Raw genomic sequence first — 55600 nt, forward strand, 5'->3', positions numbered from 1 at the left:
CAGGAAGGGAAAGGTCTGCGAACTGGATGCAATCTGGGATGCCATGGTCTTGCCCTCTTCAGCGTGTGTCACGCTTGGTATGAGCAAACAGCGTGCCAGCCCTGGCGCTCAGTCGCCGTCGCGCTCGAGGTGCTGACGTGCCGCGTGTTCATCGCTGGCGCGTTGCTCCTGGCGCGACTCGTGCCGCGATTGCTGGTCCAGATGACGCTGGGACAGGGTGTCGAAGGCTCGCACCTTGTTGCGCTGTGCCATCCAGACCTTCTGGCCCTGACTGGTGTGATTTCGCGACTGTTCGACAACGACGTGCTGCGCAGCGATGGCGTCGTCGATGCGGTTGATGAAGGCGGTGAAATTACGCAGCTCGTCCGGCCCGATGCCGGCGCGGGCTGCATCGACAAAGCGCTCCCGGTACTCGGCTCGATAGTTCTCAAGCATTTCGAGCTTCTGCTGGCCACTGCGTTCGGATGCGATTAATTCACCAAGGCGACGCGCAGCGTCGTCCATGCGGGTGTTGGCCAGATCGAGCAGCGGTTGCAGCGGAAATTTGCCTGTCATGAGTGCGCAGCGAATATTGACGAAGCGTATTGTAGTCGACCCTCGGGCTCTGGCGCCAAGCGCGGCTTCTCAGAAAGCCTCATTGCCTGCTTCCTGGGCAATCTTGCATCGCACGACACGGTTCTTGCCACTCTGCTTGGCTTCGTACATGGCCGCATCGGCGCGTGCCAGCACGACGTCGATCGTTTCCCCCTGTGCGCGTGCGGTCACGCCGGCGCTGAAGGTGATGACGACCCGCTGTTCGCCGGCCATGAAGAACACGCGGGTGAGCTCGCGCTGCAGGCGCACCAGCGTCTGCTCGGCTTGCTCCAGGGTGGTCTCGGGCAGGATGATGACGAACTCTTCGCCGCCATAGCGGGCGAGCGTGTCCTGCGGACGGAGGTTCTCGCGCACGACCCGCGACAGATGCACGAGGGCGTCGTCGCCCGTCTGGTGGCCGAGCGTGTCGTTAAGCTTCTTGAAGTTGTCGATGTCGAGCAGGGCGACGCACAGCGGGACCTCATGCCGCTGTGCCCGCGCCGCTTCGCGGATGAAGACTTCTTCGAGGCCGCGACGGTTGAGGCTGCCGGTGAGCTGGTCGTGACGCACCAGGTGGCTGGCTTCCTCAAGCTCCTTGTGCAGGCTGTCGATCCGTTTCTCTGCATCGAGGGCACGTTGCCGTGTGGCTGAAAGGTCATCGCGCGAGCGCTCGGCCTGGATCTGGATGTTGCGGGTCTCGGTCATGACCTCGTCGAGCAGATGACCGATCTCGGAGATGTCGCGTGCTGCGGCAATCTTCCGTGCGCAGCTTCCCATGCGGTCGTGATAGCTCCCGGTTGACTCGGCGAAGCTGGCAAGCTGGTCCACGAAGCCGGCAAGCATCTCCTTGAGCATGAGCTGGGCTTGCGAGAGATTGTGCTTGAGCTGGCTCTGCTTGTAGATGACCTCCTTCAGGCGCCGGCTGGCGTCGTCGATCAGGCGGGGGGTCGCGGGTTTGTCGACGATGTCCCGCAGCATCTCGATCTGGCCGCCGAGCCACTGGTCGTCTATGACCAGTTGGTCGATGTTCTCCAGCAGCAGCTTGAGCAGGTCGAGCAGGCCGGCACGGACCTCGGAATCGTCCGCAGCGGTGAGTTCGAGGCGGTGAGCGAACTTGCGCAGCTGTTTGCCGACAACGGCAAGCGCACGCGCGTCGGTGGCGCTTCGCGTTGCATTTGCGATGAGCCTGGCGTCGCTGATCAGCTCGGGGTGCTCGGCCAGGAAGGCGGGCAGTACCGACTCCATGGTCAGCGCGATCAACTCGCGCAGCCCATCGATCAGCTCGGTTGGGTCGGCGTCCGCGGCAATCAGTGCGCCCGTCGTGGGCGCCGCCGGGGCCGCTCTGGCCGTCGCCTGCAAGGGCTGTTCGGTCTGTTCGGGCAGCTCCGGCGTATCGCCGGACGCCGGGCGCTCGGGGTCGACAGGCGCCTGCCCCCATGCCCGCAGCAGGGCCTGAAGGCGCGTGTACAAGGTATTGGGATCACTCGCACCGAGCACGCGTTCGAGCGATTCGCGCTTGCGTGCCGAGGTCCATCCGAGCTGCCTTCCTTCCCATTGGCGCAGCAAGGTGGCGATGAGCTCATTCCATGCCTGCGGCTTCTCCGCACTCAGGCTCGCCATGTACTGGTCGAGCGCGCGCTCGGCAGCGCCTGTGTCGGCTTCATTCAGTGCCTGGTCCAGCTGTCGCGCGAGGCGCTGTCGCTCTGCCGTGTCCCGCGGCAGCTGCTGGGCGATACGGCGCACGAAGCGCTCGGGAACAGGCGCGGCGGCAGGCTGGGTGCCGGCGATCTCGTGATACAGGCGCAGGTAGTTCTCCGGCGTCGGCGGGGTGCGTCGCATCGCGAGCTGGCGCAGTGTCTCGCGCGCAATCTCGGAGGGGTTCGTGGGTTCTGCCATATGGCTCTGGAGTGAGGGGGCGGAGTGCGCGCGTATCAGGCCGAGTTCATCACCCGGTTCTTGCCCGCGCGCTTAGCGGCATACATGGCCTTGTCAGCGCGTTCGATCGCCTTCATCGGGTCTTCGGTGTCACCAAGGCAGGCAATGCCCGCACTGAAGGTGATCAGCAGATGCTCATGCTGGGCGAGGAAATAGCGGCGCGTGAGCTCCCGCTGAAGTCTAATAAGGATGATCTGTGCCTGTTCAGGCTCGGTTTCGGGAAGCAGGATGAGGAACTCCTCGCCACCATAGCGCGCGATCGAATCCTGGGGGCGCAGCGTTTCCTTCACCACGCGGGCGAGGTGCCGGAGCGCATTGTCACCCACCACATGGCCGTGTGCGTCATTGATCTGCTTGAAGTTGTCGACGTCCAGCAGGGCGAGGCTCAGGGATGTGCCGGACCGGCGCATGCGTGCAATCTCGCGCTCGAGCGCTTCATCCAGACCCTTGCGGTTCAGCGCGCCGGTCAGCGGGTCGTGGCGGACGAGCTCGCTGGTTTCGTCGAGTTCGCGCTGCAGCTGGACGATTTGCTGATTAGCCGACTCGACCTGTTCGCGCAGGCGCGAGAGCTCTTCGCCCGAGCGGTGTGCGGATTGCTGCGTGCTCTGCGTCTCGCGCAGCACTTCTTCGACGACGTCCGAAAGCTCCTTGATGTCGTGTGCTTCGCTGATCCGGTGCGCGCTTTCGGTGAGCACGACCTCGTAGCGCTCGGTGGACGTGGAGAAGGCCGACAGCTGGTCGATGAAGCCGGCCAGCATCGACTTGAGCTTCTGCTGTGCGTCAGTCAGCTGGTGTTTCAGCTGGCTTTGCTTGTCGATGACCGTGCGCAGCCTGCGTTCGACGTCGTCGAGCAGTCGCAGGTCCAGGGGCTGGTTGAAAGTGTCCGCAATCAATGTCAGCTGCCCGTGCAGCCAGCTGTCATCGACGATCAGTTCGCGGACATTGTCGACGATCAGCCTCAGCAGGTTGAGCAGCGCCTGCCGTATCTCCCGCTGTTCGTCGGCAGTCCATGTAACGCGCGCAATCAGGCGGTCGACGCGCGCAGCGAGGTCCGCGACCTGTTCGGGGTTTGCCGGCGCCGCAACCAAAGCGGCGATGGCTTTGGCTTCGGAGGTGAGCGCCTCGTCGTCTGCGAGCGGCGTAACGCAACCCGTCAGGAGCTTGGCGAGCAGTGGCCCGAGTGCGTCGGTGGCGGGCGGAGGCGTGTTTTCCTTCGGCGCGATGGCGGCATGCTGCTCACTGCCCGCCTGTTCGTGCCAGCTCCGCACAAGGGCGTGAAGCCGCAGGTGAAGCTGTTCGGGGTCGGCACAGGCAGCCAGCACATGTTCGAGCGAGTCGCGCTTGCGCCCCGGCGTGATGTGCTGGTGATGACCGTCAAGTTCGCGGATGAGATCCCGTATCAGCTGTGCCCATGGCCTCGACTCGCTAGCCTGCATGCCGCTGATGGTGAGCATCGACTGGCGCAGGACGGACCACTGCCCGCTGGCGACGGCTTTTTCGAAGACCCGGGCAAGTCGCAATGCCTGCGGTGTGGATCGCGGCAGGGCTTCTGCAATGGCTTTCAGCGTTCGTACGGGAAAGGCATCCTCAGCCGCTGTGCCCGCGATCTGGAAGTACAGCTCGCGGAAGTTGTCAGGCGTCGGGGGGATTTTTTGCGTCGCCAGTCGCAACAGGGCTTCCCGCGCAATCTCGGACGGGGTGGGCGCATGACTGCCTCCCGCCTTCCCGTGGCTGCGGGCAGTCGAAGCTCGATCGTCCGTATTCGGTTGCGCTGCGGGCGGCCCTGCTTGCGTCATTCAGTTGATCCGTTTGATGTCGGATAGCGGCGGTAAAACGAACTGCGACTGGCAGTCTGCAATGATTATGCCTATGTGTCGTTCGGATAACCACTGTCCTGCGAAGGGATCACGGCCCGTGGTGGCCTTCGCAGGACGGCGTGTCTGCGCTCATGTACGGGAGGTCCGCGCTGCCGTTTCTGCCTGGCCGGGTTCCCCGGGCGTCACCGTGGCGCAGGTCGTGGGTTTGGCATCGGGCGGGGCTGCGGCCGTCGCCCATTCGGCGATGTACTGCGCCAACGCGGGCAGGCCTTCACGGATCGCAACCGGCCCGGGAGACAGAATGACTGCGGATTTGATCTCGTGGATTCGTCCGTTGCTTACGGCAGGCACATCTGCCCAGCCAGGGCGGGCCGCGACCCTCTCCGGGCGGAAGCGCTTTCCGCACCACGAGCCGATGATGATGTCGGGAGCCCTGCGGGCCGCCTCCATCGGGTCGGCGAGCGTGCGGTCCCGGGCGGCGGGGCAGGCAGCCAGTTCGCCAAATACATCATCCCCGCCGGCAACGCCGATCAGCTCCGACACCCAGCGAATGCCGGAGATGGCCGGGTCGTCCCATTCCTCGAAGTACACCCGCGGGCGTCGCGCGTTGGCGGCTGCGCGTTTGCGGGTGGTCTCGATCAGCCCCTCGAGTTCTTCAACCAGTGCGCTGGCCCGGTCTGTTGCGCCCACCAGCCGGCCCACGGTTTCGATCATTGCAAGAATGTCATCGACGCTGCGCTGGTTGAACACGTGCACCGCCACCCCCGCCCTGATCAGCCCGCTCGCGATGTCTGCCTGCAGATCGGAGAAGCACAGCACGAGATCGGGCGAGACCGCCAGAATCCGTTCCAGGTCGCCGCTGGTGAAGGCAAACACCTTGGGCTTCTCCTTTCGCGCCTGGGGCGGGATGACGGTGTAGCCGGAAATGCCGACGATGCGGTCGGCTTCGCCGAGGGCGTACAGGACTTCTACGGTCTCGGTGCTCAGGCATACGATTCGCGCGGGCAATCTGCTCATGGGGCTCCGGTGGCGTTCGTGGTCGGTGCGTCATTGTGAGGCATCGGCAAGCATGTTTCATCGATGACGGGCGCACTCGGGGCTGGCGTGATCCGGGCGCTTTCTGCGCAGCGTGCGCCGTCGGCCGCGCCGCGCTGCTGCGATACAATCCGCGCAAACGACGCCACACGGGCCCTTCTGACGACATGAACAATCACGCTCTCGACGTGGCGATCCTTACCGAGGACCGCTACCTGAAGCTCGATACATCCAGCTGGTATGAAGCGCAGATCGCGACCGAGGACGGTCTCGTCGCGCAGGCACTCGCCGCACGCGGGCTCACGGTCGGACGCGTGAGCTGGTCCGATCCGGACTTTTGCTGGGGCGACACCCGCGCCGCGCTGTTTCGCAGCACCTGGGACTACTTCCATCGTTTTGCCGAGTTTTCGCCGTGGCTCGACGCCGCTGCGATGCAGACCAGGCTGCTGAACCCGGCGGAACTGGTGCGCTGGAATCTCGACAAGCGCTACCTGCGGGACCTGTCCCGTGCAGGCGTGAGCGTGGTCCCGACCCGCTATGCAGATGTTGGCGAGCAGCACTCGCTTGCGGCGATCATGGACGCAGAAGCCTGGGACGAGGTCGTGTTCAAGCCCGTGGTGTCGGGTGCGGCGCGGCTGACCTATCGTGTCGGTCGCGATGCCCTGGACGCGCATGAAGCGGTGTTTGCACGCTGCCTGGCTGCCGAAGCGATGATGGTGCAGCGCTTTGAGCCTGCCGTGCTGGGCGAGGGCGAACTGTCGCTGATCGTGATCGAGGGACGCACCACCCACGCCATCCGCAAGACGGCCGCAGCAGGAGATTTCAGGGTTCAGGACGATCACGGCGGCACCGTGCACGCGCATCAGCCGCGTGCCGACGAGTGCGCCTTCGCCGAGGCGGCAGTCGCGGCGTGCCCGAGTCTGCCGCTCTATGCGCGAGTGGATTTCGTGCGTGCGGGTGATGGTGGTTTCCGGCTCATGGAGCTTGAGCTGGTCGAGCCTGAGCTGTTCTTCCGCTTCCATCCGCCCGCAGCCGACGCGCTCGCCGACGCGCTGGTGCAGCGCCTGAAGTCAGGGGACTGACATCAAGGGGCTGAGTTGTCCTGTCCGATGATGAGGTCGGCAAACTGTTTCTGCCTGCGGGCGAACAGGGGAAATTCTTTCGATGATGATGGCCTGAGCGCGGAATTCCTTTCTCCGGGCGGGCTGTCGTTGAGCTCGGGGCGCGATCCTGCGATCATGCGGGGATTGCGCCGCAGCCCGCGCAGTGTCCTTATGCGCATCGAGCCGGCGCCCCAAACAGGAGAGTGACGTGATGAAGAGAAGCTTGCTGCTGGCGGCGCTGCTGCTCGCCAGCCACACCGTGATGGCCAAGGACTGGGACCAGATCCGCTTCGCCACCGAGGGCGCCTACCCTCCGTTCAACACCACTGCGCCGGACGGCTCCGTACAAGGCTTTGACGTCGATATCGCCAACGCGTTGTGCGCCGAGATGAAGGCAAAATGCACCTGGGTGAAGCAGGAGTGGGACGGCATGATCCCCGCGCTCATGAGCCGAAAGTTCGATGCGATCTCGGCCTCGATGTCGATCACCGAGGAGCGCAAGAAGAAGGTCGATTTCACCGACAAGTATTACGCCACGCCGCTCGCGCTGGTGGCGAAGAAGGGCTCGGCCCTGAAGCCGGAGCTGGACAGCCTCAAGGGCAAGCGTATCGGTGTGCAGCGCGGCACCGTCGCCGACAACTTCGCCGGACGCTTCTGGGCCGATCACGGCGTGGACCTGGTGCGCTATGCCAAGCAGGAAGAGGTCTACCTCGACCTCGGCGCGGGGCGCATCGATGCGACCTGGGTGGACGCGCTGGAGGCCGACGGGGGCTTCCTCACCAAACCCGCCGGCGCGGAATACGATTTTGCCGGCAGCCAGGTCTTCGGGCGTAACGCCGAGGAGAAGGCGGTCATCGGCGAAGGCGTTGGCATTGCCATCCGCAAGCGCGATACCGAGCTGCGCGACAAGCTCAACACGGCGCTGAAGGCGATCCGGGCCAACGGCACCTACGATGAGATCCGCAAGAAGTATTTCCCGCACGACATCTACGGCGAGTAAGGCATCCTTGTCCCGACTTCGTTGATGCTGCACGGCTACTCTTCCTCGCTGCTCGATGGTGCCTGGCTGACACTGCAGGTTGCCGTGCTGTCGCTCGCGCTGGCGCTGGTGCTCGGGCTTGCGGGGGCGTCCGCCAAGCTGTCCCGGATCAGGATGCTGCGCGCGCCGGCCGTGATGTACACGACCGTGGTGCGGGGCATTCCCGATCTGGTGATGATGTTGCTGGTGTTCTACGGTGGGCAGATTGGCATCAACGAGATCACCGACCGTCTGGGCTGGGACTACGTTGACGTCAACCCGTTTGCCGCCGGGGTTGCCACCCTAGGCTTCATCTTCGGCGCCTATTTCACCGAGACCTTTCGCGGCGCCTTTCTTGCGGTGCCGGCGGGCCAGCTCGAGGCCGGCTATGCGTACGGGATGAGCCGCTGGCAGGTGTTCAGGCGCATCCTGTTTCCGCAGATGCTGCGCCACGCGCTGCCCGGCCTCGGCAACAACTGGCAGGTCATGCAGAAAAGCACCGCGCTGGTGTCGATCATTGGCCTCTCGGATCTCACCTGGCTCGCCGACCAGGCCGGCCGCAGCACGCAGCAACCCTTCCTGTTCTATGCGGTGGTGTGTGTCTTCTACCTGGCGATGACGGCGGCCTCGGGCGTGCTCTTCCGTTCGCTCGAACGGCGTTACAGCGTTGGCGTGAGGCGGGCGGCGGCATGATCGAATGGGCTGTCATCACCGAGAATCTGCCGGAGTACGGCGCGGGCCTGTGGCTCACCCTGCAACTCACGGTGCTCTCGCTCGTGGCCGGCCTGCTGCTGGCCATCCCGCTGGCGGTATTGCGCTCCTCGGGTCGGTCTGTCGTTTCCCGCCTGGTGTGGGCCTACAGCTATTTCTTCCGCGGCACGCCGATGCTGGTGCAGCTCCTGCTGATCTATTACGGCCTCGGCCAGTTCGAATGGGTTCAGGCGCGCTGGGCCGAGGGGAACGCCTTCTGGCTGATATTCCGCGAGCCTTATGGCTGCGCGCTGGTGACATTCACGCTCAACACCTGTGCCTACACCACCGAGATTCTCGCGGGTGCGCTGCGTGCCACCCCGCACGGCGAGATCGAGGCGGCGCAGGCCTGCGGCATGAGCCGGCTGACGATGATTCGCCGCATTCTCGTTCCGGGCGCCTTGCGCCGGGCGATACCGGCCTACAGCAACGAGGCCATCTTCATGCTGCACGGTACGGCCATCGCCTCCACCATCACCCTGGTCGACCTCACGGGTGCGGCGCGCAACGCCTATTCGCAGCACTTCGCCCCCTTCGAGGCCTTCATCTTCGCCGGCGTGGTCTACATGTGCGTGACCTTCGCCCTGGTCGGCCTGTTCCGGCTTGCCGAGCGGCGCTGGCTGGGTCATCTGCAGCCGCGCAAGGCCGGGTCGGTCAAGGTCTGACCGCCGCCCTCACTCAGGACTCATTTCATGACCCAGCTTTCGGTCGAAGACCTTCACAAGCGTTACGGCGACCACGAGGTGCTCAAGGGCGTGTCGCTCGACACCGAGGCGGGCGATGTAGTGAGCATCATCGGCTCGTCCGGCTCGGGCAAGAGCACCTTCCTGCGCTGCATCAACTTTCTCGAACAGCCTGACGCCGGGCGCATCACCGTCGGCGGCGAGGAGATCCGTCTGGTGCCGGACCGCAACGGTCACCTCAAGGTGGCTGACGCCAGACAGCTGCAGCGCCTGCGCACGCGGCTGGCGATGGTGTTCCAGCATTTCAACCTGTGGGCGCACATGACGGTGCTCGAGAATGTCACCGAAGCCCCGGTGCATGTCCTCGGCCTCACCCGGGCCGAAGCGCGCGAGCGCGCCGAAGCCTATCTGGAGAAGGTCGGCATTGCCCGCTTCAGGGACAGCTATCCGGCCCATCTGTCGGGCGGTCAGCAGCAACGCGTGGCAATTGCTCGCGCGCTGGCCATGGAGCCCGCCGTGCTGCTGTTTGACGAGCCCACCTCGGCGCTCGATCCCGAGCTGGTGGGCGAGGTGCTCAAGGTCATGCGTGGCCTTGCCGAAGAGGGTCGCACGATGGTGGTGGTGACCCACGAAATGGGCTTTGCTCGCGAGGTTTCGAGCAAGGTGATGTTCCTCCATCAGGGGCTCGCCGAAGAGTACGGTCCGCCGTCCGAGGTGTTCGGCAACACGCGCAGCGAACGCCTGCGTCAGTTCCTGTCGGGCAACCTCAAGTAAGGAATCAGCGCACTTCAGTCCCCGCCTGCCTGTGAGTGAACGCGGGCGCGATCCGCGCGTGCCGTTTCAGGCTGTCCTGCCGCGGGCAGGTTTGCGCTTCTTCTCACGTTCGCCACGGGCAGGGCCCTTGGGCGCCGGGTTGCGGCTGCTGTCCGCCTGATCGAGCCAGAGCAGGGCGTCGACGTAGGACATGAACTGCTTGAGGTAGTCCGGTGCGATGTCACGCATCAGGGTCAGTGACTGCAGCACGAGGAAGTGCGAGTTCAGCGGGCCGGCGTTCTCGGGCGCCTGCGCCAGCGAGTGCGACAGTTGCTTGTCGACGCTGAGTTTCGACCAGGTGCTGCGGAAGTAGCGCATCGACTTCAGTTCGCCTTGCGCGCTGGCCGCTGCCGGGTTGTCAGGCGCGAGGTCGCTGGTCTGCCCGCCTGCAGCTTGCGCACCAATATGGTCGAGGAGGGCTGTCAGCGGCCCCGCGATGTCCCTCGCCTGCAGGCTTGCGAGCGCACGATGCAGGCCCGCGAAGTCGCTGGCGTCGGCGTACTGTTGCAGCGCATCGGCGTCTTGCGGAAACGCTTCCTTGCCACGGGTGAGGGCGTCCTGCGCCGACATGCTGGCACGCTCAAAGCGTTCGCCGAATGCGGACACGATCTCCGTCAGCCTGCGCTCAAGGATGCGACGGGGGGTGCCGCGATGGTTTGCCATCCGTCGCGCCATGGCCTCGATGAAGCGCCAGCCGACAGGGTCGAAGCCCTCCGCGCCGCGCGCACGCAAGGCGTCGATCATCAAGTCGGGGGCGACGTGACCTGGCAGCTTGCCAGCCGCGGTACCGGATTGCCCGGCGTCACCCATTGGGTGCCGTGCTCCCCGCGGTGCGTTCCTTTGCCGACTTCGGCACCGGCGCCATCTCCACCCGCCTGTTTTGCGAGCGACCCTCGGGGTCGGCGTTGGAGGCCACCGGCTGCTCCGGGCCGAAGGCCGCGGCGAAGATCGCCGAGGACGGAAGTCCTTCTTCGATCAGCGCGCGCGTCACGGTCAGCGCGCGCTGGGCCGAGAGCTCCAGATTGTCTGCAAACTGGCGATTGCTCTCGCGCACCGGTTGGTCGTCGGTGAAGCCGCTCACCATCAGCATTTCGTCGCGGACACCGAGGTAGGCCGCAAGCGGGGGCGCGAGACTCTTGAGCAGCTGGCGTCCTTCCGGCTGCAGTTCATCGGAGTTCAGCGCAAACAGCACACTGCCACTGATACCGATGCGTCCGTTGTTGAGGGTGACCCGGCCGGCAGCGAGCGGGACGGCCAGCGCCTGTTCCAGCGCTTCGCGGCGCTGCTCTTCGATCTGGCGCTTCTGCACTTCGGTTTCCAGGCTGCTCATCAGCTCAAGCTGCACGCCGAGCACCCCGACCAGGATCAGCACGAAGGCACCCAACAGACCCGACATCAGGTCGCCGAAGACAGCCCAGACCGGCGCGGACTGCTCGATGCCGGCGTCGATATCGTCCATCGTCAGCCCTCTGCCGCGAGCGAGGGCTGCCTGCCGGACAGCTGTTGCAGGTCGTCGACGATCTGCTTCTGCGACATGATGCTCAGATCGATGATCTCCCGCGCCTGGGCGACGTAATAGGCAAGCTGCTCGTCGCTTCGGGCCACGGACTTGTTGAGCGAGCCCTCGATGCGCTGCAGCGTCGTCATCAGCTTGTCGTTGGATTCGCTGAACAGCTGGACGGCGAGCCCGAAGGCTTCGCTCAGGCTCGCGACCTCGACCGCACCGCCGGTGATCTGGCTGGCCACCTCGCCCATCTTCGCCGACTCCGTCTCGATGCTTTCGGTGAGCCGGGCGCCGACGCGCTCCAGCATGGTGGCGGAGGTGCCCACCAGGGCGTCGATCGCGGTGCGCTGTTCGGTGGAGGCGTGGTTGATGGCGTCGAGCAGGCCGCCCAGGGTTTCCATGATGCGGCTGCGTTCGGCCAGCAGCGCGTTGTCGCGCGCCATGCTGGCGGAGAGCTCCTGGCGCAGTTCGCCGATGACTTCGGCGGCGACGCGCGGCGCCTCCGCCGCGGTATGCATCAGGCGCGCGACTTCATCGATGGTGCCCGTCGCCTGCGCTTTTGCTTCGGCGCTGATGTCGCGGGCGGTTTCGCCCAGGGTGGTGCAGATCTGTTCCTGCTGGGCGAGTGTCCGCTCGCCTGCCTGCCGCCATTCCTGCTGCAGCGCGGCCGTCATGGCCTCCATCGCGCGGGTCTGTGCTGCCAGCCGGGCATCGTCTTTTGCGGCCAGCTCTGCCTGCAGCGCCGAGGCGCTTTCACCGAGAGAGGCGAGCAGGGTGGCCGAGCGACTGGCGAAGGTTTCGGCGAAGGCTTCCAGCGCGGTGTGCATTGTTGCGGTGAGCTTCTCGCTGGCGTCTTCATGGCGAGAGAGTGCCGTCGTCCAGGTGTCGGCCACGGTCGTCACGGTGGCGTCGAACCGGCTCGAGAGTCCGTCGAGCTGGGTCTCGACTGCGGTTGCCAGTCGGGCGTGCAGGGCGCCTGTTTCCTGTGCCATCGCGGCCGTCGTGGTGGCGAGTTCGCTGCGCAGGCCGGCGTGGACCTGTTCCACCGACTCGAGCATGGCGCCCGAGCGCTGTGCGAAGGTGTCGGTATAGGCTGTCAGCGCCTGTTGCAGGCTGGCGCTGAAGCGCTCGTTGCTGCGTTCATGCTGGGCCAGTGCCGCCGTCCAGGTATCGGTCACAGTGCTCACCGTGGTGTCGAAACGCGCTGAAATGCCCTCCAGCTGCGTCCTGACCGCTTCGGCTACGCGTTCCTGCAGCGCGCTCGTTTCGCGCGCGATGCCGTCCATCGTTGCGGTGACGACCGGCTGGATGGTCTCGCCTGCAAGCCGGGCGCTTTCGGTCAGGCTGTGCTTGAGCGAGGTATCGACCGATGCGGCCAGGTCCGTGTACAGGCCCTTGGTCTCGCTGTGGAAACGGGTCTGCTCGGCGAGCAGACGTTCGTTCGACGCGCTGCTGTTGCGCTCCATCTGCGTCATCATCGCCTGCAGCTTGTCTACAAGCTCAGGCAGAACCTCGGCCTGGCGTTGCATGGCCTTGAAGGTTTCCTGACGCTGGTGGGTAAGGGAGAAACCGCGCAGGACGGTGGCAATGCGGGTGTCGAGCAGTTGCGCCGCGTTCAGGCGCGCGCGCCGGCACAGCGCGGAGATCAGGCCCAGCATGGCCGACGCCGCGACACCGGCAACCGAGGTGCCGAACGCGATGCCGAGCCCCTTGACCGGCGCGGCGAGGGCGCTGCGGATGGTGTGCAGGTCGGTCGTGCTTTCGAGTGCGATCACCGCGCCATTGAGGGTGACCACCATGCCGAGAAAGGTACCGAGCATGCCCAGCAGGACGAGCAGGCCCACCAGATAGGGGGCGATGGCCGGGCCGGGCATGCCGGCGCGCTCACCTTCGATGCGCAGGCGCACCGGATTGCGCAGGGCGGCAGGCAGGCGGCCGATCCATTCATCGGGATGCGAGAGGTCCCCGGGAATGGCGTTCAATGCCTGTGTCAGCGCGGTCGTGGCGCGATGGAAGCGAAACAGCTCCAGAGCGCCAATCGCGTAGACAACACCAATCAGGGCCGTCATGGTCAGCGCCAGGGGACTGGAGCCGATGTAACCGGCACCGACCCAGGACACGGCGAGCAGGCCCACGACAAAGGCCGCCACGCAGATGGTTCTATTCATTGCTATCCCGTTACTTCGTTATGGAGTGCCTCGATCAGGCCGGAAACCGGCTGCAGTCGAGTGTCCAGTTCTGCCAGCAGTACGGCCTGCATTTCCCTGCAGAACACCGCAAGCCACCCGCCGGGTTCCATCCAGCGCGAGGGGTCGTCCTCCGCCTGCGCTTCGGCCTGTGCCGCCTGATGGGCCGCATACAAATGCTCGAAGCGCTTTGCCAGCAGGGAGGACACCGTCGACAGCAGGGTGCGTTCGCGCGTCGCCAGCGCCTGGTCGAGCACCGCATCCAGTGCGGCAAGGTGCTGTAGCGCGGGCGAGTGGCGCGACAGTGCCGCCCGGGCGCTGGTGCGCAAAGGGGCAATGCCTGCCTGCATGTCGCGCTGGTGCGCGAGGTAGTAGCGCCTGTAGGGCGAAAACTCGGCCGCGCTTTCCACCGGTGCATTTGGCACCGGGGTCGGCAATTCTATGCGAGCCTTGCCCGGCCTGAACACGCCATCGGCGACAATCGAATCTGCCAGCGCGGCGCGCACGCGGTCGAACTCCTCCCGCAGCGCGGCATACTCAGGCGGCGCCGTGCCCGACCCTTGCACCGCGGCCCCCGATGTTCCGGGGTTGAGCACCGAGTACAGGGGAAGCGCGTCCTTGAAGTCCAGCCACTGGCCGACTCGTTCGGCGAAGGACTGCCGGGACTCCGGAACGTCCTCTGCGGCCAGGTCCGCAAGCGCACGAACCAGCCCTGAGCGAGTGAAACTTGTACGCGGCAACGCTTGCGTCATACCGGAAACCGACGCCAGACTGGCGAAAAAGGGGCAAGGCTACTACAAAGCGGCGGGCAGGTGAGTGCCGGAGCCGACGCACTTGCGACAGGTAACATCTCGCAAGCCCGGGTGCGCGGGCGTTGCGGCGGGTTCAGCGCGTTCGCATCAGCCGGCTGCCATCGCGCGGTATCGCCGCGACATGCTCATGCAGGCTGTCGTGCCTCGCTGCGCTGGCGCAGTGCCAGCCATACCAGGGCTGCGCCGGTCAGTGCCACCGGAATCAGCGAGCCGACGTTCAGCAGGGTCCAGCCCTGGGTGGTGACCAGCGCGCCCGAGGCGAAGGAGGTCAGCGCCATCGTGGCGAACACGGCAAAGTTGATCGCGGCCTGTGCGCGGTCTTTTTCCTCGGGGCGGTAGGCCTGCATTGCCAGGGTCGTGCCGCCTGTAAACAGGAAGTTCCAGCCCACGCCGAGCATGAAAAGGCCGATGAGGAACTGATGCAGATCCTGGCCGGACAGTGCGACGGCGATACATGCCGCATTGAGCAGCACGCCCACCCCCATGATCTGCAGCACGCCAAAGCGCTTGATCAGGTGGCCGGTGAAAAAGCCGGGGGCGAACATGCCGATGACGTGCCATTCCAGCACCAGTGCGGCATCCGAGAATGGCATGCCGCACACGTCCATGGCCAGCGGCGTCGCCGCCATCAGCAGGTTCATCACCCCATATCCGAGCGCTGCGCCGATCGTCGATACGATGAACACCGGCTGGCGGATGATCTCGCGCAGCGGACGCCCCTGGTCGCTGCCGGCGACCTTCACCGGCTCTGCCGGAAACCGGATTCGGGACATCACCGCCATGGAGATCACCGCGACAACCGCCAGCGCGAGGTAGGAGCCGAGAAAAGGCGTGTCCATGGTTTCACGTGTCTGACTGGCCAGATTGGGTCCGGCCACCGCACCGATCAGCCCGCCTGCCAGCACGAGCGACACGGCTTTCTCGCGAAACGACGGCGGCGCCAGTTCGGCGGCGGCAAAGCGGTAGAGCTGGCCATTGGCGCTGTAATAGCCGGCAATCACCGTTCCCGCCACCAGCAGCCAGAAACTGCCCATGGTCAAGGCCACGGCGCACAGCACCACGGTTAACAGGGCCACCACGAGTCCGAGCTGGAACGATGCCTTGCGTCCCCAGCGCCGCTGGCTGCGCGCGACCAGCCCGGTCGACAGCGCAGCACCAACCACATAGCCCATTACCGGCAGTGTCGCCATCCACGCCAGCGGCGCCAGCGTCAGGCCAACCAGGCCGTTGATGGCAATGAAGACCACGTTGTTGGTCAGGAACAGGCCCTGGGCGATGGCCAGCAGCCAGAGATTCTTGTTCATCAGGAAACACTGTTGGAGATGCGGAAGCCGCGACTCTACCTCTTTATGGGCAACATGAGCGTCGCGGTGACGGTGGAGGCCTGCTGGTCTGCGTCAGGGGCTGAGTCAGTAATCGAGTCAGTCCAAGGTGGCCGCGTGTGCCGAGATCACGCTATTCCGCGTGTATTGCCTGCGCCCTGAGGCTCAGCACGGCGAATGCCGGCCGGTGGTCCGATCCGATGTCGGGACCCACGCCAGACTCGACGACCTGCCATGCGTCGTTGATCAGGATGTGGTCGATCGGGATCACCGGGAACACTGCAGGCCATGTTGGCCGCAGCCCTGTTGCACGCAGCAGCCCGGCGGGTTCGACCGCAGCCAATGCAGAGGACCACGGCGTTGAATTGAGATCGCCTGCGACAATGCTCGGGGCCGAGACATGCTGCGACCACTGGGCTTCTTCTGTCAGCATCTCCACGCGCCGCTGATGGTAGGTCGGACTGATGGGCGGCATGGGATGGATGGCCGAAATTCCGATGCGATGGCCCTGCCAGGAGATGAAGCTGCGATAGCGCAGCGGTTGCTGCAGGGATTCCAGCGCCTCGCTGCCCGTCAGCGGCGTTCGGGAGAGGATGGCGAGGCCGAACGGACCCTCGTCGGCGGTGACCAGCTGGTGCGGGTAGTCCTGCCATTGAGCGATCCGCCGGGCGCTCTCCTTGCTGACCTCCTGCAGCACGACCAGGTCGGCGCCGAGGTCGCCGATCCAGTGAGCGAGGTCATCGAGACGGGCCTGTCCGAGCTTGAGGTTTGCGGTGGCAATCGTCAGGGCCGGAGCTGAGCCGGGCATTGCGCTGTCGGCGCGTGTGGTCGCGCCAGACCATCCAATGCCGATCAGTCCGCTCGCCAGCAATACGAGCACGCCCGGTCGCCTTCGCAGCAGGATGGCCGCACAAACGCCTCCCGCGACGACATACAGCCATTGCCAGTGGGCAATGAGATCGACAAGCCATGCCAAGTAGCCGGACTCATCAGAGAGCAATCGGGTCAGCGGAGCGGATAACGCCCCCACGCTGCTCGCACCCAGTCCGAATGCCGCGGCGTCGAATCGCATCCGCATGCTGGCGCGAAGCCCGTGTCCGAGTCTGTTCAGTAGCGCAGCCATCATCGTGAGTTCGTCATGGTGAAGCCGTCATTGCGAATCGTCAGCGCAGGCGGGCAGGCCGCCGGGGTGGTACTGCGCACGGGTCGATCCCCATGCGGCAGCAACAAGTGCGGGCAGAATCTGGCCCGCAGCCCCAACGACGTTCCATGTTGCGTGTCCATCGAGATTCGTCGGCTGGGGATTGATCTGGATGAGCTGCGACCCGTGCGCCTTGGCAAGGTGGGGCAGGCCGGCGGCGGGGTAGACGAGTGACGATGTCCCGACGCTGATCAAGAGGTCGCAATTCTCTGCGGCCTCTTGGGCCTGGTAGAAAGCGCCCTCGGGCAGCGACTCTCCAAACCAGACCACGCCGGGTCTGATCAGCCCGCGGCAGCGGGTGCAGCGCGGTGGCGGAAGGCGCCGTCCGCCTTCGGGTTCGTTCGGCATTTCGTCGGGAAATGCATGCGATCGACCACATGTGGCGCAGCGGGGCTGATGAAGGCTGCCGTGGAGGTGAATCACCGTGTCGCTGCCCGCGCGCTCGTGCAGGTCATCCACGTTCTGCGTCACCAGGGTAAGTTGCGGCAGATGATCCGACATTCCGGCAATGGCCAGGTGCGCAGGATTCGGCTGTGCCTGAAGTGCGCGCATCCGCCGCCATTCGTACCAGCCCCACACCAGCTCAGGGTCGCGCTCGAACGCTTCGGGCGTGGCGAGTTCTGCGGGATCGAATCTGGACCAGAGTCCCGTCATCGCATCGCGAAAAGTGGGGACACCACTCTCCGCGGAAACGCCCGCACCGGAGAGGAGGACGACGTGTCTTGCCTCACGCAGCGCGGCCACGAGCGCAGCCGGAAAGGCGTGCGCCGGGCGGTTGTCGATACCGGGCGTCGAGGAAAGGGGATTCACGCCATGCTCCGCTGTTTGCGAAGCCGAATTCTGACATCCGTTGTGGGTACATGACACCCATCTGCGTGAGAATCGGGACGTCATTGGTGGTGCGCCCCGTTGCTGAGCTTGGCGGGAGTCTTTGAGCCGCGGGGCAACTCCGGCGTGCTGACCCCAAAGGTCTGTGTTTCACCATGGTTGATATCCGTCGAATGCAGAAGTCGCCGAGGGGCGGCAGAACGGCGCGGCCGATCGGCGCATATGGGGCTAACATGAAAGATCCACTGTTTTCGTGATCGCCGCTCTTGCCTTGTCTGCAGTCGATAGACCCTGTTTCGCTGCGGGGCATGCGATTCGAAAGAATCGAAGATCGCACAGAAAGGAGAAATCGAAATGGCCACCGAGAAACCGGGCGTTCACGCCCATGACGAGGACGTCCTCGCACCGGGAGATCAGCGCAACCCCGAGTACAAGGAGCGTCCGCCGGTTTCGAACCATCCGCTGAACGGACTGCGCCTGGCGGGCCTGCTGGCCGGGCCGATCGTCGCCATCCTGCTGCTGCTCACTCCGGAACCCGAAGGCATGCCGGTCGAGGCATGGCGCCTGGTGGCGATGGCGGTGTGGATGGTGATCTGGTGGCTCAGCGAGTCGGTACCGATCCCGGCGACTGCGCTGCTCCCCATCGTGCTGATGCCACTGCTGGGCATCGACAAGATCGGCCCGGTGGCAGCCAATTACGGACACCCCCTGATCTACCTGTTCCTGGGCGGCTTTCTGCTTGCCGCGGGGATGCAGCGGGTGGGTCTGCACCGCAGAATCGCACTGAGGATCGTCGGCGTGGTCGGCTCGTCGCCGTCGCGAATCATCCTCGGCTTCATGATTGCGACGGCGTTTCTTTCGATGTGGATCTCGAATACCGCAACCACCATCATGATGTACGCCGTCGGCCTCTCGGTGATCGATTTCGTTGCCCGCAAGACCGATGATGAGGCCATGGTCCGCAACTTCGGCGTCGCGCTGATGCTCGCCATCGCCTACAGCGCCTCCATCGGCGGGGTGGGCACGCTGATCGGCACGCCCCCCAACGCGCTGCTGGCGAGCTTTCTGCAGAACACGTACAAGATCGAGATCAGCTTCTTCAGCTGGATGCTGATTGGTGTGCCGGTCGTGGCGGTGATGTTGCCGTTTGCGTGGGTCATCCTGACCCGTCTGCTGTTTCCCGCTCACCGTATCGCCATCGATGACCCCGGAAGCGTGGTCGAGAAGGAGCTTGCTGCGCTGGGCAGCATGTCGCGTGGCGAGAAGCTGGTCGGCATTGTCTTCCTGGGGGCGGCGGCCAGCTGGATACTCCGCGGCCCGCTGGCAAAGCTGACCGGCCTGCCGCTGGACGACACGATCATCGCGCTCACCGCCGCGCTGCTGCTCTTTGCGGTGCCGATTTCGCGCGCGCGGGGCGAGTTTGCGCTCGACTGGGAGGCGGCGCGAAACGTGCCATGGGGTGTCCTGCTGCTGTTCGGCGGCGGTCTGGCGCTGGCCAGCGGATTCGGCTCCACCGGGCTGGCAAAGTGGATCGGCGGTGCGGTGGCGGGGGTCGAGATCAGCACGATCATGCTCGTCCTGCTGGTGACGGTGGCCATCGTGTATCTGACGGAGATCACCTCCAATACCGCGTCGACGGCAACCTTCCTCCCGATCCTCGGCGCGGTGGCGGTGGGGCTCGGGCTCGATCCCCGGATCCTCACCGTTCCGGTGGCGCTGGCGGCGTCGATGGCCTTCATGATGCCGGTTGCCACACCGCCCAATGCGATCGTGTTCTCCTACGAGAAAATGAAGCTGAGCGATATGGTGCGGGCGGGCTTCCTGCTGAACCTGGTGGCCATCGCCGCGTCCTTCGGGCTCTTCGTTCTGCTGGGCGGCTTCGTCTTCGGACTGAAGTTCTGATCGTAGCTGCCGCCGCCGGGGGCACTCAGGCAGCGGCCGGCAAGCGCGGTGCGGCGCGGTGACGATCGTCGCACGCGCCGGTGCCTCGCTCGCGCCGGTTTTGCTGCGCTGCCGAACTTCCGTGGCACCCCGGAGTCATCCCACTTCCACGCCAACAAGGGTCGCCTCATGATTCGTCTGAACCGGCTCAGCATGCACTACGCGCTGGGCAGCACGCGCATCGACATTCTTCGCGATGTCGATCTCCACATCCGTGCCGGTGAGCGGGTCGCGATCGCAGGTCCGTCCGGCACCGGCAAGACGTCGCTGCTGCTCCTGCTCGCCGGCCTGGAGCGACCGGCCTCGGGCTCGGTGGTTTTCGACGGCCGATCGCTCGACGGTCTCGATCGCGATCAGCTCGCCGACCTGCGCCGGGATCACCTGGGCATCGTGTTCCAGTCCTTCCATCTGGTGCCCAGCCTCACGGCGCTCGACAATGCCGCCCTGCCGCTGGAGATCGCCGGGCGGCGCGACGCACGCGAGCGCGCGCGGGCGATGCTCGACAAGGTCGGCCTGGGTGCGCGACTGGACCATTACCCGGGACAGCTCTCCGGTGGTGAGCAGCAGCGGGTGGCCATCGCCCGCGCCCTGGTGCATGAGCCCAAGCTGGTGCTGGCAGACGAGCCGACAGGCAATCTCGATGGCCGCACCGGGGCGGACATTGGCGAGCTGCTCCTCAATCTGAACGCCGAAACCAGCACCACGCTGGTGCTGGTGACCCACGACATGAGCTTTGCCGCCCGTTGCGACCGCCTGCTGCGACTTTCCGGCGGCCGCCTCAGCGAGGGCAACGCGGCCCCGGAGACCGGCGATGCGCAGCCTGCTTAGTCTTGCCTGGCGTGATCTGCGCGGCGGCGGGCGCACGCTGTGGGTGTTCTGCGCCTGCCTGAGCCTGGGCGTGGCCTTGATTGCGGCCAGCGGCGGCCTGTACCGGCAGGTCAGCGCGAGCCTTCTTGCCGACACGCGGGCGCTGTTCGGGGGGGACCTCGAGGTGCGTGTGCGCGCCCCGCTCGACGACGACATGCTCGAATGGATGCGGGCGCGCGGGGCGGTCTCGCGCCTGATCGAATTCCGCACCATGCTGATCACCGGGAGTGGCGACGCCCAACTCGTCGAACTGCAGAGCGTCGATGATGCCTACCCCTTGTACGGCACGCTGCGCTTCGCCCCCGAGCGTTCGCTGGAGGAGGCGACCGCTGAGCGCGACGGGCACCACGGCGTGGTGCTCGACCGTGTGCTGGCGGACCGGCTTGGCCTGGCGCCGGGAGACCGGATCGAGCTCGGCAATGCGAGCCTGGACGTGCGTGCCCTGATCGTGCGTCAGCCCGACCGCAGCCTGCGAGCGGACTGGAGCGGGCCGCCGGTGCTGATCTCGGCCGCAGCCCTCGACGCCACCGGCCTGCTGCAGCCTGGAAGCAGGCCCGCCTATCGCTACCGTGTGCGCACGGACGAGGAGCCGGACGCGTGGCGGATCGCCTTTCTCGACGCATTCCCGGACAGTGAGGCCGAAGTGCGCACCTTCATCGAGCGCAATGCGCGCCTGGGCGAAGTTCTCGGTCAGATTGGTTCGGGCGTGCTGCTGATCGGCTTCAGCGCGCTGTTCATTGGTGGGCTGGGCGTGTTCAACAGCGTGCAGGCCTACCTGCAGGGCAAGCTCGGCACCCTGGCCACGCTGCGTGCGCTCGGCCTGCGCGATGGCCGGCTCGCGGCGGTCTATCTGCTGCAGGTCCTGATTCTGGGTGGCGCTTCTGCCGTGGTCGGGGCTCTGCTTGGCGGTGTCCTGGCGCTTGTCGGCACCGGCGTGGTGGCCGAGCGCCTGCCGCTGGCCGATGACTGGACCATGCTCATCGGTCCGTCGCTGATGGCCGTGCTGTTCGGTGTGGTCATCGCGCTGTTGTTCGCCTTGCCCGCGCTTGGGCGCGCGCTCACGGTGAATCCGGCTGCGCTCTTTCGCGGCGTGCTCGGCGTGGTCACCCACACGCCTGCGCGCGCATGGTGGCTGACGGCGGGCTGTGCGATGGTCGCCGCCGCGCTGCTGCTGGTGGCGATGCCCGACCCCTTGCTCGGCGTCGCCTTCATCGCTGCGCTCTTGCTGGTCCTGGCGCTGCTCGAGGGCGGGGTGCGTCTGCTGCGCACGCTCGCACGGCGCCTGGCCGGGCATCCGGCGCTGGCTGGCCGCTTTACGTTGCGCATCGCGCTGTCCGGCCTGTACCGGCCGGACTCTCCGCTCCGCCCCACGCTGCTGTCGCTGGGCTCGGCGCTGACCTTGCTCGTGGCCTCCACGCTGGTCGTCCATGCCTTGCTCCTGACCATCGAGGAGACCGTGCCCGAGCGGGCCCCGGCGCTGGTGTTCTACGACATCGGCGCGGCACAGAAGGACGAGTTCCGCGCGCTCGTCGAAGCCTCGCCCAGTCTGAGTCAGCTCGATCTCGCGCCGCTGGTGCTGGGTCGCCTGGCCGGCGTCGGCGACGAGGCGCTGCGCGACAGCACGGACGCCCGGCGCCGCCTCGAAGCCAGCGACGAGCAGAAGATGAGTACGCTGCAGAACAACTTCGACCAGGTCGTCGTCACGCGCGGCAACTGGTGGCCGGACGACTATCGCGGACCCGCCCTGGTCGCCATGGAGGACCGCGAGGCCGACCAGCTCGGGCTGAAGGTCGGCGACACGCTGCAATTCGACATCATGGGCGAGCGCGTGAGCGCGAAGCTGGCCGCGATCTATGCGCAGAAGCGCTTCCAGTCGCGCCTGTGGCTGGAGGCGATCTTCTCCGACGGTGTGCTGGACCCCTTCATCACGCGTTACGTGGGCATGGCCTACATGGACGCGGGCGAGGCGGTCGCCGCCCAGAACCGGATTGCCGCAGCGCAGCCGAGCGTCGTCACGGTGCGCACCGCGATGCTGCTCGATGAGGCGCGCGCCATCCTCACCCGGGCTGCCGCGGCCCTGAGCGCGGTCGGCGGCGTCACCTTGCTGGCAAGCCTGCTGGTGCTGGTCAGTGTGGTTGCGGCGAGCCGGGTACGGCAGATCTACCTGGCGACCCTGCTGCACACCTTGGGCGCGCGCGTCGGCGCGATCCGTGCTGCGCTGCATCTGGAGTACCTGCTGCTTGCGCTTGTGACCACGGTGTTTGCGACCGCCGTCGGCAGTGCGTTGGCAGGGCTGCTGCTGCACTACCGACTGCAACTCGACACCGCGCTCGGCTGGTGGATCGGGGGGCTGGTGGCCGCTGTGGTCAGCACCGTCGCCCTGAGCCTGGGGGCGCATCACCTCATGCGGCAACTTCGCCTGTCGCCGGCGGTGCTTTTGCGCGGCTTCGGCGCGTAGGGGGAGGGGCGCTGGCGCGAACAAGGGGGCTGCACGAAGCCGACCCTGAAGGGTTATGCTTTATGCAACGCGCGCAATCTCAAGGTCCGGTTGTTCAGTGCTGCCTGCAAGATCGAACGTGACGCCAGCATGATGAGGATCCTCCCGTCGTGCACCTGGATAAGTGACTGAGGATGATCGGGCAGTGCGGTCTGGCAGCCCGACCCGAAAATTTTCTGCATCCTTTTGCGACTGTGTTCGTCTCCATCAGTGAGACGCTTCAACTGATGGTCCAGTCAAGGAGTTCTGAGATGACCACGCGATTGCGAGAGCTGTACGCCAGCAATACTCGTGAAGGCAACCTGCTTTTCTTCATGCTGGCGGCTTTTCTGCTGATCTACTTTGTTCCCGCCGGAACGACCCGCTTCGACAATGCCGTCCTTGAGGCGGTTCGACTGACCAACTGGTACGCCAGAGAGCACGTCATTCTGTGCTTGCTGCCTGCCTTCCTGATTGCCGGTGCAATGTCGGCATATATCAGTCAGGGGGCGGTCATGCGTTACCTGGGGCCCGAGGCCTCGAAGCCGGTGGCGTTTGGGGTGGCATCGGTTTCGGGCACGCTGCTTGCGGTCTGTTCGTGCACGGTCCTGCCCCTGTTCGGTGGCATCTACAAGCGTGGCGCGGGGCTGGGTGCGGCGATCGCGTTTCTTTATTCAGGACCCGCCATCAATATCATGGCTGTCGTCGTCACCGCCAAGGTGCTGGGAGCAGAGATGGGGATTGCCCGTGCGGTCGGGGCCATTCTGTTTGCACTGGTGATTGGCACGATCATGCACCTGATCTATCGCAAGGAAGAGGCGCAGCGAACGGTCAAGAACAGTCGCGGATTTGGTGGCGATGAAGCAGACAAGCCCATGAGTGTGATTGCGGTCTTTTTCGCACTGATGGTCGGCGTGCTGGTCTTTGCCAACTGGGCCGCAGCCGACAGCGAAACCTGGATGCAGATTTACGCATGGAAGTGGCAGATTACGGCACTGCTCTCCGCGGCCCTGGCCGGCCTGCTGATCTGGCGCTGGCACTGGCCTGTCAATCAGTTGCTGATGCTCACTGCCGCAGTGGTGATTGCGGCTGTGATCGTGCCGAGTGCTCCAGAGCTGCCCTTTGCCATCGGTATTGCGGGTCTGATGATCATTTCGGCACTGCGCGAGCAGGATCGCGAGTGGTCGGTGCAGAGCTGGGACTTTGCCAAGCAGATTCTGCCGCTGCTGCTGGGCGGGGTATTCGTTGCCGGTTTCGCGCTCGGCCGCCCCGGTCACGAGGGCATCATCCCTTCGGAATGGGTCGCGGCGGCCGTGGGTGACAACACACTGAGCTCCACGGTCATTGCCTCGGTCCTGGGCGCGCTGATGTACTTCTCGACCCTGACCGAAGTCCCTATCGTTGACGCACTGATGGGGGCTGGCATGGGCAAGGGGCCGGCGCTGGCGCTCCTGCTGGCAGGGCCCGCGCTGTCCTTGCCGAACATGCTGGTGATCCGCACCATCCTTGGTACGGAGAAAACAGCGGTCTATTGTGCGTTGGTCGTGGTGATGGCCACCATCACCGGCTTCGTTTATGGCAACTGGTCCTGATTCCTTCAACCAGATGTATGGCAACAGTGAGGAAAGAAAATGAAATTCACGATCTACGGCAGCGGCTGTGCCAAATGCAAACAGCTGGCGGCAAATGCAGAAGAAGCAGCAAATGCGAAAGGGCTTGAATACGAGGTCGAGAAAGTGACCGATACCAATGCCATCATCGATGCGGGCATCATGCGCACCCCGGCACTGGCGATCGATGGAGAGATCGTAATTGAGGGCAAGGTCGCCACTGCAGCCGAGGTCCAGCAACTGCTGGCTTGAGCTTCAAGGGGCGGGCACAAGTCTGACTTGAGTCTGCCCCTGTCGTTGCGCGCTGCCTGGTGCAACGATGGGGGTACGCCGCTTCTTCGCCATTGCACCCGGATGGAGTGGCGGAACAGGGGAGAACCGGCCGCACCAAAGCGGCCGGAATCAATCAGCTGTACCGTTTGTCGAGGGCATCCCATTCGGGTTTTCCGACCAGGCGCTGACGTTCGGAAAATGGCGTGACAAGGCCGCTGGATTCGAGGAGCTGTTTCTCGTCGCGCAGCACGGTCAGTGCCTTCTGCATGCCGATCACGGCACCCTGAAGCGCGGCATTGGCATAGAGCACAATGCCGAAACCCAGTTCGCCGAGTTCGGTTGCGCTGAAGATCGGCGTCTTGCCGCCGATCACCATGTTCATCAGCTGCGGTGTGGCCAAGCGTTGCGGCAAGGCGCGAATCTCCTCGGCTGTCGTCACGGCTTCGACGAAGAGGATGTCGGCACCGGCATCGGCGAATTTCTGCGCGCGCTCGACGGCGGCCTCGAAACCATGCACAGCGGCGGCGTCGGTGCGCGCCATGATCAGCAGATTCTCGTCGCGGCGGGCGTCGACCGCAGCCTTGATCTTGCTCACCGCTTCCTCGGTCGAGATCACGTCCTTGCCGTTGAAGTGACCGCAGCGCTTGGGCGCCACCTGGTCTTCGAGCTGAATGCAGTCGGCCCCGGCACGCTCCAGCGTGCGCACCGTGTGGTAGACGTTGAGTGCATTGCCGAAGCCGGTGTCGGCATCGACGATGAGCGGCACGTCGACGGCATCACGGATGCGCGCCGTGTGGTCGGCGATCTCGGCGAGGCCCATGAAACCCTGATCGGGCATGCCGTACCACATGTTGGTGACGCCAGCGCCGGTGATGTAGATGGCCTCGTAGCCGAGATCAGCGATGACGCGGGCCGACAGCGCATTGAACGCGCCCGGCACGATGACGCCGCGCTTGGCGGCAACCAGTTCCTTGAGTTTCTTGCGGGTCGACACGGTGAATTCCTTGGTCTGAACAAACGGCTGGGGGCGCTCACCCCGTATTCCATCAGGAAGCGGGCTGGTTCGCACCGGCTTTCAAATGAACCACGGAGCTTAGACGAACTTCGTGGAGTCCGGCCAAACCGGCGGTAATCAAACTGAGAGAGCGGCCTCAGCGCTTGAGGCGTCCCCTTGGATGCCCATCCAATACTTTGGCCGACGGGGCAGGGGGATCACGGGGGAAGCCCCGTGGTGACATACGTCAGACATTCTCATGTTGAGCACTTGGGGCAGTAGCGTCCGCTTCCTGCCCCTTTTGATGACTAAAGATGTCGCAGCTGCCGATTGTCCAAGCCCAGAAACGCGAACCCCCACTCAATCTGGAACAGCCGGGGCGACGGGAATGGCGGGAGCTGACGGCGAACTCACAAGCCCGGGGGGTATGACGGCAGCGTCTGACGCAGCAGAAGCGAAATCCGATCAGGTAGTGACGACCGCTAGAACCATTTCAGGCGGCGCATCACCAGGATCTGCAGGAACACCAGCACCAGCAGGAAGGCGCTGAGCGCGGCAAACGCCCAAGGCGTGTCCTGAGCGCCAGGCAGGCCATCCACGTTGACGCCGAGCAGGCCGGTGATGAAACCCAGCGGCAGCATGATGGTGGCGACGATGGCGAGCATGTACATGTTCCTGTTCATCGACTCGGCCACGCGGTTGGCCACCTCGTCCTGGATCACGGCGGCGCGTTCGCGAATGACGTCGAGGTCTTCGACGTAGCGCATGGTGCGGTCCGAGATTTCGCGCAGCTGAGCCTTGTGCCGCTCGTGCAGCCATTCAACAGGTTCCCCCAGGATGCGCGACAGGGCCTCGCGCTGTGGCGCCAGGTAGCGCCGCAGGCTGATGGCCTGGCGCCGCAGCGAAGCCAGCCGGGTCCGCACTTCCTCGCGCTCTCCGGTGACCACCTGTTCCTCCAGGTCGTCCGCTGCCTCATCGAGTTGCTCGATCACGGGCGACAAGCGGTTGACCAGCAGTCCCGCAACCTCCACCAGAAAATCCCCCGTGTCGCGTGGCCCTTTGCCCCGGGCGATCTGTTCGCGGATGTCGTCGATGGCCATCAGCCGGCGTCGGCGGGAAGTCACGATGCGCCCGGGTTCGAGCCAGATGCGCAGCGACACCATGTCGTCGGGATCGGCGCCGGGGTTGAGGTTGACGCCCCGCAGGTTCACCAGCAGGTTGCCGTCCATGGTCAGCGCGCGCGGCCGCGTCTCCTCGGCCAGCAGGTTGTCGGCCACCAGCGCATCCAGCCCGCTGCCCCCCTGCAGCCACGACCGGGTCGCCTCGGCCTTCCGGTTGAAGTGCATCCACAGCAGACCGTCACCAGGTCGCCAGGCACGCACGCCGTCCCAGCCGGTAGCCTGCCAGCGGCCGTCTGGCTGCTGCAGGTAGGCGCACACCAGACCGTCTTCGTCGTTGCTTTCGTTGCTTCCCACGGCATTCTCCAGATCACTGGATTCAAAGTTCAAAGGGGTCAAGTTCAAAGGGGTCAGAGTCGTTTGATCGACAGCTTCCGCAAAGGGCTGGCCATAATGCACAGGCACATGTGCAGCCGCAACCAACAAAGACCTGACCGTGGGGCGCCTGTGCTCACCTCACTGGCGCTGTGATACCAGTCCTTCATCGAAGAATCAGCCCGTAACGCCCCAAAAAACGTGTCCGTCGCGGGGTGCAAAAAGGAATCTCGATCCTGTGGAACTGAGCGTGCGTGGTATCAAGCTAGAAACCCACCCCGTGCCTATCTCCCGCTCTGCCTTCATCCTCGCCGTCACGGTCGTCAGCGTGGCCGGTGAGTGCGTGATGGAAGTCCCGCGCGATCAGGGAGTTTCGGCACACTGCTCGAAGTGAATCGGAGAGGTTCTTACGTGCGGCCACAGCGCTTGGTGGCGGGCCTCGCGGACGGCTGGGCGTCAAGCGTCAGTTGCCGCTCGTCCCTAAGTATCTTGATATGCCCGGTGGGAGATCGGGGCACAAATGAAAAACGCCCTGAAGTGGGCGTGTTTACTGGCGTTCTGGCGGAGAGGGCGGGATTCGAACCCGCGTTGGGATATTATCCCAAACACGCTTTCCAGGCGTGCGACTTAAACCACTCATCCACCTCTCCGTGGAAGCCGCGCATTCTAGCGGGTTCGGTTGCCCAGGGGAAGGGTTCCCGGGATCTTTTTCTGTAGTGGGCATTCGGGGCGCCGCGCGCCCGTTCATCCTCTTTGTTGAGAATGAGAACTGCACTCAGTGAAATGGCGGCTAGAATGCAGGGTAACTCAATCCCCATTTCTCGGTATTTTGCTCTGCTTTGCCCGGGCATGCCTGTAAAACAAGGTCTTCGTGATGATTAAGCTGAATCTCCACGATGCGATTCTGGCCCTGACAAACTCACTCGATTACGTGGGTGTAGACGCGATGCAGCACGGCAAGCGTGTTGGTCATATGGCTTCTCTCGTCGCGCACACGCTGGGATGGTCGGAGGCGCGCGGCAGGCACATGTTGCATGCCGGCATGCTTCACGACTACGGCGTGTCCCATGTCAGGGAAGATCGCCATCTCAATGATTCGCTGGAGTGGGACGGTGCCGAGGCGCATTGCGTGCGGGGAGCGGCTTACCTTGAGGCATGTCCGGCGCTGTCCGGATTTCGCGACATCGTTCGGTACCACCACCGCAACTGGAGCGAGTTGGCGGAGGTGTCGGGGCTTGCGCCCGACACGGCGCTTGAGGCCAACCTGATCTGTCTGGTTGATCGCGCCGATGTGCTGCTTACGCCTTATCTGAGTGGCGGCCACCTGCACAACAATATCGTCTGGGAAAGTCACCAGATCGTGGAGCGTCTCAGACCGCTGTCGGGGCATCAGTTTGCGCCTGTGCTGGTGGAGGCGTTTGCACGAACGGCGGCGTCCGAGGCGTTCTGGTTGTCGATGGAGCCCGGTTATCTGGACGAAGAACTGTCGTCACGATGCAAACAGGCGCCGCCGGCACTGGTTGCAGTGCAGGATCTGCGTGAGCTGGCGGGGCTGATGGCGCGGGTGATTGATGCCAAGAGCCATTACACCGACGACCATTCGCGGCGGGTTGCTGCGATCAGCCGCCACCTCGCAGCAGTGATGGGGCGTGGCGGTGACGATCTCGTGATGATCGAGATTGCCGGACTGCTGCACGATGTCGGAAAACTCCGCGTGCCAGAGGACATCATCGCGAAGCCCGGTGCGCTGACCCGTGAGGAGCATGCGTACATCACCCGCCACAGCTACGATACCTACCGCATCCTGATGCAGCTCTTTCCGCAGACGCCTATTCCGCGGTGGGCCGGTGCCCACCACGAAAATCTGCTTGGTGAGGGCTATCCGTTCAGGCGCGATGCGAGCCAGATTGAACTCGAGTCCAGAATTCTGTCGGTCGCCGACATCTTTCAGGCCTTGCTGCAGGATCGGCCGTACCGTCCGCGACTTACGCTGGACGAGGTGATTCTGTGCATGACCTCGATGGTGGTCGAGGGGCGGCTGGACGGCGAGGTACTGTCGGTGCTGATTCGCGAGCGGGAGGCGTGCCTGCGGCTGGCCTCGTCAGAGTTTCCGTTGCCTTCGTTCTGATCCGGGGCTAGTGCTTGCTCGCTTGCAGGTAGAGGTTCGCTTCGTTTGCGACGGCGACGAGTTCGGCGTGCAGGTCGTTGGGCAGGCTGGGGGGCACCGTGGCGGCCTGCTTGCAGGTGAGTTCGAGCGCGCTGGCAAGCTGTGCGCCGGTGTCTGCGTGGAGCTGCGCCAGGGTGCCGCGAAGCGAGTGCGCGATGCGTTGCAGGCGAAGCGTGTCGGCCGGATCTGCCGCCGAGAGCAGCTCCTTGGCAACGTCGTCCTGCCACGAGATGAAGTAGGTCAGGACGTTTTGCACCACTTCCGGGCTGTCCATCAAGTCCTCAAGCATGGCCTTGGGGCTGAAGTGTTTGAACTTGCTGGAACGATGGGGCATGGTGGATTCGCTCGTTCAGGCTCGAAGTGCGCGCGGGGTGTCGGCGCTGCCGACCTCCTGCGCCATCGTGGTGAGGTTGACGGGTTTGATCAGGATGTCATCGAAGCCGGCATTCAGAAAACGGTCGCGTTCGTGCGGCATGGCATGCGCGGTGCAGGCGACGATATGCAGATCCGACCAGTCGGGATTGCCACGGCTGCGTTCGCAGGCGCTGAGGCCGCTGATGCCAGGTATGGAAGTGTCGAGCAGCATGGTGACCCGGCGAACCGTGGTGAGGCGTGCCCGCATCGGCTCGGCGCCGTCGAATTCCTCGGTCGACCACCCAAGGCGCTTGATTAGCGCGCTCGCCAGTTTCCTGTTGATGGAGTTGTCGTCGACGATGAAGGTGAGGGCGCTCATGCTGTTTCCTGGTCAGTGTTCAGGCTTGCGCGCGCTGGAATGGTTATCCGGAAGCACGATCCTACGCCTTCTTCCGAGTTTGCCTCAATATGTCCGCCCATCAGCCTGACCACATTCTTCGCCAGCGACAGCCCCAGGCCGGCTCCGGACTGGGTGCGGGTGAGGAAGTTTTCGGTGCGGTCGAAGGGTTCGAAGATGTGTTCAAGTTCGGCGGGCGCAATGCCGACGCCGCTGTCGCGGATGCTGAGGGTGATCCAGTCCGGCGTGGTTTCGAGGCTGAGCCATACATCACCCGATGGCGCGAACTTGATCGCGTTCGACAGCAGCTTGTTCAGCACCTGGCGCAGCCGCAGCGGGTCGGCCTCGATCGGGCTCTGTGGCGGCAGTTCGGCATGCAGGCTTATCCCTTTGCCCGCTGCACTCATCGCATGCATTGAGATCACGCTGCGCACGAGTTCGCAGAGGCCGATGGGTTCGGGTCGCATCTCAAGGCGCCCGGCCTCGATTGTCGCCAGATCGAGCTCGTCATCAAGGCGGTCGACAGCGACAGACCAGCCGCCGTGCGCTGCAGACTGGACCGGATCTCGCTCACCAGGCTGTCGCGCTGCAGCGCCATGAGCGTGTCGGATTCGGCGGTCATCGCACCGATACGTTCGGCGGATGCGGTGGCGGCGCGGTGGAAGTCCTCGACATTGGCGCCGATGGTGATGAACCCGAAGCCGCGCGGCGAGTTGCCGAAACGCCCCGTGTAATAGGGGATGGCGGCCGCTGTCGTGAGCTCTTGCAAGCCGCTGAGAACGATGACGAAAGAGCCCGATCCGCCGTGCGCAGTGAGATCATTCCAGCCCGAACACTGTGGCGAGAAGTGGAGATAGCGGCAGTCCAGTGCAACGAGACCACAGGCCGTGGATTCCGGGTGGGGGTCGCGGCTGATGCGCTGATCGCGGAGGGGGGGGGCGGCTGCGAATGCTTCCCATGGTAGACCGCTCTGTTTCCTCTGCGCGTAGAGCTCGGTGTCGAGCCATGGCGCGGGCCGCTCGCCGGTCAGTGCGGCGTGGCCGGCGATGAAGTAGTCACGAGGGTGCGAAATGCTGCGGCCCAGGTGGCCCCACATGAAGGCGTAGTTTACCGATGCCGGGTCGGCAATCGCCGATCTGCGCTCGGGGGTGGGGCGCAGCGAGTCGGTGAACGTCATTAGATGGGCATGGTCGAGGGCGAGGGGGACGTAGCCGATGATCTGTCCGTCCCGCTCCACCGGCGTCGCCCACCGGATCATGCCGCGAAATCGTTTTGCCGACCGGGTTTTCGAGGCCGGCCTGGCCGGAGCGCTCCAGCACAAATGCCTGCCCTTTCCGGGCAGCCACTGCGGGCGTGCAGGGGCCGATCCAGTCTGTTCGGATCTGCTCGCCGACGAGGTTCGAGACATGGATCTCGCCAGGCTTCAGTGCTTGCAAGTCGCGCCAGCAGGTTTCGGCATGGAGCAAGTTGTGCTCGCGTGCGCTGACGTCGCGCAGTTCGGTCGCCGTGTCTGCGACCGCCTTCAGCTGCTCCTTGTCGTCGAGTCCGATGAAAGTGATCTCCAGGAACAGCGGTCGTGTGGGCATGCGCCCGGTGACCTCGGGTTCGCGATAGTGGAAGTTCGTGGCGTTATCGGGGAGCGGCGCACCGACTTGCGTGGGCGCGCGCGTGATCTGTTCGCTTGGCTCTCACGCGCGTCCGTCCGCCATTGGCCGGTAAGGGCCGTGCCCCTCGAGCTCGCGCACATGGGTCGTGATGAAGCGGTGGTATGCGTCGGACTGTGTCGGCAGGCTGGCCGCGTGCAGAACATCCTTGTCGCGATCGTGGAGGAAGCGGGCGACAATGCGTGCGGTATTGGTTGTGAGCGTTTCGATTGCTTCGCGGGAGCGATCGTCCAGCGCGGCAATTGCATCGTCGATTGCGGTCCGGGCCGTGCGCTGCTGGGTGTCGCGCATGGTATCTGCCATGCCCTGTGCGTCGTCAGTGACTGACTGGCCGAGGTCGCGTACGGCGGTCCAGGCGAACCACGCAAGCAGCAGCGGGATGACCTTGATTGCGATGAAGATGCCGATCAGCTTGGCCCTGAGGCTGAAGCGCGCGCCCCCGTGGCTGCGCAGTAGTGGGAAGCTGGCCGGAACGCGCGTAGGGGCGCCAAACGTGAAGTCCCGGCCGCCGGGGTCAGGCTGGCGGCTGGCTGGTTACAGTCCGAAGGTTGCGCTGCCGGCGAATGCGTGCAATCTGTGCCTGAATGTAGCCGTGCAACTCGCGGAAGGGAACCGGCTTTCCGTAAACGGTGACGTCGTCCGGTAGTCCACCCTCGGCGGCGATCTCCTCGGGTGACAGCACCGAGACGACCACAATAGGCAGATCCTGGGTCGCCGGATTGTCGCGCAGGCGACGAATCATCTGGAACCCGTCCAGGCCGCTCATCCTCAGGTCGGCAATCAGCAGATCCGGCATGCTGCGCCCGACTTCCAGCAGTGCGTCGAGGCCGTTGCCGAACATCTGGATTTCGAGTGGCAGTCCCCACTTTGCCATCGTTTCGCGGTAGACGGTCTGCAGCAGGAGGTCGTCTTCGAGCACCATGATGCTCAGCTTGTCGCCGTGCGGGCGGGCAACCGGCGCGGCCGCTGCAGGCTGGGGGGTTACGTTCGAAAGCAGGGCATCAACCGAATCCTGCCTGATGCGGCGGTGACCCCCGGCCGTCTTCCATGCGACCAGTTTGCCGTGCTCGACCATCTGTTGGACAGCACCCAGCGACAGGCCGAGTTGCCGCGCAGCTTGGGCCGTGCTGATGAACTCTGAAGGGTTGTCGGCAGAAGCCATGATCGTTAATTGCCAATAACTGGAGTCAACGTCAAAAATAGCAGTTATTTGTGGCTGGCGCCAAGAGAATATGACATTGTGCGTGAGCTTTTCGGCGTGGTCGAGGCTGCATCCCGTGCTGGCATTAGCCTGCAAGTGATTGCCGCGATTCTGTTTTTTTCGGTTGTTCGCGGGGAGGCTTCTTACGGAAGCCGTTGGAGACGAAATGAACGAGAACGCAGGTTTCGAGCCGATTGGTGTCGAGGGGAATGCGGAGCAGATACTCGAGCACCGGAATGAATTCCACCGGCGACATCAGGCCGCGTTCAGGATGCTGCCAGCGCAACAGTGCCTCTGCGCCCACGATCTTGCCGTTACGCAGATCCATCTGCGGCTGATAGATGAGATGAAACTCATCATTTTCCCGCGCACGTCGCAGCGCAGGCTCGATATCGAGCGCGGCAAGCGCGCTATGCGAAGCTTGCTGGCTGGCCATCTCGACGGTTTTGCCCTGATGACGGGCCGAACGCTGGGCCTCTTGTGCGAGGTTGATCAGCTGTTCGACATCGTGTCCGTGCACCGGGTAGAGGGCGATGCCTGCGGTCAGTGACAGAAAGGCCTCCTGCCCATCCACATGCACTGGATAATCGAGCGTTTCGAGGACCTGCTCGAGCCGGTGGCGCAGCTCGTCTTCGCTTGCGCCCCACAGCAGTACCGCGAACTCGTCACCCCCGACGCGTGCCACGTCGCCACCCAGTAGTTCTAGCTTCTTCAGGCGCTGCGCGACCTGAACCTGCAGGCGGAGCTCGATGTCGAGGCGGCCTTCGCCGCGGCGGCCGGCACTCGGCGAATGCAGCAACGCCCGCTGCGCCATCGGCGGCCTCGACGATCTCGTATCCTTGCTTGCTCAGCACGCCGTGCAGCAGGCTGCGGGTTACCGGGTCGTCATCGACGACCAGTAATCTTGTTGTAGTCGGTTCGTTCATGCAGCGTCTCCGGGCGGACCTGCAACCCCGGACGTCGGAGAGAAACGGATGGCAGGCCACGCGCCGTTCTTGCGCAAATGCCGTTTGTTGACGTGACGTGATTACGCTTCGACGTGCATTTTGTCCCGATTGCAACTTATTGACATCGTGCGGGCCGACACATGCGGGGTTATTTGACTCAGTTTGACTGTCTGGTACAAATCGGCCTTGCCCGCGGGGCCCGTTTGTTGGAAATTAGGGGTTCACGCAATCTGTGCAGGACGCCCGATCATGTCTTCTTCACGCAACGTCCTTGGTGGCCCGCTGCTGGCCTGCAGTTACTCGCCGCTGACGGGCTTTTATCGCACGGGCTGCTGCGAAACCGGGCCCGACGACAGTGGCCTGCATCTCGTATGCACCCGTGTCACCGCGGACTTTCTCGCTTTTTCGACAGCTGCCGGCAACGACTTGTCGACACCACGGCCCGAGTACCGCTTCGCCGGTCTGAAGCCGGGGGATCGCTGGTGTCTCTGTGCTCTGCGCTGGCTTGAGGCACTGGATGCGGGGGCTGCACCGCCCGTGGTGCTTGAGGCGACCAACGAGGCGGTGCTGGAACTGGTCGACTTCGATACGCTCAAGGCGCATGCCTATGGGGCGCGTACCGGGTCGGGAGGGTGAGTCAGCCCAGTGCCTGAAGGATGGCCGCGCCGATTGCCGTCGACGACTGTGCGCCCGACAGCGCCAGTTTGCGGTCGATGATGAAGAAGGGAACCCCGCTGATGCCCTGTTTCTGCACCTGCTCGGCCATGCGCCGCACGGAGGTCAGGTTCTCGCCCGACTCGAGATAGGCGAGCGTTCTCTCGCGGCTCTCGCCGCAGGCGGCGGCGATGTCCGCCAGCACCTCGGCGTCACCGATGTTTTTTCCCAGGTTGAAGTGCGCCTCGAACACGCCGTCGGTCACCGCACGGATACGTTCCTGGCGGGCACCGCGGGCCTGCAGTCCGTAGGTCAGGCGGTGGGCAAGCATGGTGTTCGGGCGGATCGCGATGCGGTCGAAGTCGAAGTGAACGCCGTCAGGCGCGCCGGCTTCGGCGACACGTGCATGCAGGGCATCGACTTCGGCAGCGCTGCCGAACTTGGCTTCGAGGAAGGCGCGGTAAGTCTCGCCCGAGGGGGGCGTGTTGGGGTTGAGGAAGTAGGGGAGCCAGTTGATACGGAAATCAAGGGTCTGGTGCTCGGAGCGCAGGCTTTCGATGGCCTTGTAGAGGCGCACCTTGCCGATATAGCACCAGGGGCAGACGAAATCGGAAACGAGGTCGATGTTGAGCAGCATTTTCAAGGCCCGTGCGGGCTCAGGGTGGATCAGGCTCAACACGCTAGCACACGTCTGACGCACTGCGGTGGCGGTTTCGACGGTGCGATGACATGGCGCAACGTTTTTTCACAGTGCCGGGTGCTGACTCGGGGGAGGGTGATCGGTTATCATCGCGCTTTCCCGCAGCACAGTTCCCATGACTAAATACGTCTTCGTTACAGGCGGTGTCGTGTCCTCCTTGGGCAAAGGCATCGCAGCGGCTTCACTTGGTGCCATTCTCGAGTCCCGCGGCATCAAGGTTACCCATCTCAAGCTCGACCCCTACATCAACGTCGATCCGGGCACGATGAGTCCGTTCCAGCACGGTGAAGTCTTCGTGACCGAAGACGGTGCGGAGACCGACCTCGATCTCGGCCACTATGAGCGCTTTACCAGTGCCAAGATGGGGCGTCGCAACAACTTCACCACCGGGCAGATCTACGAGTCCGTGATCAAGAAGGAGCGTCGCGGCGAGTATCTGGGCAAGACGGTCCAGGTCATCCCGCACATTACCGACGAGATCAAGACCTATCTGAAACGTGGCGCCGAAGGCGCAGACGTGGCGATCGTCGAAGTGGGCGGCACCGTGGGTGACATCGAGTCGCTGCCCTTCCTCGAGAGCATCCGCCAGATGGGCATCGAAGAAGGGCGCAACGCGGCCTGCTTCATCCATCTCACGCTGCTGCCCTACATCCCGACGGCGGGCGAGCTCAAGACCAAGCCGACCCAGCACTCGGTCAAGGAACTGCGCGAGATCGGCATCCAGCCCGACATCCTGCTGTGCCGTGCCGACCGTCCGGTGCCGGCCGACGAGCGCCGCAAGATCGCGCTGTTCTGCAACGTGATGCCGGAAGCCGTCATCGAGTGTCTCGACGCCGATTCGATCTACAAGATTCCGGGCATGCTGCACGAGCAGATGCTCGACGAGATCGTCTGCCACAAGCTCGGCATCCTGGCTCGTGCGGCCGATCTGCGCGTGTGGAACAACCTCATCCGCGCGCTCGAGAATCCGAAGCAGAGCGTCGACGTGGCCTTCGTGGGCAAGTACGTCGATCTCACCGAGTCGTACAAGTCGCTGATCGAGGCGCTCAACCACGCCGGCATGCACACCGAGTCCAAGGTGAACATCCACTACCTCGACTCCGAGGATATCGAGCGCGACGGTTGCGCTGCGCTCGAGAAGATGGACGCCATCCTGGTGCCCGGCGGCTTCGGCAAGCGCGGTACCGAGGGCAAGATTGCAGCCATTCGCTATGCGCGTGAGAACAAGGTACCGTATCTGGGCATCTGTCTCGGCATGCAGCTGGCCGTGGTCGAGTTCGCACGTGACGTGGCCGGCATGGAAGGCGCACACTCGACCGAGTTCGAGCGCGATACTGCGTTCCCGGTGATCGGCCTGATCACCGAATGGAAGGATCGCACCGGTAAGCTCGAAAAGCGCAGTGCGGATTCTGACCTTGGCGGCACGATGCGCCTTGGCGGGCAGGTCTGCCAGATCAGCGAAGGTACCCTGGCACGCCAGATCTATGGCGCTGGCGAGATCATGGAGCGCCATCGTCACCGTTACGAAGTCAATAACACGCTGCTCGCCGGTCTCGAAGAGAAGGGCCTGATCGTCTCCGGTCGTGCGCCGGTCACCGATCTGTGCGAGATGGTCGAGCTGCCGGCGGATGTGCACCCGTGGTTCGTGGGTTGTCAGTTCCACCCCGAGTTCACCTCCAACCCGCGCAAGGGGCACCCGCTGTTTACCGCCTACGTCAAGGCGGCGATCGAGCGCAAGCGTTCCAAGAACTGAAGGAGTACGGCATGCAGCTTTGCGGATTTGACGTCGGTATCGACAAGCCTTTCTTCCTGATCGCCGGGCCGTGCGTGATCGAATCGCGCGACATGGCGTTCGAGACCGCCGGGGCGTTGAAGGAGATCTGCGCCGAACTCGGCATCCCCTTCATCTACAAGTCTTCCTACGACAAGGCCAACCGCAGCTCGGGCACGTCTTATCGTGGCATGGGCATGGACAAGGGGCTGGAGATCCTAGCCGACGTCAAGAAGCAGCTCGGCGTGCCGGTGCTCACCGATGTGCATGCAATCGAAGAGGTCGCCGCCGTGGCGGCCGCCGTCGATGTGCTGCAGACGCCTGCCTTCCTGTGCCGCCAGACCGACTTCATCCACGCCGTGGCTGCCTCGGGCAAGCCGGTCAATATCAAGAAGGGGCAGTTTCTGGCCCCCGGCGACATGAAGAACGTCGTCGACAAGGCCCGTGAGGCCAATGGCGGCGCAGACACCATCATGGTGTGCGAGCGCGGTGTGTCCTTCGGCTACAACAACCTCGTCTCCGACATGCGTTCGCTGGCGATCATGCGCGAAACCGGCTGCCCGGTCGTCTTCGATGCCACCCACTCGGTGCAGTTGCCGGGCGGGCAGGGCTCGGTGTCGGGTGGTCAGCGCGAGTTCGTGCCTGTGCTGGCGCGGGCGGCGGTTGCCGTTGGCGTGGCCGGCCTGTTCATGGAAAGCCACCCCGATCCGGCAAAGGCATTGTCCGACGGCCCCAACGCCTGGCCGCTGCCCAAGATGAAGGCACTGCTGGCCACGCTGAAGCAGATTGATGCGCTGGTCAAGGCCGGCCCCATGCTCGAACAGATGCTCTGATGCGTGCGTTGCAGGCACAATGGTGCACTGCCGCAGTCGACATGACTCGTGGATACAGTGTCTAATTCGCGCCGCATGTGTCTGGTCGGGATACGACAGATTCAAAATCCGTAACTGAAACAGGAACGAAAATGAGTGCAATCGTTGATGTGATCGCCCGCGAAATTCTGGATTCCCGTGGCAATCCCACCGTCGAAGCCGACGTGCTGCTCGAATCCGGCGTCATGGGCCGGGCTGCAGTGCCGTCCGGTGCGTCGACCGGCTCGCGTGAAGCCATCGAACTGCGTGACGGTGACGCTGCGCGCTACCTCGGCAAGGGCGTGCTGCGCGCGGTCGAGAACGTCAATACCGAGATCGCTGAAGCCATCATCGGCCTCGACGCTGAAGAGCAGGCCTTCATCGATCGCACCCTGATCGAACTCGACGGCACCGAGAACAAGGGCCGCCTGGGCGCCAACGCCATGCTGGCGGTGTCGATGGCGGTGGCCAAGGCAGCTGCCGAAGAAGCCGGCCTGCCGCTGTACCGTTATTTCGGCGGTGCGAGCCCGATGGTGATGCCGGTGCCGATGATGAACGTCATCAACGGTGGCGAGCACGCCAACAACAGCCTGGACATCCAGGAATGCATGATCATGCCGGTGAGCATGACCAGCTTCCGCGAAGCCCTGCGCTGTGGCGCCGAGATCTTCCATCACCTGAAGAAGATCACCGACAAGAAGGGCTATCCCACGACCGTGGGTGACGAGGGTGGCTTTGCGCCCAATGTGTCCGGTACCGAAGAAGCGCTCAACCTGATCCAGGAAGCCATCATCGCCGCCGGCTACGAGCCGGGTCGTGACGTGCTGCTGGCACTCGACTGCGCTGCCTCCGAGTTCTACAAGGACGGCAAGTACGAGCTCAAGGGCGAAGGCCTGTCGCTGACCGCCGAAGGCTTCACCGACTACCTGGCAACCCTGTGCGACAAGTTCCCGATCGTGTCGATCGAGGACGCGATGGCCGAGGGCGACTGGGCCGGCTGGAAGCACCTGACCGAGCGTCTGGGCAAGAAGGTCCAGCTCGTGGGTGATGACCTGTTCGTGACCAACACCCGTATTCTTGCCGAAGGTATCGAGCAGGGCGTGGCCAACTCGATCCTGATCAAGATCAACCAGATCGGTACGCTGACCGAAACCTTTGCTGCCGTCGAAATGGCAAAGCTGGCGGGTTACACCGCAGTGATCTCGCACCGTTCGGGCGAAACCGACGACTCCACCATCGCCGACATCGCCGTCGGCCTGCGTGCGATGCAGATCAAGACCGGCTCGCTGTCGCGTTCGGACCGCATCTCCAAGTACAACCAGCTGCTGCGCATCGAGGAAGATCTCGGTGATACGGCCAGCTACCCGGGCACGCGCGCGTTCTACAATCTGCGCTGATCCGGCTGACGCGGCTGCGGCCGCGTTGATCCAGAGGAAAGGCCGACGGATAATCCGCCGGCCTTTTGTCTATTCTATGAATGTTGTTCTTGGCGCCTGATGTCGACATGCGTTGGCCTGTAATGATTCTTGCCGTATTGGTCGTCGTGCTCCAGTACCCGCTCTGGCTGGGTAAGGGGGGGTGGCTGCGCGTATGGGACGTCGACCGGCAGCTGCAGGCGCAGCGCGACGAGAACTACCGCCTCGAGCAGCGCAATGCCAGCCTCGAGGAAGAGGTGCGCGACCTCAAGTCGGGCAACGACGCCATCGAGGAGCGCGCACGCTACGAGCTCGGCCTCACGCGTGAGGGCGAGATTTTCGTGCAGATCCCCCAGAAAGCGACGAACCGGCCGGAGCCGGTTCAGTAATCAGGCGCGGCGCTGCGGGGCGTTACAGCAGTTCGGTGATCGACGCCCGCTGCTCGAGTTCGTGCTCGAACGCAACCATTTCGGTGCCGAGAGCATCGCGTGCCGACACCATGCCGATGGGGCGGTCACCCTTTACCACCGGGACGTGCCGGAAGCCCCCTTCAAACATCAGATGCATGGCATGCCCAAGCGGTTGCTCGGCCTCAATGGTCTGCAGCGCGGTGGTCATCACATCACCCAGTATCGTGCGGGTCGGGTCCAGACCCGCAGCAAGCACCCGGTTCAGCGCATCGCGTTCGGTAAAGAGGCCTGTCAGGCGCTCATCCTCCACGACCATGATGGCGCCAACCCGTGCCTGCGCCATCTTCTTGCTGGCTTCAAACACGGTCAGCGACCTGGCCGCGGTCACCACCGTCTGACCCCTGATTACGTCTCCCACCTTTCTCATCGGCATTATGGTGTCTCCTCCGTTATGGTTTCTGCAGCTTATTCACCTTAGGTTTCAGTGCAGCGACATTCAAGAAAGACGGGAAACCCCTGCTGCCGGTCAGCCGCTTTCGAGCAGACTGCGCGCGCCGTCGATGCGCGGGGCAAAGTAGCGGTTGTCGAGCCGCTCGACCCGCACCACGCCACGACTCGACGGGGCATGGACGAACTTGCCGTCGCCGATATAGATGCCCATGTGCGAGTGGCGCTTCTTCTGCGTATTGAAGAACACCAGGTCGCCTGGCTGCAGTTCGGACGGGTCGATGGGGCGGGTCCGGTCCGCGATGCTTGCGGCGTTGTGGGGTAGCTTGCGCCCACTGATCTGTTCGACGATGTAGCTCACCATGCCGCTGCAATCGAGGCCAGCGTCGGGATTTCGACCGCCAAAGCGGTAGCCGGTGTCGAGCAGGCCGAGGGCATAGAGGACCAGCTCCTGAGTCTGTGCCGAGTTGTCGAGCGCGAAGTAATCGCGGTCGGGCGTTTGCGGTGCGGTCTGCGGCAGGGATGAGACAGGCGCGGAAGTCGGCGTGGTGCTGCAGCCGGCAAGCACCGACAGCGCAAGTGCCAGCGTGAACGAAAGCGTCCGCCCGACACTGGGTGGGGCGGACGTGCAGGCATCAAGCGCTGGCGGAGCGCCGCGTGCAGCGCTGATGTGAGCGGTATGGGGGCAGGTCGGCATGCGCTGAAAGATAGGCGATCAGCGCAGACGCGTCCACCCCTGCGGGGTTTTCAGTCTAGTCCAGCAGTTCGATACTGCCGCTGACCGTGACGGATACCTCGCTTTCACCGCCCTCGATCGGCGCCGGGGCGGCTTCGGCCATCATCGCAGCCCCGCGCATCTTGGCGAAAACAGGCGGGCGATAGCCCGATTCCGATACGTTGAGACGATGAATCCGGTAACGCTTGCCCAGGGCGCTGGCGATCAGGGTGGCGCGCTGCTCAAAACTGCGCAGCGCATCGACGGTGGCCTCGTCTGCCGCTTTTCGCCGCGTTTCCGGCGCCGGCTGCAGCGTGATCTGCGAGACTGCGAGGTCGCGCTGCAGCGTGCCCACCAGTTCGGACAGGGCCGCACTGTTCCGGCTCTCGAGCCGGATCTCCGAACGCATGCGCCAGGCTTCGATCTTGCCGCCGCCCTTGGCGTACACAGGCCAGGTCGAGGTGCCTGTCGACTGGGTCTTGATGTCCGCGTAGCGGCGACTGGTCTCCAGCGCAGCAGCGATGCTGCGATTGACCTGGCGTGCGACGGCGGCTGCATCAGGGCCGGACTGCTCGGCATAGAGCTGGGCGATGCCGAGGTCGTTGGTGGCCGCCTGGCTGGCTTCGGCCGACAGTTCGACGGTACGCAGCGGCGGCGTGTCGTCGCTGGCGGCGGTGGCGGATAGCGCTGTCACGGCGAGGAAGGCTGCAAGCAACGGGCGGGCTGTACGCATGAGGGCTCCATGTGAAGGGGAGGAGCGCAATGTATACCGCATCGTCGCCTCCGCGCGGGTATGCAGGTGTAAATGACAGCGGTAAATGCGTGTGGCTTCCTGCGCAGCCGTCTTGACCCGTGGCGGGGCGGTGGGCATGCTTGCGCGTCCTTGTACTGCACCCACCCCCATGAATCGCGATCGTCTCGTCGGTGTCCTGCTTGTCGCGCTGTCGGCTACCGCATTTGGCGCCATGGCGATCTTCGCCCGCTATGCCTACGCAGACGGTGCCGGGCCGGTCGCGGTGCTGTTTCTGCGCTTTCTGCTGGCCGGCACCGTCCTCGCTGTGAGCATGCTCATTACTCGCCGGCGCTGGCCACGGGGGCGCAATCTGCTCGTGCTCGGGGCGATGGGCGGGCTGTTCTATGTGGGGCAGTCGCTCAGCTTCTTTACCGCACTCAATCACGCCGCAGCCGGTCTCGTGGCGCTGCTGCTCTACCTGTATCCGTTTCTGGTTACGGTACTCGGGGCGCTGCTGCTGCGGCGGCGCCTGACCGTCGCACGCATGTGTGCGGTGCTGCTTGCACTGGTCGGGACCGCGTTGACGCTAGGCGGCCATTTGTCGGGCGAACCGCTTGGTATCGCGCTCGGCTTGCTGGCGGCGCTGATCTATTCCGTCTACTTCCTCGTCGGAAGTCTGGTGCTCGACCGCGAAGACCCGATCGCTTCCGCAACGGTCGTCATGCTTGCGGCCGCAATCGTTTTCGGGGGCATTGCCGTGGCGTTCCCGACGCCCTTTCCGGCGACGCTTTCAGGTTGGCTGGCGGTGGGTGCGATCGCGGTGGTGTCGACCGTCGTTGCAATGGTCAGCCTCTTTGCCGGCATCCGCCGCCTGGGCGCTGCGGACGCAGCGACCCTGTCCACCCTCGAGCCGGTGGTTACCGTGCTGCTTGCAGCGGTGTTTCTGGCGGAGCCGCTGCAAGCCAATCAGCTGCTTGGCGGCGCCGTCATTCTTTCAGCGGTGATCTGGCTGACGCGCGCCGAAGCATCTCCTGCAGCGGACGCGACGGCGCAAGCGCCTCAACCAGCGGCAGAGGGCTCTACCGGGCGCAGCTCGGCCTTGTAGAGCTGCGCGTTTTCGACATAGTGGCGTGCATTCGCGCGCAGCCCGGCGATATCGGCGTCACTCAGCTCGCGGATGACGCGGCCGGGCGAACCCACGACCAGTGAGCGGTCCGGAATCACCTTGCCTTCCGGAATCAGCGCGTTGGCGCCAATGATGCAGTCCTTGCCGACGACTGCGTTGTTCAGCACCACCGCGTTGATGCCGATCAGGCTGCCGTCGCCAATGTTGCAACCATGCAGCATCACCATGTGTCCGACGGTGACGTTGGCGCCAATCGTCAGCGGCACGCCATCATCGTTGTGAAGCACGGAGCCGTCCTGAATATTGGTGTTGTCGCCGATCACGATCGGATCGTTGTCACCGCGGATGACCACGTTGTACCAGATGTTCACATTCTGCCCGGTCTCTACCGAACCGATTACCGTGGCGTTGTGTGCGATCCAGGTGCCTTCACCCAGGCGGGGCGTGCGATCGCCCAAGGCGTAAATGCTCATTCAGATTCTCGCTATCCTGTTGCTGCGGCGGGCCGCTTAGGGGCGTTGATCATAGCAACTGGAGGGGAGGCTGTGGGTATCTCAAGCAGGTGAATGCCGTGCCGCAATGGGCCATGAAAATAAGTTCGTTCGGGTGCTTGCGCTCCAGTATCAGTAGATGCATAATTCGCGCCCTGCGTTGGACGGACAGCACGAAAGTCTTCCGGTGAAAACGAAAGTTTTCAAAAAAACGCAAAAGAAGTTGACAAACGATACAAATGCTCTAAAATGTCGCTTCTCTGCTGCAAGGCAGTGAGCGAAAGCAGTACAAAGCGCCCGTAGCTCATCTGGATAGAGTACTTGGCTACGAACCAAGGGGTAGGAGGTTCGAATCCTTCCGGGCGCGCCACATATTCAAGCAAAAAGCCAATCCTTCGGGGTTGGCTTTTTGCTTTTGTGCGTTTGAGTCAGCGTGTTGCGTACGCGCAGATTTTCGATGCCAGGCGTATTGATCCGACTGCTTGCTCTCTGTATTCCGGCTTGAGTGCTGTGCGCGCTGTTCTGCTGCGTGCCTGTGCCCCGTTTCCGGGGCGGCAGGTGAGGGCGGTCGCGACGACTGCGGCTGCGATCGCCTCCCCTTGATGCAACAGCAGGATCTCTCAGGCGGGATCTGCCGGCAGCTTCTTCAAGCGCAGAACGATGGCGAGCAGGAGCAGCAGGCAGAGCCCGAGAACGGCTGCGATCCCGTTCCAGCGCCCGAGGCTCCAGGCGAAGCCGGACAGGCTGCCGATGAGGCTGGCGCCGAGGTAGTAGAACGTGAGGTAGATGGCGGTGGCGAGTCCGCGGCGCTCCTGGCCCCGGCGGGCGACCCAGCCGCTCGAGATTGAATGGGTGGCGAAGAAGCCGAAGGTGAAGATGGCGACGCCGGCGATGAGCAGGACTAGTGCGTCGCTGAGCGTGAGCAGAAGTCCGCTGATCATGATCATCACCACGACCCACTGCACCTTGCGGCGCCCGAAACGGTCCGTGAGCTGTCCGGCAAAGGCCGATGCCCACGAACCGACAACGTAGAGCAGAAAGATTGCGCCGATTGCGGTCTGGCTGAGATTGAACGGGGCTTCGAGCAGCCTGAAGCCGAGATAGTTATACACGCCAATGAACACGCCCATCGCGAGCAGGGCGGTGAGAAACAGCCATGGCAGGCCTGCGTCGCGGCTGATGTGGCGGGCGTCGTCGATGATGCGCGAGATCGAGGCGGCGCGCGCCTGGAAGTGGCGCGAGGGTGGCAGCCGGTACCAGAACACGGCGGCGGACACGATGCCAAGCACCCCGAGCATGAGCAGCGCGATGCGCCAGCTGCCGATGTCGGTCAGCAACGCGGACAGGACTCTGCCGCTCATGCCGCCCAGCGCATTGCCTGCGATGTACAGCCCCATTGCCTTGCCCTGCGCGCGCGGCGAGACCTCTTCGCCGATGTAGGCCATGGCTGCGGCAGGCAATCCTGCAAGGCTGGCGCCGAGCAGTGCCCTCAGGATCAGCAGCTGGCTGAAGTCATTGACCGTAGCGCACGCGAGCGCAATCAGCGCAGCCAGGGCCAGCGAAACCTTCATCACCTTTTCGCGCCCGCTGCGGTCGGCGAGGACACTTGCCGGAATCAGCATCAGCGCGAGTGCGGCAGTGCCGGCGGAAACGCTGAGACTGGCGCTTGCAGGGCCGATGCCGAACTCGCTGCTGAGCAGGGGGAGCAGCGGCTGGGTGGCGTAGAGCATGGCGAAGGTCGCAAAACCGCCGACGAACATTGCCTGGTTGGCGCGCTTGAATGCTTCGGAACCGGATTCGAGTTTCTCTGTGGTTGGTGGGTGAGGCACGTCTGATCTGTCCGGTTGAGGTGTTGTTCGATGGCCGATCTTAGGTTGTGCCCACTTCGCCAGTCCAATATATTCGAGCGGTCTTATTCATATACAGAAGATATCAATGGAGCTGCGGCATCTACGTTACTTCGTTGCGGTCGCCGAGGAGCTGAGCTTCACCCGGGCTGCCGAGCGTCTGCATATCGGCCAGCCGCCCTTGTCAATGCAGATTCGCGACCTGGAGGCCGAGCTCGGCGTTTTGCTGTTCGAGCGCACCCGGCGCAAAGTCATGCTGACCCAGGCCGGCGCGCGTTTCCTGGTGCGTGCCCGGAGCATTCTGTCGGCCGCAGTCGAGGCGTCGGAGGAGATGCGCAGGGTGGCGAGCGGCGAGGCGGGGGAGTTGCGAATCGGGTTTACGTCGTCCTTGCCCTATACAAATACCCTGCCTGACGTGCTCTACGCCTACCGGCGCCGCTACCCCAACGTTCATCTGCAGTTGCGAGAGATGTTCTCTGCCGAGCAGTTCGATGCCATTGCCCGCGGCAGCCTCGATATCGGATTGGTCCGTACGGGGGCTCCGAGCGGGCAGGGTGGTATTGCCGTGCGGGAGATCGGGCGCGACCCGCTGCGCATTGTCATTAACGCGGCGCATCCACTGGCGGGGGTGGCTGCAGTGCACTTTGCCGACCTCAGTGATGAGGATTTCATTACCTTTCCGACGGACGCGGGCACCGGTTTGCCCATGATTCTGCGAGGCTTGTGCAGGGCGGCAGGCTTCGAGCCGCGGGTGGTCCAGCTTGCACGCGAGGCCACGACGCAGATCGGCCTCGTTGCGGCGGGTCTTGGTCTCGCGCTGCTGCCGGCGCCGCTGGAGTGTGTGCGCATTCCACGCGTACGCTACCTCCCTATTGCGGGTGATGGCGCCTTTTTTCCGGTGGCGGTCGCGCACCAGGACGGTGAGCCGAGCCCGTTGCTGCGCGGGCTTCTGAAGGTGCTGGACGAGGTGACAGGCGCAGCCGGCGGCGCGTTGCAGGAGTATCCTTCGTCAACGCCCCAATTTTCAACGTCCGGAGATTTGCCATGAGAACGGCTTACACCACACCCTCGGCCACGTTTGAGGCCCTTTCATCTGCATGGCTTTCGGCCTGTGCGCAGCCGTGGACTGCCTGGCAGGGCTGGTCCCAGTTGATGGGCAGTCAATGGCAGCAGTGGTTGAAAACGGTGGGGTCGGTGCCAAACGTGTGGCTGCCTGCACTGGCAGCCGAGCGCAGAGGCCAGCCACCAGCGATCGATTTCTTTCTGCCGTGGTTGCCGCGTGGCGAGAGCAGCGTGGTGCCGCTGGATGTTCACGGTGCAGAAACCGCGATGCGACTGATGATGCGGGCTGCCCTTCCGCTGTTCGGTGCTGCAGCAGGAACCAGCACGGAGGCAGAGGGCGTCAAGGTCGAACCGGTTCGCGAGAAAGGGCCGGCGCGCATGCTGGATCTCGTTGCGCGCACATCGAATGTTGTCGATGCCGAGGTGGTGAGCCCGAAGCCTGCTGCACCGGTCGAGGCACCCAAGGCAGCGTCATCGCGCACCACACGCGCAAAGCCGGCGGCTAGGAAGCCTGCTGCTGCGGCGAAGACCATGGCGGCGAAGACCACCGCAGCGAAGACCACGGCAGCGAAGACCACGGCAGCGAAGACCACCGCAGCGAAGACCACCGCAGCGAAGACCACGGCAGCGAAGACCACCGCAGCGAAAACTGCCTCAGCCAAGCCTGCAGCGGCGAAGCCCGCGCCAGCGCCTGTGACCGCTGGCGAAGTCAAGGCCAAGCCGGCGCCGCGCCGTGTGCGCAAACCGGCCGCTCCGCCGGCAGACAAGGCTTGATGCTCGGCCTGATGTGACTGACGTAATGGCCTTGCCGCGTCGAACAGGCGCGGCAAGGCGTATTGCCCGGGACTAGAAGAAGCGCTCTGCGATTTCTTCCGAAAGCGGCATGCCGGTGCTGCGTGCGCGCTGCAGCAACTCCCAGTAGTAGCGGTAGGAGGCGCGGTCGTGCAGACGGCCGTTGTGCTGGATGGGCCCCCAGGATGCGTTCTGGGCTCCGCTCAGGATTTCTCCGGCTTCTTCCACCTCGGAAAAGTCCGGACGCATGGCTTCCACAATCGGTTGAATCTGGTTGGGGTGGATGCTCCACATGCGGAGATAGCCGAACTCCTTGCGCGCGCGCGTCGCGTCTGCACGGATGACGGCAAGGTCCTTGAGTTCAGTTGTAACGTTATGTGACGGCACAACGCCGTTCGCCAGTGCTGCGGCCGAAATTTCCGTCTTTGCGCGCACGACCAGGGGGTGTTCAAACTGCCCCGGGCTCTTCATTGCCGACCCCGGAATGGCGCCGTGGTGGCCGGAAACGAAGTCCATCAGCCCGAAGTCGATCGATTCGACGCCGTCGAGTGCTGCAATTTCCCATGCTTCGCGCAACGCGCCGTGGGTTTCGATCAGGACGTGTACCGGTAATGCATGACTCAGGCCGGCGGTCTGTTCGATGCGACGCAGTTCGGCGATCTGGGCTGCGGTATCTGCGGCCGATCGCACTTTGGGCAGGGTGATGAATGCAAGTTGCTTTCCTGCCTGCCCGACCAGAATCTCGAGGTCGCGCTGCCAGTGTGCATGGGTGATGTCGTGGATGCGCGCACCGATGCGCCCGAAGCGGTTTTCCTTGCTCATCACCAGGCTCGCGACCATCGCGGCGTGTTCGGCTTCGGCGCCGGCGCGCGCACCGTCTTCGCAGTCACCGGTGATGTCGAAGATCGGGCCGAGCTGATGCTGCAGTGTCATTGCCTTGCCGATCATCTTCTCGGATCCGGCGTAGTGATCCACTGCGGGCAGATTGGGGAAAGGTTTTTCGCCGGCGAAGAGGATGTCGCGCGGGTGAGTGGTGCAGCTTGCTGTCATGAGCGTTTCCCTTGAGAACCGGGCGCAAGCATAGCAGCAGGGGGGTAAACGAAAAAGGCGCGCAACCCTGGGGTGCGCGCCTTCGAGCGATCTGCCGGACTGATGCCCGGCAGCTGATTGCGAATGCTCAGCCGAGCAGATCCTTCACGCCTTCGCGCTCTTCGAGCAGCTCGTTCAGCGTGTGGGTCATGCGCTCGCGCGAGAATGCGTCGATCTCGAGGCCCTGGACGATCTTGTACTCGCCATTCTCGGTCGTGACCGGGAAGCCGTAGATGATGCCTTCCGGGATACCGTAGGAGCCGTCGGACGGAACGCCCATGGTGACCCATTCGCCGTTCGAACCCAGCACCCAGTCGTGGATGTGGTCGATGGCTGCGTTGGCAGCCGAAGCGGCGGAGGACAGGCCACGTGCCTCGATGATGGCGGCGCCGCGCTTGCCAACGGTGGGCAGGAACACATCGCGGTTCCATGCTTCGTCGTTGATCATGCCCTTCACGTTGTCGCCATTGGAGGTGACGAAGCGATAGTCAGCGTACATGGTGGGCGAGTGGTTGCCCCACACGACCAGGCTCTTCAGGCTGGCAACGTCACGACCGGACTTGGAGGCCAGTTGCGACAGTGCGCGGTTGTGGTCCAGACGCAGCATGCCGGTGAAGTTCTTGGCCGGAACGCGACCGAACTTCTGGGCCACTTCCTTGGCGATGTACGCGTTGGTGTTGCAGGGGTTGCCGACAACCAGCACCTTGCAGTCGGGGTCGGCGTACTGGCCGATCGCTGCGCCCTGAACGGTGAAGATCTTGGCGTTTTCGGTCAGCAGGTCCTTGCGCTCCATGCCGGGGCCGCGGGGACGGGCACCTACGAGCAGGGCAACCTTGGCGTCCTTGAAGGCAACGTTGGGGTCGTCCGTGGCGATCATGCCAGCGAGCAGCGGGAATGCGCAGTCTTCGAGTTCCATCATCACGCCCTTGACCGCCTTCTGGGCCTGGGGCAGATCGAGCAGTTGCAGGATGACGGGTTGGTCCTTGCCCAGCATTTCGCCACTGGCGATGCGGAACAGCAGGCTGTAGCCGATCTGGCCGGCGGCGCCGGTGACTGCAACGCGTACGGGGGCTTTGCTCATGTGTGTACTCCCTCAAAACAAGACGGTCTGGGTGAATTGTTCGTGCTCTCGACGCAACCCCCGGTGGCGGGAATACGCATCAATGTGCGTCGCTCTGGCGGCAATTTCGAGGCGCGGAAATCTTAGGATCATCTGCCTGCGCTGTCAAATCGTGTCTTTTATCTTATATAAGACATATGATGACCCATAGACGCCTGAAAAATTTTGTGCTGAAATACACGGATGGCTCAGGAATCCCCCACATTCAGCCCTCTTTACCGCCAGATCAAGACCCTGATTCTTCAGGCGCTTGAGGCGGGGGAATGGCGTCCGGGGCAGGCGATTCCCAGCGAACAGGAACTTGCCGCACGCTTCGGCGTGTCCCAGGGTACGGTGCGCAAGGCGATCGACGAGATTGCCGGCGATAACCTTCTGGTACGAAAGCAGGGCAAGGGTACCTATGTTGCCTCCCACAACGACCCGCGAGCCTTGTTCCGGTTTCTGAGACTGGTGCCCATCGATGGTGATCTGTCCCATCCGAAAAGCGTGCCGCTCGATTGCTGGCGTGCAAAGGCCGGTCAGGAAGCATCCCGCATGCTCGCGATCGAACTCGGTGCACCAATCATCATTCTGCGCCGACTGCTCAAGTTTGCGAACAAACCTGTGGTGGTTGACGAGATTTATTTGCCGGGCGAACTCTTTCAGGGCCTGAGTTTCGAAACGCTTCAGGATTGGCATGGTTCGCTCTACTCGCTGCTTGAGAGCCGTTTCGGCTCTCGCATGATCCGGGCTCAGGAGCGCATCAGGGCGGTCGCGGCCGATCGCTCCACGAGCGAAGCATTGAAAGTTGCAGAGGGTACCCCTTTGCTGTCGGTCGAACGGGTGACCTACACGTACGGCGACAAGCCGGTGGAATGGCGTCGTGGTTTGTACTCGACGGCGGAGCATTACTATCTGAATGAGCTGAATTGATGCGGTCAAACGCCGCAATGACGGGTGTTTCATCGCTATAATCTCAAGCTTTTGGGAGTCTGCGGCGGATTTTCGCCGCACATGTTGAGGGGAGTCTTCATGTCAGAAGTGACAGTGCGCAAACAGAGGCCGAAACACTTGGCCATCAATGAAATCCGGCTGCCTTTGCCGGGTTTCGTATCGATCCTTCATCGGGTCAGCGGGGCAGGCTTGTTTCTGATGTTGCCCTTCCTGCTTTATCTGCTCGATCGCAGTCTGGGTTCGGCAGAGTCGTTTGAAGTGTTCTCGGCAGTGGTGTCGCATCCGCTTGCCAAACTGTTGCTTCTGGGTCTGCTGTGGGCCTACCTGCATCATTTCTGTGCAGGCATCCGCTTCCTCCTGCTGGATATGCACAAGGGTGTCGAGCTTCAGGCCGCCCGCAGTTCTGCACGGATTGTTCTGATTGTGAGCCTCGTGCTCACCGTGATCATCGGGGTGACACTATGGTGAAGCGTCAAGTCGTTGGCGCGCACTACGGTCTGAAGGACTGGATTGCGCAACGCGGTACCGCCGTCTTTATGGCGATCTATACCGTCATCTTTGCATTCTCTACGCTCATGCTGCCCGAGTTGAGCTACGAAGCCTGGTCCGGGATGTTTTCGGGCGGACTGTTCAAGTTCCTGAGCTTCCTGTTCTTCCTCTCGGTGTTCTATCACGCATGGATCGGCGTTCGTGACATCTGGATGGACTATGTCAAGCCGACCGGTGCGCGTCTTGCTCTGCACCTGGTTACTCTCTTTCTGCTCGTCGGCTATGCCGGCTGGGCAGCCCAGATTCTTTGGAGGCTGTAAGCGTGAACGTCGCGAAGCGTACCTTTGATGCGGTCATTGTCGGCGCCGGTGGTGCCGGTCTGCGGGCAGCCCTGCAACTTTCCGAAGCCGGCATGAAGACGGCTGTTCTGAGCAAGGTTTTCCCGACCCGCTCGCATACCGTGGCTGCACAGGGCGGTGTTGCTGCATCGCTCGGCAATTCGACCGAAGACAACTGGCACTGGCACATGTACGACACCGTCAAGGGGTCGGACTGGCTGGGTGACCAGGATGCCATCGAATTCATGTGCAAGAAGGCAAACGAGGTCGTGATCGAGCTCGAGCACTACGGCATGCCTTTCGACCGTACCGACAACGGCAAGATCTATCAGCGTCCGTTCGGCGGCCACTCGATGAACTACGGCCAGGCGCCGGTGATGCGCTCCTGTGCTGCTGCCGACCGTACCGGTCATGCCATGCTGCATGCGCTGTATCAGCGCAACGTGCGTGCCAACACCCAGTTCTTCGTCGAATGGATGGCGCTCGACCTGATCCGCAACGAGAACGGCGACGTGCTCGGCGTGACGGCGATGGAGATGGAAACCGGCGAAGTCACGATTTTCCACGCCAAGGCGACGATTTTCGCCACGGGCGGCGCCGGTCGTATCTACCACTCTTCGACCAATGCCTTCATCAACACCGGTGACGGTGTCGGTATGGCGGCGCGTGCCGGCATTCCGCTCGAAGACATGGAGTTCTGGCAGTTCCACCCGACCGGCGTGGCCGGTGCGGGCGTGCTGATCACCGAAGGTGTGCGTGGCGAAGGCGGCATTCTGCGTAATGCTTCCGGCGAGCGCTTCATGGAGCGCTATGCGCCCAACCTGAAGGATCTGGCTTCGCGTGACGTGGTTTCGCGTGCGATGACCACCGAGATCAACGAAGGTCGCGGCTGCGGTCCGGACAAGGACCACGTCCTGCTCGACATCACCCACCTGGCACCCGAGAACATCATGAAGCGCCTGCCGGGCATTCGTGAGATCGCGATCCAGTTCGCCGGTGTTGACCCGATCAAGGCGCCGATTCCTGTCGTGCCGACCTGCCACTACCAGATGGGCGGTATTCCGACCAACTACAAGGGTCAGGTCGTGGTGCCGAAGGATGGCAATCCCAACACGCCGATCGTCGGTTTCTACGCCGCTGGCGAATGTGCCTGTGCTTCGGTGCACGGTGCAAACCGACTGGGTACCAACTCGCTGCTCGACCTTCTGGTCTTCGGCAAGTCGGCCGGCGAGACCGTGGTCGAGGACTTCCAGTCCGGCAACCTCAGCCTCAAGCCGCTGCCCGCGGATGCCGCTGACGTCTCGCTTGCTCGTCTGGCCCGTCTGGAAAGCCAGACCGGTGGCGAGAGCGTGTTCGACGTCGGTCTGGAAATGCGCCGCACAATGCAGAAGCATGCCGGTGTGTTCCGCTTCGACAATCTGCTCAAGGAAGGCGTGACGAAGATGGCCGAAGTGGCCGAGCGCGCCAAGCGGACCGAAATCGCGGACAAGTCCAAGGTTTGGAACATCGCCCGCATGGAAGCGCTGGAACTCGACAACCTGATCGAAGTCGCCCGCGCAACCATCGTTTCGGCTGAAGCGCGCAAGGAATCCCGCGGTGCGCACGTCCGTGATGACGCCCCGGATACGGCTGAGAACCCCAACGGTCGTGACGACGAGAACTGGCTGAAGCACACGCTGTGGTACAGCGAAGGCAACCGTCTCGACTACAAGCCGGTCAACCTCAAGCCGATGTCGGACGACGTCAAGGCGATTGCGCTTGCCAAGCGTACCTACTAACGGCTCGGGAGAATATTCGATATGAGCAAACGTAGCGTTTCATTCAAGATCTATCGTTACGACCCGGATCGTGACGAAAAACCCTACATGCAGGACATCACCGTAGAGCTCGAGCCGTCCGACAAGAAGCTGCTCGACGCGCTGGTGCGCCTGCGTGCGAAGGACGATTCGATGTCGTTCCGTCGCTCCTGCCGCGAAGGCGTGTGCGGTTCCGACGCAATGAATATCAACGGCAAGAACGGTCTGGCGTGCCTGACCGACGTCGACAGCCTGGCCCAGCCGATCACGCTGCGACCGCTGCCGGGTCTGCCGGTGATCCGCGATCTGATCGTGGACATGACCCAGTTCTTCAAGCAGTACCACTCGATCAAGCCCTATCTGGTCAACAACGAGCCGACGCCGGAGCGCGAGCGCCTGCAGACGCCGGAAGAGCGTGAAGAGCTCAACGGCCTGTACGAGTGCATTCTGTGTGCGTGCTGTTCGACCTCGTGTCCGTCGTTCTGGTGGAACCCGGACAAGTTCGTTGGTCCGGCCGGCCTGCTGGCTGCCTACCGCTTCCTGGCAGACACGCGCGATCAGGACACCAATGCGCGACTCGACAACCTGGAAGACCCGTATCGGTTGTTCCGTTGCCACAGCATCATGAACTGTGTTGACGTATGTCCGAAGAATCTGAATCCGACGAAGGCCATCGGCAAGATCAAGGACATGATGGTTCGCCGTGCGATCTGATGCGCTGACCATCAACAGGGGGCGTGTGCGCTGGCAGTGCCGCAGGGCATTGCTGGAGCTGGACCTCGTGTTCACGCGCTTCCTGGAGCGGGATTTTGATCAGCTCTCGGATGATCAGTTGGCCGATCTGGAAGATCTGTTGCGTGCCGACGACTATGATATCTGGGGGATGGTCAACGGTAGCAAGCCATGCGAGGTGGAACGCTGGAAAGAGATGATCGGATTGCTCAGTCAGCGATGACGGGCCCGGTCGGGGATGAATGAGGGAGTTGGAAGTTAAACGGGCAAGGAAAAGGGACGAACTATGAGCACTGAACGCACTGCAACCCTAACCGTCGATGGCAAGACCGTCGATTTTTCGGTGATGACCGGGACCCATGGTCAGGATGTCATCGACATTCGCACGCTGGGCGCAAAAACCGGCCTCTTTACCTATGACTCCGGTTTTCTCTCCACCGCGAGCTGCAAGTCCAAGATCACCTTCATCGACGGTGACAAGGGCGAACTGCTGTACCGCGGCTACCCGATCGAGCAACTGGCTGACGAGTGCAACTTCCTGGAAGTAGCCTATCTGCTCAAGAACGGTGAGCTTCCGAACGCTGCGCAGAAGACCGAGTTCGAAACCACGATCAAGAACCACACCATGGTTCACGATCAGCTGACCCGCTTTTTCAACGGCTTCCGCCGTGACGCCCACCCGATGGCCATCATGGTCGGCGTGGTTGGCGCGCTGTCTGCGTTCTACCACGACGCGATGGACTTCTCGGACGTCGAGCACCGCAACGTGTCGATCAACCGCCTGATCGCCAAGCTGCCGACCATCGTCGCCATGGCTTACAAGTACAACACCGGGCAGCCGTTCATGTACCCGCGTAACGACCTCAGCTACACGGCGAACTTCATGCACATGATGTTCGGTACCCCGTGCGAAGAGTACAAGCCGAACCCGGTGCTGGTGCGCGCGCTCGACGTGATCTTCACGCTGCACGCCGATCACGAGCAGAACGCTTCGACGTCGACCGTGCGTCTGGCCGGCTCTTCCGGTGCCAACCCGTTTGCCTGCATCTCGGCCGGTATCGCCTGCCTGTGGGGCCCGGCACACGGCGGTGCAAACGAAGCCTGCCTCAACATGCTGGAAGAAATCGGCGACGTCTCGCGTGTTGATGAGTACATCGCACGCGCCAAGGACAAGAACGACAGCTTCAAGCTGATGGGCTTCGGTCACCGTGTGTACAAGAACTTCGACCCGCGCGCCACACTGATGCGCAAGGTGTGCAACGAAGTGCTGAAGGAACTCGGCCTCGAGAACGACCGCCTGTTCAAGCTGGCCATGCAGCTCGAGAAGATCGCGCTGGAAGATCCGTATTTCGTCGAGAAGAAGCTCTACCCGAATGTGGACTTCTACTCCGGCATCGTGCAGAAGGCACTGGGCATCCCGACCTCCATGTTCACCTGCATCTTCGCGCTTGCGCGCACGGTGGGCTGGATCACCCAGTGGGAAGAAATGATCACCGACCCGGAGTACAAGATCGGCCGTCCTCGCCAGCTGTATGTTGGGGCGGCACGCCGCGACGTAACGCCGATCGGTCAGCGTCCGTAAGAGACGATGGAGAGGGGAGGGAGACGGGATCGGCGCTAGCCGCTACGGGATGGTCGCTTCGCTTGCGGCCGTCCCGTTTTTTCATCGTGCGGCACTTACGGTCTGGTTCACCCAAATTTCAGAAAGCAGGGTCTCAGAACACAACAGGTGGCTTTCATCATGAAGCAGCTTCAAAACACATCTCATTTGTTCGGCTCAAACGCGCCGTTCATTGAAGAACTCTACGAGAATTATCTGGCTGATCCGGCGTCGGTGTCGGACGCCTGGCGCGACTACTTCGACAAGCTCCAGGCGCAGGCCGGTGCCGCTGTGCGCGACGTCGCCCACGGACCGATCATTGCTGCGTTTGAGCAGATGGCCAAGCGTGGCCCCGTGCGCACTGTCATGTCGGAAGGTGGCGAGGACAAGCTGCAGGTGGCAGTGCTGCAGCTGATCAATGCCTATCGCTTCCTCGGCAACCGCTGGGCGAACCTCGATCCGCTCAAGCGCACCGAGCGTCCGCAGATTGCAGAGCTGGAGCCGTCCTATTACGGCTTTACCGAA

General features: G+C 63.5%; 56 protein-coding genes and 2 tRNA genes (2 of these 58 only partly in view). 28 read left to right on the plus strand and 30 right to left on the minus strand.

The genetic code is table 11. The features are described from left to right. The 5 genes from CEW83_RS01115 to CEW83_RS01135 all read right to left on the minus strand — a co-directional run. Nucleotides 1–45: the 5' portion of a flagellar hook-length control protein FliK gene (locus CEW83_RS01115; protein WP_108947700.1), read on the minus strand. It extends 1185 nt beyond the left edge of the window; 45 of the gene's 1230 nt are visible here — the first part of the coding sequence; it begins with the start codon at nt 43–45; its stop codon lies beyond the left edge, outside the window. A gap of 63 nt (nt 46–108) precedes the next feature. Continuing rightward, nucleotides 109–555 carry a flagellar export protein FliJ gene (gene fliJ, locus CEW83_RS01120; protein ID WP_108947701.1) on the minus strand — a complete coding sequence of 149 codons (447 nt, stop codon included), beginning with the start codon at nt 553–555 and terminating at the stop codon, nt 109–111. Nucleotides 556–624: 69 nt separating this feature from the next. After that, on the minus strand, nt 625–2469 hold the full coding sequence (locus tag CEW83_RS01125) for a sensor domain-containing diguanylate cyclase (protein WP_108947702.1): 1845 nt from the start codon (nt 2467–2469) through the stop codon (nt 625–627). Nucleotides 2470–2504: 35 nt separating this feature from the next. Then, nucleotides 2505–4304, minus strand: coding sequence for a sensor domain-containing diguanylate cyclase (locus CEW83_RS01130; protein ID WP_108947703.1), 1800 nt, complete (start codon nt 4302–4304; stop codon nt 2505–2507). A gap of 150 nt (nt 4305–4454) precedes the next feature. After that, nucleotides 4455–5342 carry an ABC transporter substrate-binding protein gene (locus tag CEW83_RS01135; protein ID WP_108947704.1) on the minus strand — a complete coding sequence of 296 codons (888 nt, stop codon included), beginning with the start codon at nt 5340–5342 and terminating at the stop codon, nt 4455–4457. A 185-nt stretch (nt 5343–5527) separates the two neighbouring features. Here CEW83_RS01135 and CEW83_RS01140 point away from each other — a divergent pair, with 185 nt between their 5' ends. The 5 genes from CEW83_RS01140 (at nt 5528) to CEW83_RS01160 (ending at nt 9688) form a co-directional block, all read left to right on the plus strand. Further along, nucleotides 5528–6442 carry an ATP-grasp domain-containing protein gene (locus CEW83_RS01140; protein ID WP_108947705.1) on the plus strand — a complete coding sequence of 305 codons (915 nt, stop codon included), beginning with the start codon at nt 5528–5530 and terminating at the stop codon, nt 6440–6442. A gap of 232 nt (nt 6443–6674) precedes the next feature. Then, entirely contained in the window at nt 6675–7463 is a 789-nt protein-coding gene (locus tag CEW83_RS01145) for an ABC transporter substrate-binding protein (protein ID WP_108947706.1), read from the plus strand. A 24-nt stretch (nt 7464–7487) separates the two neighbouring features. Beyond that, nucleotides 7488–8174, plus strand: coding sequence for an ABC transporter permease (locus CEW83_RS01150; protein WP_108947707.1), 687 nt, complete (start codon nt 7488–7490; stop codon nt 8172–8174). Beyond that, the gene (locus CEW83_RS01155; RefSeq protein WP_108947708.1) at nt 8171–8896 is read left to right on the plus strand and encodes an ABC transporter permease; all 726 of its coding nucleotides are present in this window, start codon (nt 8171–8173) and stop codon (nt 8894–8896) included. Before CEW83_RS01150 ends, CEW83_RS01155 begins: the two co-directional genes overlap by 4 nt. A 27-nt stretch (nt 8897–8923) precedes the next feature. Next, a complete protein-coding gene (locus tag CEW83_RS01160) occupies nt 8924–9688 on the plus strand; it encodes an ABC transporter ATP-binding protein (RefSeq protein ID WP_108947709.1) in 765 nt (254 codons plus the stop codon). A gap of 66 nt (nt 9689–9754) precedes the next feature. On the opposite strand, the gene CEW83_RS01165 is transcribed toward CEW83_RS01160, so the two are convergent. The 7 genes from CEW83_RS01165 to CEW83_RS01195 form a co-directional block, all read right to left on the minus strand. Then, entirely contained in the window at nt 9755–10537 is a 783-nt protein-coding gene (locus tag CEW83_RS01165) for a DUF2894 domain-containing protein (RefSeq protein WP_159099352.1), read from the minus strand. Further along, the gene (locus tag CEW83_RS01170) at nt 10530–11186 is read right to left on the minus strand and encodes an OmpA family protein (RefSeq protein ID WP_108947710.1); all 657 of its coding nucleotides are present in this window, start codon (nt 11184–11186) and stop codon (nt 10530–10532) included. The genes CEW83_RS01165 and CEW83_RS01170 overlap by 8 nt, the downstream gene beginning before the upstream one ends. A gap of 2 nt (nt 11187–11188) precedes the next feature. After that, entirely contained in the window at nt 11189–13399 is a 2211-nt protein-coding gene (locus tag CEW83_RS01175; RefSeq protein ID WP_108947711.1) for a DUF802 domain-containing protein, read from the minus strand. Between the two features lie 2 nt (nt 13400–13401). Next, nucleotides 13402–14169 carry a DUF3348 domain-containing protein gene (locus CEW83_RS01180; RefSeq protein WP_108947712.1) on the minus strand — a complete coding sequence of 256 codons (768 nt, stop codon included), beginning with the start codon at nt 14167–14169 and terminating at the stop codon, nt 13402–13404. Between the two features lie 185 nt (nt 14170–14354). Then, the gene (locus tag CEW83_RS01185; protein WP_108947713.1) at nt 14355–15533 is read right to left on the minus strand and encodes an MFS transporter; all 1179 of its coding nucleotides are present in this window, start codon (nt 15531–15533) and stop codon (nt 14355–14357) included. Between the two features lie 151 nt (nt 15534–15684). After that, nucleotides 15685–16677 carry an endonuclease/exonuclease/phosphatase family protein gene (locus CEW83_RS01190; RefSeq protein ID WP_108947714.1) on the minus strand — a complete coding sequence of 331 codons (993 nt, stop codon included), beginning with the start codon at nt 16675–16677 and terminating at the stop codon, nt 15685–15687. A 24-nt stretch (nt 16678–16701) separates the two neighbouring features. Continuing rightward, nucleotides 16702–17562: an SIR2 family NAD-dependent protein deacylase gene (locus tag CEW83_RS01195; protein ID WP_269807848.1), complete on the minus strand. Its 861-nt coding sequence runs from the start codon at nt 17560–17562 to the stop codon at nt 16702–16704. A gap of 372 nt (nt 17563–17934) precedes the next feature. Between CEW83_RS01195 and CEW83_RS01200 the strand changes: the two genes are divergently transcribed. The 5 genes from CEW83_RS01200 to CEW83_RS01220 all read left to right on the plus strand — a co-directional run bounded on the left by CEW83_RS01200 (nt 17935) and on the right by CEW83_RS01220 (nt 24726). Further along, complete coding sequence (locus CEW83_RS01200; protein ID WP_108947716.1) at nt 17935–19482, plus strand: SLC13 family permease; 1548 nt, start codon at nt 17935–17937, stop codon at nt 19480–19482. Between the two features lie 168 nt (nt 19483–19650). Next, nucleotides 19651–20349: an ABC transporter ATP-binding protein gene (locus CEW83_RS01205; RefSeq protein WP_108947717.1), complete on the plus strand. Its 699-nt coding sequence runs from the start codon at nt 19651–19653 to the stop codon at nt 20347–20349. Continuing rightward, complete coding sequence (locus tag CEW83_RS01210) at nt 20333–22846, plus strand: ABC transporter permease (RefSeq protein WP_108947718.1); 2514 nt, start codon at nt 20333–20335, stop codon at nt 22844–22846. The genes CEW83_RS01205 and CEW83_RS01210 overlap by 17 nt, the downstream gene beginning before the upstream one ends. Nucleotides 22847–23136: 290 nt before the next feature. Continuing rightward, entirely contained in the window at nt 23137–24456 is a 1320-nt protein-coding gene (locus tag CEW83_RS01215) for a permease (RefSeq protein WP_108951117.1), read from the plus strand. A 39-nt stretch (nt 24457–24495) separates the two neighbouring features. Beyond that, nucleotides 24496–24726: a thioredoxin family protein gene (locus CEW83_RS01220; RefSeq protein ID WP_108947719.1), complete on the plus strand. Its 231-nt coding sequence runs from the start codon at nt 24496–24498 to the stop codon at nt 24724–24726. Nucleotides 24727–24880: 154 nt separating this feature from the next. Here CEW83_RS01220 and CEW83_RS01225 read toward each other — a convergent pair whose 3' ends face one another. The 3 genes from CEW83_RS01225 to CEW83_RS01235 all read right to left on the minus strand — a co-directional run bounded on the left by CEW83_RS01225 (nt 24881) and on the right by CEW83_RS01235 (nt 27884). Continuing rightward, nucleotides 24881–25741, minus strand: a complete 861-nt coding sequence (locus CEW83_RS01225) for an isocitrate lyase/PEP mutase family protein (protein WP_108947720.1) — start codon at nt 25739–25741, stop codon at nt 24881–24883. A gap of 482 nt (nt 25742–26223) precedes the next feature. Continuing rightward, nucleotides 26224–27216 (minus strand): zinc transporter ZntB, encoded by a 993-nt coding sequence (locus tag CEW83_RS01230; RefSeq protein WP_108951118.1) that lies wholly within the window; start codon nt 27214–27216, stop codon nt 26224–26226. A 577-nt stretch (nt 27217–27793) separates the two neighbouring features. Further along, nucleotides 27794–27884 (minus strand) — tRNA-Ser (locus tag CEW83_RS01235). 224 nt (nt 27885–28108) lie between these two features. Between CEW83_RS01235 and CEW83_RS01240 the strand changes: the two genes are divergently transcribed. Continuing rightward, the gene (locus CEW83_RS01240; RefSeq protein ID WP_108947721.1) at nt 28109–29362 is read left to right on the plus strand and encodes an HD-GYP domain-containing protein; all 1254 of its coding nucleotides are present in this window, start codon (nt 28109–28111) and stop codon (nt 29360–29362) included. A 7-nt stretch (nt 29363–29369) separates the two neighbouring features. On the opposite strand, the gene CEW83_RS01245 is transcribed toward CEW83_RS01240, so the two are convergent. The 7 genes from CEW83_RS01245 to CEW83_RS01265 form a co-directional block, all read right to left on the minus strand. Next, a complete protein-coding gene (locus CEW83_RS01245) occupies nt 29370–29735 on the minus strand; it encodes an Hpt domain-containing protein (protein WP_108947722.1) in 366 nt (121 codons plus the stop codon). A gap of 15 nt (nt 29736–29750) precedes the next feature. Further along, entirely contained in the window at nt 29751–30134 is a 384-nt protein-coding gene (locus CEW83_RS01250) for a response regulator (protein WP_108947723.1), read from the minus strand. Next, nucleotides 30131–30619 carry a sensor histidine kinase gene (locus CEW83_RS21265; protein WP_234418948.1) on the minus strand — a complete coding sequence of 163 codons (489 nt, stop codon included), beginning with the start codon at nt 30617–30619 and terminating at the stop codon, nt 30131–30133. The genes CEW83_RS01250 and CEW83_RS21265 overlap by 4 nt, the downstream gene beginning before the upstream one ends. Next, nucleotides 30574–31410, minus strand: coding sequence for a hypothetical protein (locus CEW83_RS21270; RefSeq protein WP_234418949.1), 837 nt, complete (start codon nt 31408–31410; stop codon nt 30574–30576). The genes CEW83_RS21265 and CEW83_RS21270 overlap by 46 nt, the downstream gene beginning before the upstream one ends. 430 nt (nt 31411–31840) lie before the next feature. Beyond that, a complete protein-coding gene (locus CEW83_RS21275) occupies nt 31841–32119 on the minus strand; it encodes a hypothetical protein (RefSeq protein ID WP_234418950.1) in 279 nt (92 codons plus the stop codon). Between the two features lie 211 nt (nt 32120–32330). Then, nucleotides 32331–32978: a response regulator gene (locus CEW83_RS01260; protein WP_420094111.1), complete on the minus strand. Its 648-nt coding sequence runs from the start codon at nt 32976–32978 to the stop codon at nt 32331–32333. A 124-nt stretch (nt 32979–33102) separates the two neighbouring features. Beyond that, complete coding sequence (locus CEW83_RS01265) at nt 33103–33831, minus strand: EAL domain-containing protein (RefSeq protein WP_108947724.1); 729 nt, start codon at nt 33829–33831, stop codon at nt 33103–33105. A gap of 382 nt (nt 33832–34213) precedes the next feature. Between CEW83_RS01265 and CEW83_RS01275 the strand changes: the two genes are divergently transcribed. Further along, nucleotides 34214–34600: a DUF2237 family protein gene (locus CEW83_RS01275; protein ID WP_108947726.1), complete on the plus strand. Its 387-nt coding sequence runs from the start codon at nt 34214–34216 to the stop codon at nt 34598–34600. A gap of 1 nt (nt 34601) precedes the next feature. Here the strand turns inward: CEW83_RS01275 and CEW83_RS01280 are convergent, their stop codons facing one another. Beyond that, nucleotides 34602–35297, minus strand: coding sequence for a DsbA family oxidoreductase (locus tag CEW83_RS01280; RefSeq protein WP_332871098.1), 696 nt, complete (start codon nt 35295–35297; stop codon nt 34602–34604). A gap of 136 nt (nt 35298–35433) precedes the next feature. Between CEW83_RS01280 and CEW83_RS01285 the strand changes: the two genes are divergently transcribed. The 4 genes from CEW83_RS01285 (at nt 35434) to ftsB (ending at nt 39744) form a co-directional block, all read left to right on the plus strand. Continuing rightward, on the plus strand, nt 35434–37071 hold the full coding sequence (locus tag CEW83_RS01285) for a CTP synthase (protein WP_108947728.1): 1638 nt from the start codon (nt 35434–35436) through the stop codon (nt 37069–37071). Between the two features lie 11 nt (nt 37072–37082). Then, the gene (kdsA, locus tag CEW83_RS01290) at nt 37083–37922 is read left to right on the plus strand and encodes a 3-deoxy-8-phosphooctulonate synthase (RefSeq protein WP_108947729.1); all 840 of its coding nucleotides are present in this window, start codon (nt 37083–37085) and stop codon (nt 37920–37922) included. A 131-nt stretch (nt 37923–38053) separates the two neighbouring features. Then, nucleotides 38054–39337 carry a phosphopyruvate hydratase gene (gene eno, locus CEW83_RS01295; protein WP_108947730.1) on the plus strand — a complete coding sequence of 428 codons (1284 nt, stop codon included), beginning with the start codon at nt 38054–38056 and terminating at the stop codon, nt 39335–39337. Nucleotides 39338–39444: 107 nt separating this feature from the next. Continuing rightward, complete coding sequence (ftsB, locus tag CEW83_RS01300) at nt 39445–39744, plus strand: cell division protein FtsB (protein WP_108951120.1); 300 nt, start codon at nt 39445–39447, stop codon at nt 39742–39744. 22 nt (nt 39745–39766) lie between these two features. On the opposite strand, the gene CEW83_RS01305 is transcribed toward ftsB, so the two are convergent. The 3 genes from CEW83_RS01305 to CEW83_RS01315 all read right to left on the minus strand — a co-directional run bounded on the left by CEW83_RS01305 (nt 39767) and on the right by CEW83_RS01315 (nt 41660). Next, nucleotides 39767–40198, minus strand: a complete 432-nt coding sequence (locus tag CEW83_RS01305; RefSeq protein WP_108947731.1) for a CBS domain-containing protein — start codon at nt 40196–40198, stop codon at nt 39767–39769. A 93-nt stretch (nt 40199–40291) separates the two neighbouring features. Next, nucleotides 40292–40909: a C40 family peptidase gene (locus CEW83_RS01310; RefSeq protein ID WP_108947732.1), complete on the minus strand. Its 618-nt coding sequence runs from the start codon at nt 40907–40909 to the stop codon at nt 40292–40294. 55 nt (nt 40910–40964) lie between these two features. Beyond that, nucleotides 40965–41660: an SIMPL domain-containing protein gene (locus tag CEW83_RS01315; RefSeq protein ID WP_108947733.1), complete on the minus strand. Its 696-nt coding sequence runs from the start codon at nt 41658–41660 to the stop codon at nt 40965–40967. A 169-nt stretch (nt 41661–41829) separates the two neighbouring features. Between CEW83_RS01315 and CEW83_RS01320 the strand changes: the two genes are divergently transcribed. Further along, nucleotides 41830–42765 (plus strand): DMT family transporter, encoded by a 936-nt coding sequence (locus CEW83_RS01320; RefSeq protein ID WP_108947734.1) that lies wholly within the window; start codon nt 41830–41832, stop codon nt 42763–42765. Here the strand turns inward: CEW83_RS01320 and CEW83_RS01325 are convergent. Continuing rightward, entirely contained in the window at nt 42720–43259 is a 540-nt protein-coding gene (locus CEW83_RS01325; RefSeq protein ID WP_108947735.1) for a gamma carbonic anhydrase family protein, read from the minus strand. The genes CEW83_RS01320 and CEW83_RS01325 overlap by 46 nt on opposite strands. 311 nt (nt 43260–43570) lie before the next feature. Between CEW83_RS01325 and CEW83_RS01330 the strand changes: the two genes are divergently transcribed. Next, nucleotides 43571–43647 (plus strand) — tRNA-Arg (locus CEW83_RS01330). Between the two features lie 250 nt (nt 43648–43897). Here the strand turns inward: CEW83_RS01330 and CEW83_RS01335 are convergent. Next, on the minus strand, nt 43898–45037 hold the full coding sequence (locus CEW83_RS01335; protein WP_108947736.1) for an MFS transporter: 1140 nt from the start codon (nt 45035–45037) through the stop codon (nt 43898–43900). A 175-nt stretch (nt 45038–45212) separates the two neighbouring features. Here CEW83_RS01335 and CEW83_RS01340 point away from each other — a divergent pair, with 175 nt between their 5' ends. Both CEW83_RS01340 and CEW83_RS01345 read left to right on the plus strand, forming a co-directional pair. Beyond that, nucleotides 45213–46172, plus strand: coding sequence for a LysR substrate-binding domain-containing protein (locus tag CEW83_RS01340; protein ID WP_108947737.1), 960 nt, complete (start codon nt 45213–45215; stop codon nt 46170–46172). After that, complete coding sequence (locus tag CEW83_RS01345; RefSeq protein ID WP_159099353.1) at nt 46169–46960, plus strand: hypothetical protein; 792 nt, start codon at nt 46169–46171, stop codon at nt 46958–46960. Before CEW83_RS01340 ends, CEW83_RS01345 begins: the two co-directional genes overlap by 4 nt. Before the next feature lie 72 nt (nt 46961–47032). Here CEW83_RS01345 and CEW83_RS01350 read toward each other — a convergent pair whose 3' ends face one another. Together CEW83_RS01350 and CEW83_RS01355 are read right to left on the minus strand one after the other, a co-directional pair. After that, the gene (locus CEW83_RS01350) at nt 47033–48028 is read right to left on the minus strand and encodes an HpcH/HpaI aldolase/citrate lyase family protein (protein ID WP_108947739.1); all 996 of its coding nucleotides are present in this window, start codon (nt 48026–48028) and stop codon (nt 47033–47035) included. Nucleotides 48029–48155: 127 nt separating this feature from the next. Next, nucleotides 48156–49148 carry a malate dehydrogenase gene (locus tag CEW83_RS01355; protein ID WP_108947740.1) on the minus strand — a complete coding sequence of 331 codons (993 nt, stop codon included), beginning with the start codon at nt 49146–49148 and terminating at the stop codon, nt 48156–48158. Between the two features lie 222 nt (nt 49149–49370). Here CEW83_RS01355 and CEW83_RS01360 point away from each other — a divergent pair, with 222 nt between their 5' ends. The 8 genes from CEW83_RS01360 to CEW83_RS01395 form a co-directional block, all read left to right on the plus strand. Next, complete coding sequence (locus CEW83_RS01360) at nt 49371–50099, plus strand: GntR family transcriptional regulator (protein ID WP_108947741.1); 729 nt, start codon at nt 49371–49373, stop codon at nt 50097–50099. A 99-nt stretch (nt 50100–50198) separates the two neighbouring features. Next, nucleotides 50199–50588 carry a succinate dehydrogenase, cytochrome b556 subunit gene (gene sdhC / locus CEW83_RS01365; protein WP_108947742.1) on the plus strand — a complete coding sequence of 130 codons (390 nt, stop codon included), beginning with the start codon at nt 50199–50201 and terminating at the stop codon, nt 50586–50588. Beyond that, entirely contained in the window at nt 50582–50929 is a 348-nt protein-coding gene (sdhD, locus tag CEW83_RS01370) for a succinate dehydrogenase, hydrophobic membrane anchor protein (RefSeq protein WP_108947743.1), read from the plus strand. Before sdhC ends, sdhD begins: the two co-directional genes overlap by 7 nt. A gap of 2 nt (nt 50930–50931) precedes the next feature. After that, nucleotides 50932–52725: a succinate dehydrogenase flavoprotein subunit gene (gene sdhA, locus CEW83_RS01375; RefSeq protein WP_108947744.1), complete on the plus strand. Its 1794-nt coding sequence runs from the start codon at nt 50932–50934 to the stop codon at nt 52723–52725. Between the two features lie 21 nt (nt 52726–52746). Continuing rightward, nucleotides 52747–53457 carry a succinate dehydrogenase iron-sulfur subunit gene (locus CEW83_RS01380; RefSeq protein ID WP_108947745.1) on the plus strand — a complete coding sequence of 237 codons (711 nt, stop codon included), beginning with the start codon at nt 52747–52749 and terminating at the stop codon, nt 53455–53457. Between the two features lie 4 nt (nt 53458–53461). Next, complete coding sequence (locus CEW83_RS01385; protein ID WP_108951121.1) at nt 53462–53698, plus strand: succinate dehydrogenase assembly factor 2; 237 nt, start codon at nt 53462–53464, stop codon at nt 53696–53698. Nucleotides 53699–53761: 63 nt separating this feature from the next. Further along, entirely contained in the window at nt 53762–55057 is a 1296-nt protein-coding gene (gene gltA, locus CEW83_RS01390; RefSeq protein WP_108947746.1) for a citrate synthase, read from the plus strand. Between the two features lie 159 nt (nt 55058–55216). Next, nucleotides 55217–55600 carry the 5' portion of a 2-oxoglutarate dehydrogenase E1 component gene (locus tag CEW83_RS01395; RefSeq protein WP_420094087.1) on the plus strand. The gene runs 2469 nt beyond the window's last position, so the window shows 384 of its 2853 coding nt (coding positions 1–384); the start codon lies at nt 55217–55219; the stop codon falls past the right edge of the window.

It is taken from the genome of Parazoarcus communis (assembly GCF_003111645.1).
In the GTDB taxonomy this organism is placed as follows: Bacteria; Pseudomonadota; Gammaproteobacteria; order Burkholderiales; family Rhodocyclaceae; genus Parazoarcus; species Parazoarcus communis_A.

Excerpts from the sequence above, each read along its gene's own strand:
- fliJ (WP_108947701.1), bottom strand. The coding sequence starts at position 555 with ATGACAGGCAAATTTCCGCTGCAACCGCTGCTCGATCTGGCCAACACC.
- CEW83_RS01125 (WP_108947702.1), bottom strand. The coding sequence starts at position 2,469 with ATGGCAGAACCCACGAACCCCTCCGAGATTGCGCGCGAGACACTGCGC.
- CEW83_RS01130 (WP_108947703.1), bottom strand. The coding sequence starts at position 4,304 with ATGACGCAAGCAGGGCCGCCCGCAGCGCAACCGAATACGGACGATCGA.
- CEW83_RS01135 (WP_108947704.1), bottom strand. The coding sequence starts at position 5,342 with ATGAGCAGATTGCCCGCGCGAATCGTATGCCTGAGCACCGAGACCGTA.
- CEW83_RS01140 (WP_108947705.1), top strand. The coding sequence starts at position 5,528 with ATGAACAATCACGCTCTCGACGTGGCGATCCTTACCGAGGACCGCTAC.
- CEW83_RS01145 (WP_108947706.1), top strand. The coding sequence starts at position 6,675 with ATGAAGAGAAGCTTGCTGCTGGCGGCGCTGCTGCTCGCCAGCCACACC.
- CEW83_RS01150 (WP_108947707.1), top strand. The coding sequence starts at position 7,488 with ATGCTGCACGGCTACTCTTCCTCGCTGCTCGATGGTGCCTGGCTGACA.
- CEW83_RS01155 (WP_108947708.1), top strand. The coding sequence starts at position 8,171 with ATGATCGAATGGGCTGTCATCACCGAGAATCTGCCGGAGTACGGCGCG.
- CEW83_RS01160 (WP_108947709.1), top strand. The coding sequence starts at position 8,924 with ATGACCCAGCTTTCGGTCGAAGACCTTCACAAGCGTTACGGCGACCAC.
- CEW83_RS01165 (WP_159099352.1), bottom strand. The coding sequence starts at position 10,537 with ATGGGTGACGCCGGGCAATCCGGTACCGCGGCTGGCAAGCTGCCAGGT.
- CEW83_RS01170 (WP_108947710.1), bottom strand. The coding sequence starts at position 11,186 with ATGGACGATATCGACGCCGGCATCGAGCAGTCCGCGCCGGTCTGGGCT.
- CEW83_RS01175 (WP_108947711.1), bottom strand. The coding sequence starts at position 13,399 with ATGAATAGAACCATCTGCGTGGCGGCCTTTGTCGTGGGCCTGCTCGCC.
- CEW83_RS01180 (WP_108947712.1), bottom strand. The coding sequence starts at position 14,169 with ATGACGCAAGCGTTGCCGCGTACAAGTTTCACTCGCTCAGGGCTGGTT.
- CEW83_RS01185 (WP_108947713.1), bottom strand. The coding sequence starts at position 15,533 with ATGAACAAGAATCTCTGGCTGCTGGCCATCGCCCAGGGCCTGTTCCTG.
- CEW83_RS01190 (WP_108947714.1), bottom strand. The coding sequence starts at position 16,677 with ATGATGGCTGCGCTACTGAACAGACTCGGACACGGGCTTCGCGCCAGC.
- CEW83_RS01200 (WP_108947716.1), top strand. The coding sequence starts at position 17,935 with ATGGCCACCGAGAAACCGGGCGTTCACGCCCATGACGAGGACGTCCTC.
- CEW83_RS01205 (WP_108947717.1), top strand. The coding sequence starts at position 19,651 with ATGATTCGTCTGAACCGGCTCAGCATGCACTACGCGCTGGGCAGCACG.
- CEW83_RS01210 (WP_108947718.1), top strand. The coding sequence starts at position 20,333 with ATGCGCAGCCTGCTTAGTCTTGCCTGGCGTGATCTGCGCGGCGGCGGG.
- CEW83_RS01215 (WP_108951117.1), top strand. The coding sequence starts at position 23,137 with ATGACCACGCGATTGCGAGAGCTGTACGCCAGCAATACTCGTGAAGGC.
- CEW83_RS01220 (WP_108947719.1), top strand. The coding sequence starts at position 24,496 with ATGAAATTCACGATCTACGGCAGCGGCTGTGCCAAATGCAAACAGCTG.
- CEW83_RS01240 (WP_108947721.1), top strand. The coding sequence starts at position 28,109 with ATGATTAAGCTGAATCTCCACGATGCGATTCTGGCCCTGACAAACTCA.
- CEW83_RS01245 (WP_108947722.1), bottom strand. The coding sequence starts at position 29,735 with ATGCCCCATCGTTCCAGCAAGTTCAAACACTTCAGCCCCAAGGCCATG.
- CEW83_RS01250 (WP_108947723.1), bottom strand. The coding sequence starts at position 30,134 with ATGAGCGCCCTCACCTTCATCGTCGACGACAACTCCATCAACAGGAAA.
- CEW83_RS21265 (WP_234418948.1), bottom strand. The coding sequence starts at position 30,619 with ATGCGACCCGAACCCATCGGCCTCTGCGAACTCGTGCGCAGCGTGATC.
- CEW83_RS21270 (WP_234418949.1), bottom strand. The coding sequence starts at position 31,410 with ATGATCCGGTGGGCGACGCCGGTGGAGCGGGACGGACAGATCATCGGC.
- CEW83_RS21275 (WP_234418950.1), bottom strand. The coding sequence starts at position 32,119 with ATGGCAGATACCATGCGCGACACCCAGCAGCGCACGGCCCGGACCGCA.
- CEW83_RS01260 (WP_420094111.1), bottom strand. The coding sequence starts at position 32,978 with ATGGCTTCTGCCGACAACCCTTCAGAGTTCATCAGCACGGCCCAAGCT.
- CEW83_RS01265 (WP_108947724.1), bottom strand. The coding sequence starts at position 33,831 with ATGGCGCAGCGGGCGTTGCTGCATTCGCCGAGTGCCGGCCGCCGCGGC.
- CEW83_RS01275 (WP_108947726.1), top strand. The coding sequence starts at position 34,214 with ATGTCTTCTTCACGCAACGTCCTTGGTGGCCCGCTGCTGGCCTGCAGT.
- CEW83_RS01285 (WP_108947728.1), top strand. The coding sequence starts at position 35,434 with ATGACTAAATACGTCTTCGTTACAGGCGGTGTCGTGTCCTCCTTGGGC.
- kdsA (WP_108947729.1), top strand. The coding sequence starts at position 37,083 with ATGCAGCTTTGCGGATTTGACGTCGGTATCGACAAGCCTTTCTTCCTG.
- eno (WP_108947730.1), top strand. The coding sequence starts at position 38,054 with ATGAGTGCAATCGTTGATGTGATCGCCCGCGAAATTCTGGATTCCCGT.
- ftsB (WP_108951120.1), top strand. The coding sequence starts at position 39,445 with ATGCGTTGGCCTGTAATGATTCTTGCCGTATTGGTCGTCGTGCTCCAG.
- CEW83_RS01305 (WP_108947731.1), bottom strand. The coding sequence starts at position 40,198 with ATGCCGATGAGAAAGGTGGGAGACGTAATCAGGGGTCAGACGGTGGTG.
- CEW83_RS01310 (WP_108947732.1), bottom strand. The coding sequence starts at position 40,909 with ATGCCGACCTGCCCCCATACCGCTCACATCAGCGCTGCACGCGGCGCT.
- CEW83_RS01315 (WP_108947733.1), bottom strand. The coding sequence starts at position 41,660 with ATGCGTACAGCCCGCCCGTTGCTTGCAGCCTTCCTCGCCGTGACAGCG.
- CEW83_RS01320 (WP_108947734.1), top strand. The coding sequence starts at position 41,830 with ATGAATCGCGATCGTCTCGTCGGTGTCCTGCTTGTCGCGCTGTCGGCT.
- CEW83_RS01325 (WP_108947735.1), bottom strand. The coding sequence starts at position 43,259 with ATGAGCATTTACGCCTTGGGCGATCGCACGCCCCGCCTGGGTGAAGGC.
- CEW83_RS01335 (WP_108947736.1), bottom strand. The coding sequence starts at position 45,037 with ATGTTCGTCGGCGGTTTTGCGACCTTCGCCATGCTCTACGCCACCCAG.
- CEW83_RS01340 (WP_108947737.1), top strand. The coding sequence starts at position 45,213 with ATGGAGCTGCGGCATCTACGTTACTTCGTTGCGGTCGCCGAGGAGCTG.
- CEW83_RS01345 (WP_159099353.1), top strand. The coding sequence starts at position 46,169 with ATGAGAACGGCTTACACCACACCCTCGGCCACGTTTGAGGCCCTTTCA.
- CEW83_RS01350 (WP_108947739.1), bottom strand. The coding sequence starts at position 48,028 with ATGACAGCAAGCTGCACCACTCACCCGCGCGACATCCTCTTCGCCGGC.
- CEW83_RS01355 (WP_108947740.1), bottom strand. The coding sequence starts at position 49,148 with ATGAGCAAAGCCCCCGTACGCGTTGCAGTCACCGGCGCCGCCGGCCAG.
- CEW83_RS01360 (WP_108947741.1), top strand. The coding sequence starts at position 49,371 with ATGGCTCAGGAATCCCCCACATTCAGCCCTCTTTACCGCCAGATCAAG.
- sdhC (WP_108947742.1), top strand. The coding sequence starts at position 50,199 with ATGTCAGAAGTGACAGTGCGCAAACAGAGGCCGAAACACTTGGCCATC.
- sdhD (WP_108947743.1), top strand. The coding sequence starts at position 50,582 with ATGGTGAAGCGTCAAGTCGTTGGCGCGCACTACGGTCTGAAGGACTGG.
- CEW83_RS01380 (WP_108947745.1), top strand. The coding sequence starts at position 52,747 with ATGAGCAAACGTAGCGTTTCATTCAAGATCTATCGTTACGACCCGGAT.
- gltA (WP_108947746.1), top strand. The coding sequence starts at position 53,762 with ATGAGCACTGAACGCACTGCAACCCTAACCGTCGATGGCAAGACCGTC.